The 57,671-nt window shown below is 55.7% G+C and carries 51 protein-coding genes and 1 pseudogene (2 of these 52 cut by a window edge); 25 read left to right on the top strand and 27 right to left on the bottom strand.

All coding sequences use genetic code 11. The features are described from left to right. Nucleotides 1-802, top strand: partial view of a hypothetical protein gene (locus tag LAO76_09025; GenBank protein ID MBZ5491060.1) — the 3' portion only. 182 nt of this gene lie to the left of the window's left edge; the window shows 802 of its 984 coding nt (coding positions 183-984); its start codon lies off the left edge, out of view; it ends in the stop codon at nucleotides 800-802. Nucleotides 803-846: 44 nt separating this feature from the next. On the opposite strand, the gene LAO76_09020 is transcribed toward LAO76_09025, so the two are convergent. Then, entirely contained in the window at nucleotides 847-1,170 is a 324-nt protein-coding gene (locus LAO76_09020; protein ID MBZ5491059.1) for a hypothetical protein, read from the bottom strand. A gap of 164 nt (nucleotides 1,171-1,334) precedes the next feature. On the opposite strand from LAO76_09020, the gene LAO76_09015 reads away from it, so the two are divergent. From LAO76_09015 to LAO76_08990, 6 genes are all read left to right on the top strand, one after another. Next, nucleotides 1,335-1,814 carry a transposase gene (locus LAO76_09015; protein MBZ5491058.1) on the top strand — a complete coding sequence of 160 codons (480 nt, stop codon included), beginning with the start codon at nucleotides 1,335-1,337 and terminating at the stop codon, nucleotides 1,812-1,814. 550 nt (nucleotides 1,815-2,364) lie between these two features. Continuing rightward, nucleotides 2,365-2,844, top strand: coding sequence for a transposase (locus tag LAO76_09010; GenBank protein MBZ5491057.1), 480 nt, complete (start codon nucleotides 2,365-2,367; stop codon nucleotides 2,842-2,844). Nucleotides 2,845-3,302: 458 nt separating this feature from the next. Continuing rightward, nucleotides 3,303-4,796: a hopanoid biosynthesis associated radical SAM protein HpnJ gene (gene hpnJ / locus LAO76_09005; GenBank protein ID MBZ5491056.1), complete on the top strand. Its 1,494-nt coding sequence runs from the start codon at nucleotides 3,303-3,305 to the stop codon at nucleotides 4,794-4,796. Nucleotides 4,797-5,159: 363 nt separating this feature from the next. Then, the gene (locus LAO76_09000; protein ID MBZ5491055.1) at nucleotides 5,160-5,525 is read left to right on the top strand and encodes a DMT family transporter; all 366 of its coding nucleotides are present in this window, start codon (nucleotides 5,160-5,162) and stop codon (nucleotides 5,523-5,525) included. Continuing rightward, on the top strand, nucleotides 5,512-5,892 hold the full coding sequence (locus LAO76_08995; GenBank protein ID MBZ5491054.1) for an EamA family transporter: 381 nt from the start codon (nucleotides 5,512-5,514) through the stop codon (nucleotides 5,890-5,892). The genes LAO76_09000 and LAO76_08995 overlap by 14 nt, the downstream gene beginning before the upstream one ends. 219 nt (nucleotides 5,893-6,111) lie before the next feature. Beyond that, nucleotides 6,112-7,266, top strand: coding sequence for a hypothetical protein (locus LAO76_08990; protein MBZ5491053.1), 1,155 nt, complete (start codon nucleotides 6,112-6,114; stop codon nucleotides 7,264-7,266). A 76-nt stretch (nucleotides 7,267-7,342) separates the two neighbouring features. Here LAO76_08990 and uvrC read toward each other — a convergent pair whose 3' ends face one another. Then, complete coding sequence (gene uvrC, locus LAO76_08985; GenBank protein ID MBZ5491052.1) at nucleotides 7,343-9,322, bottom strand: excinuclease ABC subunit UvrC; 1,980 nt, start codon at nucleotides 9,320-9,322, stop codon at nucleotides 7,343-7,345. A 244-nt stretch (nucleotides 9,323-9,566) separates the two neighbouring features. Here uvrC and LAO76_08980 point away from each other — a divergent pair, with 244 nt between their 5' ends. Together LAO76_08980 and LAO76_08975 are read left to right on the top strand one after the other, a co-directional pair. Further along, the gene (locus LAO76_08980; protein ID MBZ5491051.1) at nucleotides 9,567-10,301 is read left to right on the top strand and encodes an OmpA family protein; all 735 of its coding nucleotides are present in this window, start codon (nucleotides 9,567-9,569) and stop codon (nucleotides 10,299-10,301) included. Between the two features lie 120 nt (nucleotides 10,302-10,421). After that, nucleotides 10,422-11,447 carry a tetratricopeptide repeat protein gene (locus LAO76_08975; protein MBZ5491050.1) on the top strand — a complete coding sequence of 342 codons (1,026 nt, stop codon included), beginning with the start codon at nucleotides 10,422-10,424 and terminating at the stop codon, nucleotides 11,445-11,447. Here LAO76_08975 and LAO76_08970 read toward each other — a convergent pair whose 3' ends face one another. The 7 genes from LAO76_08970 to LAO76_08940 form a co-directional block, all read right to left on the bottom strand. Beyond that, nucleotides 11,448-12,074: a hypothetical protein gene (locus LAO76_08970; protein ID MBZ5491049.1), complete on the bottom strand. Its 627-nt coding sequence runs from the start codon at nucleotides 12,072-12,074 to the stop codon at nucleotides 11,448-11,450. 126 nt (nucleotides 12,075-12,200) lie between these two features. Further along, nucleotides 12,201-12,749, bottom strand: coding sequence for a hypothetical protein (locus LAO76_08965; GenBank protein ID MBZ5491048.1), 549 nt, complete (start codon nucleotides 12,747-12,749; stop codon nucleotides 12,201-12,203). Nucleotides 12,750-12,900: 151 nt separating this feature from the next. Next, complete coding sequence (locus LAO76_08960; protein MBZ5491047.1) at nucleotides 12,901-13,869, bottom strand: prepilin peptidase; 969 nt, start codon at nucleotides 13,867-13,869, stop codon at nucleotides 12,901-12,903. A gap of 174 nt (nucleotides 13,870-14,043) precedes the next feature. Continuing rightward, nucleotides 14,044-14,769 (bottom strand): hypothetical protein, encoded by a 726-nt coding sequence (locus LAO76_08955; GenBank protein MBZ5491046.1) that lies wholly within the window; start codon nucleotides 14,767-14,769, stop codon nucleotides 14,044-14,046. Nucleotides 14,770-14,861: 92 nt separating this feature from the next. Then, nucleotides 14,862-15,347, bottom strand: coding sequence for a hypothetical protein (locus tag LAO76_08950; protein MBZ5491045.1), 486 nt, complete (start codon nucleotides 15,345-15,347; stop codon nucleotides 14,862-14,864). A gap of 325 nt (nucleotides 15,348-15,672) precedes the next feature. Then, nucleotides 15,673-16,761 carry a BON domain-containing protein gene (locus tag LAO76_08945; protein ID MBZ5491044.1) on the bottom strand — a complete coding sequence of 363 codons (1,089 nt, stop codon included), beginning with the start codon at nucleotides 16,759-16,761 and terminating at the stop codon, nucleotides 15,673-15,675. A gap of 220 nt (nucleotides 16,762-16,981) precedes the next feature. Further along, nucleotides 16,982-17,908: a complex I NDUFA9 subunit family protein gene (locus LAO76_08940; GenBank protein MBZ5491043.1), complete on the bottom strand. Its 927-nt coding sequence runs from the start codon at nucleotides 17,906-17,908 to the stop codon at nucleotides 16,982-16,984. A gap of 463 nt (nucleotides 17,909-18,371) precedes the next feature. Between LAO76_08940 and LAO76_08935 the strand changes: the two genes are divergently transcribed. The 4 genes from LAO76_08935 (at nucleotide 18,372) to LAO76_08920 (ending at nucleotide 21,789) form a co-directional block, all read left to right on the top strand. Next, on the top strand, nucleotides 18,372-18,734 hold the full coding sequence (locus LAO76_08935) for a hypothetical protein (protein MBZ5491042.1): 363 nt from the start codon (nucleotides 18,372-18,374) through the stop codon (nucleotides 18,732-18,734). A 315-nt stretch (nucleotides 18,735-19,049) separates the two neighbouring features. Next, nucleotides 19,050-20,249 (top strand): hypothetical protein, encoded by a 1,200-nt coding sequence (locus tag LAO76_08930; protein MBZ5491041.1) that lies wholly within the window; start codon nucleotides 19,050-19,052, stop codon nucleotides 20,247-20,249. 128 nt (nucleotides 20,250-20,377) lie between these two features. Continuing rightward, the gene (locus LAO76_08925) at nucleotides 20,378-20,983 is read left to right on the top strand and encodes a molybdenum cofactor guanylyltransferase (protein MBZ5491040.1); all 606 of its coding nucleotides are present in this window, start codon (nucleotides 20,378-20,380) and stop codon (nucleotides 20,981-20,983) included. Further along, complete coding sequence (locus tag LAO76_08920) at nucleotides 20,980-21,789, top strand: ATP-binding cassette domain-containing protein (GenBank protein ID MBZ5491039.1); 810 nt, start codon at nucleotides 20,980-20,982, stop codon at nucleotides 21,787-21,789. The genes LAO76_08925 and LAO76_08920 overlap by 4 nt, the downstream gene beginning before the upstream one ends. Nucleotides 21,790-21,949: 160 nt before the next feature. Here the strand turns inward: LAO76_08920 and LAO76_08915 are convergent, their stop codons facing one another. Then, the gene (locus tag LAO76_08915) at nucleotides 21,950-22,780 is read right to left on the bottom strand and encodes a hypothetical protein (GenBank protein MBZ5491038.1); all 831 of its coding nucleotides are present in this window, start codon (nucleotides 22,778-22,780) and stop codon (nucleotides 21,950-21,952) included. Further along, entirely contained in the window at nucleotides 22,777-23,685 is a 909-nt protein-coding gene (locus LAO76_08910; protein ID MBZ5491037.1) for a hypothetical protein, read from the bottom strand. Before LAO76_08910 ends, LAO76_08915 begins: the two co-directional genes overlap by 4 nt. A gap of 88 nt (nucleotides 23,686-23,773) precedes the next feature. On the opposite strand from LAO76_08910, the gene LAO76_08905 reads away from it, so the two are divergent. The 4 genes from LAO76_08905 (at nucleotide 23,774) to LAO76_08890 (ending at nucleotide 28,495) form a co-directional block, all read left to right on the top strand. Further along, nucleotides 23,774-25,240: a sodium:solute symporter gene (locus tag LAO76_08905; protein ID MBZ5491036.1), complete on the top strand. Its 1,467-nt coding sequence runs from the start codon at nucleotides 23,774-23,776 to the stop codon at nucleotides 25,238-25,240. A gap of 72 nt (nucleotides 25,241-25,312) precedes the next feature. Then, on the top strand, nucleotides 25,313-26,122 hold the full coding sequence (locus LAO76_08900) for a hypothetical protein (GenBank protein ID MBZ5491035.1): 810 nt from the start codon (nucleotides 25,313-25,315) through the stop codon (nucleotides 26,120-26,122). A gap of 10 nt (nucleotides 26,123-26,132) precedes the next feature. After that, nucleotides 26,133-27,545: an amino acid permease gene (locus LAO76_08895; GenBank protein MBZ5491034.1), complete on the top strand. Its 1,413-nt coding sequence runs from the start codon at nucleotides 26,133-26,135 to the stop codon at nucleotides 27,543-27,545. Further along, complete coding sequence (locus tag LAO76_08890; protein ID MBZ5491033.1) at nucleotides 27,542-28,495, top strand: DUF3667 domain-containing protein; 954 nt, start codon at nucleotides 27,542-27,544, stop codon at nucleotides 28,493-28,495. Before LAO76_08895 ends, LAO76_08890 begins: the two co-directional genes overlap by 4 nt. 16 nt (nucleotides 28,496-28,511) lie before the next feature. Here LAO76_08890 and glgA read toward each other — a convergent pair whose 3' ends face one another. Next, nucleotides 28,512-29,996, bottom strand: coding sequence for a glycogen synthase GlgA (gene glgA, locus LAO76_08885; GenBank protein ID MBZ5491032.1), 1,485 nt, complete (start codon nucleotides 29,994-29,996; stop codon nucleotides 28,512-28,514). Nucleotides 29,997-30,055: 59 nt separating this feature from the next. Here glgA and rsmA point away from each other — a divergent pair, with 59 nt between their 5' ends. Then, on the top strand, nucleotides 30,056-30,907 hold the full coding sequence (gene rsmA, locus LAO76_08880; GenBank protein ID MBZ5491031.1) for a 16S rRNA (adenine(1518)-N(6)/adenine(1519)-N(6))-dimethyltransferase RsmA: 852 nt from the start codon (nucleotides 30,056-30,058) through the stop codon (nucleotides 30,905-30,907). 273 nt (nucleotides 30,908-31,180) lie between these two features. Here the strand turns inward: rsmA and LAO76_08875 are convergent, their stop codons facing one another. From LAO76_08875 to LAO76_08850, 6 genes are all read right to left on the bottom strand, one after another. Further along, entirely contained in the window at nucleotides 31,181-32,905 is a 1,725-nt protein-coding gene (locus tag LAO76_08875; protein MBZ5491030.1) for a FecR domain-containing protein, read from the bottom strand. Nucleotides 32,906-33,019: 114 nt separating this feature from the next. Then, nucleotides 33,020-33,697, bottom strand: coding sequence for a hypothetical protein (locus LAO76_08870; protein ID MBZ5491029.1), 678 nt, complete (start codon nucleotides 33,695-33,697; stop codon nucleotides 33,020-33,022). Further along, complete coding sequence (ruvC, locus tag LAO76_08865; GenBank protein ID MBZ5491028.1) at nucleotides 33,694-34,197, bottom strand: crossover junction endodeoxyribonuclease RuvC; 504 nt, start codon at nucleotides 34,195-34,197, stop codon at nucleotides 33,694-33,696. The genes LAO76_08870 and ruvC overlap by 4 nt, the downstream gene beginning before the upstream one ends. Nucleotides 34,198-34,633: 436 nt before the next feature. After that, complete coding sequence (locus LAO76_08860; GenBank protein ID MBZ5491027.1) at nucleotides 34,634-35,512, bottom strand: DsbA family protein; 879 nt, start codon at nucleotides 35,510-35,512, stop codon at nucleotides 34,634-34,636. A gap of 108 nt (nucleotides 35,513-35,620) precedes the next feature. Continuing rightward, nucleotides 35,621-36,118, bottom strand: coding sequence for a hypothetical protein (locus LAO76_08855; GenBank protein MBZ5491026.1), 498 nt, complete (start codon nucleotides 36,116-36,118; stop codon nucleotides 35,621-35,623). After that, nucleotides 36,115-38,151: a carbon starvation protein A gene (locus tag LAO76_08850; protein MBZ5491025.1), complete on the bottom strand. Its 2,037-nt coding sequence runs from the start codon at nucleotides 38,149-38,151 to the stop codon at nucleotides 36,115-36,117. The genes LAO76_08855 and LAO76_08850 overlap by 4 nt, the downstream gene beginning before the upstream one ends. 121 nt (nucleotides 38,152-38,272) lie before the next feature. Here LAO76_08850 and LAO76_08845 point away from each other — a divergent pair, with 121 nt between their 5' ends. Together LAO76_08845 and LAO76_08840 are read left to right on the top strand one after the other, a co-directional pair. Further along, complete coding sequence (locus LAO76_08845) at nucleotides 38,273-38,443, top strand: hypothetical protein (protein ID MBZ5491024.1); 171 nt, start codon at nucleotides 38,273-38,275, stop codon at nucleotides 38,441-38,443. 101 nt (nucleotides 38,444-38,544) lie between these two features. Then, nucleotides 38,545-39,036, top strand: a complete 492-nt coding sequence (locus LAO76_08840) for a fibronectin type III domain-containing protein (GenBank protein MBZ5491023.1) — start codon at nucleotides 38,545-38,547, stop codon at nucleotides 39,034-39,036. A 537-nt stretch (nucleotides 39,037-39,573) separates the two neighbouring features. Here the strand turns inward: LAO76_08840 and LAO76_08835 are convergent. Both LAO76_08835 and LAO76_08830 read right to left on the bottom strand, forming a co-directional pair. After that, nucleotides 39,574-39,924 (bottom strand): DUF962 domain-containing protein, encoded by a 351-nt coding sequence (locus tag LAO76_08835; GenBank protein ID MBZ5491022.1) that lies wholly within the window; start codon nucleotides 39,922-39,924, stop codon nucleotides 39,574-39,576. 92 nt (nucleotides 39,925-40,016) lie between these two features. Further along, nucleotides 40,017-41,245: pseudogene (locus LAO76_08830) on the bottom strand (ATP-dependent DNA ligase). 794 nt (nucleotides 41,246-42,039) lie between these two features. Between LAO76_08830 and LAO76_08825 the strand changes: the two are divergent. Both LAO76_08825 and LAO76_08820 read left to right on the top strand, forming a co-directional pair. Beyond that, nucleotides 42,040-42,627, top strand: a complete 588-nt coding sequence (locus LAO76_08825) for a lytic transglycosylase domain-containing protein (protein ID MBZ5491021.1) — start codon at nucleotides 42,040-42,042, stop codon at nucleotides 42,625-42,627. Nucleotides 42,628-42,672: 45 nt separating this feature from the next. After that, a complete protein-coding gene (locus tag LAO76_08820) occupies nucleotides 42,673-44,988 on the top strand; it encodes an N-acetylmuramoyl-L-alanine amidase (GenBank protein ID MBZ5491020.1) in 2,316 nt (771 codons plus the stop codon). 335 nt (nucleotides 44,989-45,323) lie between these two features. On the opposite strand, the gene LAO76_08815 is transcribed toward LAO76_08820, so the two are convergent. Further along, nucleotides 45,324-45,722 carry a hypothetical protein gene (locus LAO76_08815; protein MBZ5491019.1) on the bottom strand — a complete coding sequence of 133 codons (399 nt, stop codon included), beginning with the start codon at nucleotides 45,720-45,722 and terminating at the stop codon, nucleotides 45,324-45,326. Between the two features lie 251 nt (nucleotides 45,723-45,973). Here LAO76_08815 and LAO76_08810 point away from each other — a divergent pair, with 251 nt between their 5' ends. Beyond that, nucleotides 45,974-47,557, top strand: a complete 1,584-nt coding sequence (locus tag LAO76_08810; GenBank protein MBZ5491018.1) for an alkaline phosphatase family protein — start codon at nucleotides 45,974-45,976, stop codon at nucleotides 47,555-47,557. Nucleotides 47,558-47,748: 191 nt separating this feature from the next. Continuing rightward, nucleotides 47,749-50,289 (top strand): DPP IV N-terminal domain-containing protein, encoded by a 2,541-nt coding sequence (locus tag LAO76_08805; protein MBZ5491017.1) that lies wholly within the window; start codon nucleotides 47,749-47,751, stop codon nucleotides 50,287-50,289. Nucleotides 50,290-50,374: 85 nt separating this feature from the next. Here the strand turns inward: LAO76_08805 and LAO76_08800 are convergent, their stop codons facing one another. The 6 genes from LAO76_08800 to LAO76_08775 form a co-directional block, all read right to left on the bottom strand. Further along, the gene (locus LAO76_08800) at nucleotides 50,375-50,917 is read right to left on the bottom strand and encodes a hypothetical protein (GenBank protein MBZ5491016.1); all 543 of its coding nucleotides are present in this window, start codon (nucleotides 50,915-50,917) and stop codon (nucleotides 50,375-50,377) included. An 84-nt stretch (nucleotides 50,918-51,001) separates the two neighbouring features. Continuing rightward, nucleotides 51,002-51,304: a hypothetical protein gene (locus LAO76_08795; GenBank protein ID MBZ5491015.1), complete on the bottom strand. Its 303-nt coding sequence runs from the start codon at nucleotides 51,302-51,304 to the stop codon at nucleotides 51,002-51,004. 39 nt (nucleotides 51,305-51,343) lie between these two features. Further along, nucleotides 51,344-54,334, bottom strand: coding sequence for a translation initiation factor IF-2 (gene infB / locus LAO76_08790; GenBank protein MBZ5491014.1), 2,991 nt, complete (start codon nucleotides 54,332-54,334; stop codon nucleotides 51,344-51,346). A gap of 71 nt (nucleotides 54,335-54,405) precedes the next feature. After that, nucleotides 54,406-55,974 carry a transcription termination factor NusA gene (gene nusA / locus LAO76_08785; protein MBZ5491013.1) on the bottom strand — a complete coding sequence of 523 codons (1,569 nt, stop codon included), beginning with the start codon at nucleotides 55,972-55,974 and terminating at the stop codon, nucleotides 54,406-54,408. 43 nt (nucleotides 55,975-56,017) lie between these two features. Next, entirely contained in the window at nucleotides 56,018-56,515 is a 498-nt protein-coding gene (locus tag LAO76_08780) for a ribosome maturation factor RimP (protein MBZ5491012.1), read from the bottom strand. A 338-nt stretch (nucleotides 56,516-56,853) separates the two neighbouring features. Further along, the gene (locus LAO76_08775) at nucleotides 56,854-57,276 is read right to left on the bottom strand and encodes a biopolymer transporter ExbD (GenBank protein MBZ5491011.1); all 423 of its coding nucleotides are present in this window, start codon (nucleotides 57,274-57,276) and stop codon (nucleotides 56,854-56,856) included. 293 nt (nucleotides 57,277-57,569) lie between these two features. Between LAO76_08775 and LAO76_08770 the strand changes: the two genes are divergently transcribed. After that, nucleotides 57,570-57,671, top strand: partial view of a DUF4910 domain-containing protein gene (locus LAO76_08770; protein MBZ5491010.1) — the beginning only. Its footprint extends 1,908 nt past the window's final position; the window shows 102 of its 2,010 coding nt (coding positions 1-102); its start codon is at nucleotides 57,570-57,572; its stop codon lies off the right edge, out of view.

Here is a 57,671-nt window from a genome sequence, read left to right as displayed (position 1 = left end):
TCTTTACCATCCGGATGCTGATTGGTGGTTCGATCATCATGAAACGACTTTCATCCGAAGGGACTCGGAACTGTCTTTCCACTCAGATGCACAACACGTGTGGTGTACAAGCTATAAGTCTTGCCCCCGGCTGATCTTAGATTCAGTTTCCGATGTACATCTGAGGCATCGCCTTGACGAACGCTTCTGCGAATATTTGGATTGGTGCGACTTAATCGACAGTGCATCATATGAGTCACCCGTACAGGCGGTTGAATGGAGGGAGCCTGCATTGCAAATCAATGCCACTCTCTCTCAAAATGCAACTCCGGAATACCTTGAGTATCTGATCGAGTCTTTTGGTCAACTTTCCATTTCGCAGGTCGCAAATCTGTCAGAAGTGCGGATTCGGTACGATAAAGCACAAGCTTGGCAGTCCGTGGCGATCTCATATATCAGTCGTGTTGCGAATCTGAAGAATGATGTTGCATTTATTGATCTAGCAGGCCATCCTGATCTTTTTCATAGATACGCCGCATATTACTTGTGGCCAGAGTTGAAGTTCCAGGTGGCGCTGTATAAGGTTGGTGAAAGGTACAAAATCACCGTAGGATCTAATCCGTGGCGACGTTTTGAAGGCCCGGATTTGAGTGCCATTTGCGAACGATATCTCGGTGGAGGTCATCCTACAGTTGCTGGCATTATGGTGTCCTCACGTAAACAAGCTCTCAGAATAGGGACAGAAATATGCAGGATACTTCGTAAAGAGATTCCTTTTTATCAACAATTGGCTCTGGGTCGTCAAATCCGATCCAATGGTTAGATTCCAGACTGCTCGCCTACGCTGATCCAGCCTTTTTAATTCTTTCAGACGCAAAATAACACCTCTTCCTTGGCCACAGGTTCACGCGCAGCAACGCGGAGCGCGCAAAACCCGCCGCTTACCGTTCTCTGATTCTGTGTGACAATACGTCCGCACCCCACATCCGCCTGCACCGCCACACCGCATCCACCTGCCATACAAGTGTCAGGGCACGGCTTTAGCCGTGCCGTAAAGACACAAAATAGCGACCCTTCCTTGCGCCGCAGGCCCGCGCGCAGCAACGCGGAGCGCGCATAACCGCCGATTTCTGATTTCTTGATTTTCTCTTTGACGATACCGGCGCGCCCCATACCCGCCCGCACCGCCACGCAGCATCCATCGACCATACAAGTGTCAGGGCACGGCTTTAGCCGTGCCGTAAGGACGCAAAAGAAAATCCTTCCTCGCCGCCCGCAAGGGCTCGCGCGCAGCAATGCGAAGCGCGCATAAATGTTTACTCATACCCCCAGGGATGTTATAAAACCCCCTGCGCATGGCAAGGCCTTCTCGCAACACAAACCGTGACGACATCCAGGACGGTCCGCGCACTTTCTTCGTAACCTCAAAAACTTACGGCGGCGCATCACTCCTGCAAACCGAACGCACGGCCAATCTCTTTATCGACGTTCTGCGGACCTATGTCACAACCAAAAAATTCAGGCTGCATGACTTTGTCGTGATGCCCAACCATTTCCATTTGCAGCTCACACTTGATGGCCGCAAGACGATTGAAAAGACAGTCGGGCTCGTGAAAGGAAGGTTCTCTTATCGCGCGAAAAAGGAATTAGGCTGCCGCTTTGAAGTCTGGCAGCCCGGCTTTTCTGACGAGCGCGTCTGGGACCGCGAAAGCTTTCTGCGCCATCGCTCCTACATTGACAATAATCCCGTCAAAGCCGGCCTGGCCGACAAGCCCGAGAACTATCCTTACGGCTCCGCTTATTTCCGCGCAAGGAAAAAGGCGCTCAGGGCCTAAAGGCCACTAAAAAAGCCCCTGTTCGGCATGACTCCGCAGCCCTCGCATGCGCTCGGGCAAAGCGCTCAAGTCATGCCCTGACACTTGTCGCGCCCGTGGACACTTCTTTTGAAGTTCCAAATTTCACTTGAAGTTCATTAAATAACTGCGCGTTTACCTATCGTGCTTTGACATGAAAAAAGCCTTTTATCATCGAACCTATCCATCCAGATCCTTAACAATATCGTCAGCACGATCCCCACATCTGCCTGCACCGCCATATCGCATCCATCCACCACACAAGTGTCAGGGCTCGGCTTTAGCCGTGCCGTAACGACGCAAAATAATGTCCCCTTCCTTGCCGCCCGCAAGGGCCCGCGCGCAGCAACGCGAAGCGCGCATAAATCGCTTACACCGCCACACCGCATCCATCCGCCATACAAGTGTCAGGGCACGGCTTTAGCCGTGCCATAACGACGCAAAACAATGTCCCTTCCTTGCGCCGCAGGCTCGCGCGCAGCGCGCATAAAATGTTTACTCATGCCGCCAGGGATGTTATAAAACCCTGCGCATGGCAAGGCCTTCTCGCAACACAAACCGCGACGACATCCAGGATGGCCCGCGCACCTTCTTCGTGACCTCGAAAACTTACGGCGGCGCATCACTCCTGCAAACCGAACGTATGGCCAATCTCTTTATCGACGTTTTACGAATCTATGTCACAACCAAAAAATTCCGGCTGCATGACTTCGTCGTGATGCCCAACCATTTCCATTTGCAGCTCACTCTTGATGGCCGCAAGACGATTGAAAAGGCGGTCGGACTCGTGAAAGGAAGGTTCTCTTACCGCGCAAAAAAGGAATTGGGATGCCGGTTTGAAGTCTGGCAGCCCGGATTTTCCGACGAGCGCGTCTGGGACCGTGAAAGCTTCCTGCGACATCGCTCCTACATTGACAATAATCCCGTCAAGGCCGGCCTGGCCGACAAGCCCGAGAACTATCCTTACGGCTCTGCTTATTTCCGCGCAAGGAAAAAGTCCCTCAGGGCCTAAAGGCCATTAAAAAAGCCCCTGTTCGGCATGACTCCGCAGCCCTCGCATGCGCTCGGGCAAACCGCTCAAGTCATGCCCTGACACTTGTCGCGCCCGTGGACACTTCTTTCGAAGTTTTAAATTTCACTTGAAGTTCGTTAAATAACTGCGCGTTTACCTATCGTGCTTTGACATGAAAAAAGCCTTTATCATCGAACCTATCCATCCCCAGATCCTTAACAATATCGTCAGCACGATCCCCACATCTGCCTGCACCGCCATATCGCATCCATCCACCACACAAGTGTCAGGGCTCGGCTTTAGCCGTGCCGTAACGACGCAAAATAACGCCCCTTCCTTGCGCCGCAAGGCTCACCGCCCAATGCGCCTATCGACCATTGGCCCTTCGCTTGTAACCGCTTGGATTCTCTGGGCTTTAGGGTGCAGCAAAGGATGTTAATATAACTGCTAGGACACACATGCCTTTAAAAACATTATTCCTGAATCCTCCGTCATTTGAGAACTTTGACGGTGGCGCCAGTTCGCGCTGGCCTGCCACCCGCGAGATTGAATCGTACTGGTATCCGGTATGGCTGGCGTATCCGGCTGGAATGCTGGAAGGCTCGCGGCTGCTGGACGCGCCGCCGCACCATGTGTCGGCGGAAGAGACCATTGAACTGGGCAAGCAGTATGAGTTCCTGGTGCTGTTTACCTCCACGCCCGGGTTCCCAGGTGACATCAAGCTGGTCACCAAGATGAAAGAGGCGAACCCCAAACTGAAGATTGCGTTTGTGGGACCGCACGTGACCACGCTGCCGGAGCGCTCTCTGAATGAGTGCAAGGCCATCGACTTTGTTTGCCGGCGCGAGTTTGATTACTCCGTAGTGGAGTACGCCAATGGCAAGCCGCTGAGTGAGATTATTGGGATTTCGTATCGGGACGCGAACGGGAAAGTGGTTCACAACGCTGATCGCCCCGATGTGATGGACCTCGATGCGCTTCCTGACGTGGTTGATGTGTATTACAGAGATATGGACGTGCGCCGTTATAACGTGCCGTTCCTGCTTTATCCGTTTGTCGCGCTGTATACCACGCGCGGCTGCCCGGCGCAGTGCACATTCTGCCTCTGGCCGCAGACTTTGAGCGGCCATCCCTGGCGCAAGCGCTCGACCGATGCTGTTGCCCGCGAAATGGCCAAAGCCAAAGAGTACTGGCCTTGGGTGAAGGAATATTTCTTTGACGACGACACCTTCAACATCCAGAAGGCGCGGACTGTTGAGTTGTGCGGCAAGCTGAAGCCGCTGAACCTTACGTGGTCCTGCACGTCGCGTGTCACCACCGACTACGAGACCCTGAAAGCCCAGCGCGAAGCCGGCTGCCGTCTGCTGATTGTCGGTTATGAATCGGGCGATCCGCAAATCCTCAAGAACATCAAAAAGGGCGCAACCGTTGATCGCGCGCGCCAGTTCACTAAGGACACTAAAAAGCTCGGCCTCAAGGTCCATGGCGACTTCATCCTCGGACTCCCCGGCGAAAGCCGCGAATCCATCCGCCGCACCATTGATTTCGCCAAAGAGCTCGACGTGGAAACTATTCAGGTCTCTATCGCGCACGCGTATCCCGGAACTGAGATGTACGATTTCGCCAAGAAAAACGGCTTCATCGTGGGCACGGAGCGCATGGTCGACGACGGCGGACACCAGGTCGCGCAGATTGAATATCCCGGCCTGCCGCGTGAGCACGTAATGGAAATGGTCCACAAGTTTTACGACGAATACTATTTCCGTCCCAAGGCTGTCTTCCGAATTGTGCGCAAGGCCGTCTTCAACGGAGAAGAGCGCCAGCGCCTATATAAGGAAGCCAAGTCATTCATGAAGCTGCGTGCCGCGCGTAACAAGGCCACCAAGGACATGTTGGCCGCCAAGCAGGCATCGGCGGAAAAGCCGCGCAGGGCTGAAGTCGCGGGCGACTAGCAGCCTCGCGTCGCAAAACCGTGGGAGAATCGCTCATGATGGAACAGGAAAAAGTTAACAAGGCCCGGATGGTCGGGTATGGCATCGGATTGGCCGTTTTTGTCGTCGTAGCGATTTGGAAATTTCTGATCCACTAAGACTGGTCCACTAAGAACGGTGCGCTAAGAAACGGCACACTAGCGACGGCGCATTAAAATGGTTTGCTAATAATACTGTGCTAATAGTGCTGCGCTAAAATCTAGTGTCACCCGCGCGGTCCACGCGGGTTGATGGCGGAACATCCGAGTGAAGTTCAAGAAAATCTTCATCTATCTGGCCATCGCCTGCTGCAACGGCACGGGCGACGTGCTGCTCAAACGCGGCATGGACAACCTCGGCGAAATCCACCTCAACCACTGGACCCACATCTTCAACGCCTTCATTGATCCCTGGATCATTCTCGGCATTCTTTTTCTCGCCGGATTTTTTTACTCTTACCTCACCGCGCTCTCCTGGGCAGATCTCACCTTCGTTCTTCCCGCGACGGCCTTCGGTTACGTCGTCACCGCGTTCCTGTCGCGTGTTTTCCTGCATGAAACCGTCAGCCCCTGGCGATGGGCCGGCGTCCTCCTGATCACCTGCGGCGTAGGCCTCGTCGCGCGCGGGCCTTCACTCACTGAGCGACGGACCAAAGACACGACACTCGGCAAAGACGCGCTCGGCGCCAAGGAGCAACATGAACTCGCTTAAGCTCTGGACCGCCATCGGGATGCTCGTCCTCGCCTCCAGCGCGGGAGACGTGATGCTCTCCGCCGCCATGAAGCGCATTGGCGATCTCGATCTTATCCGCATGGAAAAAGGACTTCTCGGCGTGATCAGCCACGTCGTCCGGGAAAAGCTCTTCCTTCTCGGACTCTGCTGCCTCATCTTCAGCTTCTTCTGCCTGCTGACCGCGCTCTCCTGGGGCGACGCCAGCCTCGTCGCGCCGGCCTCCGCGTCCCTTACCTATATATGCTCCGCCATCATGGCCAAATTCCTGCTGCATGAAAACGTCGACCGCCGCCGCTGGCTCTCCGCCGCGCTGGTCTGCGTGGGTGTGCTGCTGCTGGTGAAGTAAACTTCCGATTTCCCGAGCGATTTTCCAAAGTCCCGAGCGCAGCGAGGGATCCCTATAGCCACGAAGTTCTGAGGGCAATTCGAATACTTTTAAGATCGAGAGTGGAAGGAACCTTCGCTATGCGAGATCCGCCGGACTCCAAATCCATGCACCCGTGAACTTTCGTCTCCTTCGGACGGTGCAAGATCGCCAACTCATCTCGTTCTACAATCGCCATCAATGAAAAACCTTGTCGGATCCATTCTCACCGTCACATTCGTGTTGCTTCTCGCATTTCAGACTCGCGCTTTCGCTCAGCCAAAATATCGCAATGCCGCTGTCCAGTATCTTCGCGCCGATGTTGCGCTCCACCAAGCCTATCCTCTTCCGCCCCAGGCATGGGTCAAGCTTGAGCAGGCCCTGGAAGGGCCGCTTAGCGCAGAAGATGAAAAGCTTGTGGCCGCTGCCTCTGAAGCCCTTACTGAGTTTCAGCATGGCGCCGAGAGCAAACTTTGCGACTGGCAGATGAGCGCGGAAGACGGGCCGTTCGCCAACACCTCCCATCGCGGCGCAGTCATGGAATTGGTGGCTGTTTCCGCACTGCGCGCGCGTGTACGTCTGCGTGATGGAGACCATAAGGGCGCCATCGCAGATCTTCTCGCCGCCTATGCCGCCGCACGTCATCTCTCGCTTGATGGAAGCATCGCATCCGTCCTGATCGGCTACAAGCTTGAGCGGGAAGTCACCGCCGCTCTTCAGAACGCCATCGCTCTGCTCACTCCGCCTGAACTGGAAGCGCTTGAATCGGGCCTTGCCGGTCTGCCGCAGGGCTCGAGCATGCAAAATGCCATCACAGCAGAAAAACTAAATCGGGATGATCTGACCGGCATCATCGGAGATGCGCACACGCATGATGAACTTGTGTCCCGCATGGCGGCAGGAATACCGTCTCTCGCCAACGATCGCGCCAAGACGCAGGAACTTGTGGATGGATGTGGCGGCTCATTGGCTGGCGTCATGAATTGCATCGACAAGCAGCGCGCCTTCTATGAAAAATGGATGGCAAATTTCGGATTGCCGCCTGAAACCTTCCAGCAGCAGTTTGATCCTGATTACGCCAGAGCATCGACTGGAAACCCTATCTTGGAGCGCTTCACGCCCATGCTTTCCCGCTTTCGCTGGGCGGAAGCTTATAACGATACCCGACGTGCATTGCTCCACGCTGCCGTAGCTGTTCAACGGGACGGGACCAAAGAACTCTCGCGCTATCCCGATCCCTCAAATGGCCGTCCTTTCAGTTACACCCAGTTGGCAAATGGATTTGTACTGGAATCTGCGCTGAAAGAAAATGGAAAGCCGATTTCCTTATCAGTGGTTTCAACTCAAAATAAATAAATCATGATGCGCCGGCCCGGCCCGTCAGTAGGTTTGCTCAATGATCTATCTTATGGAACAAAAGCTCGCGCAAGACCTACGAAGCTTCGGTTGCCTTTCCGAAGTGCCTCAGCACCGCCTCGGTCTGGCTTTTGGTCAGCACTGCTCCCAGCGCGGCGGCGTCGGCCTGCTGCACGGCGCGGACGCTGCCAAAATGCTGGAGCAATCGCTGACGGGTACGCTCGCCCACTCCCGGAATCTCCAGCAGTTCGGATTTTCGGTCGCGCATCTGGCGGCGCTTGCGATGGAATGTGACGGCAAAGCGATGCGATTCGTCGCGCACCATCTGGACAAGGTGCAGCACCGGCGAATGCCGGTCCAGCACCACGGGATCGTCTTCCTGGCCAAAAACGTAGATGATCTCTTCTTTCTTAGCGATCGCCGCCAGCGGTTGGTTGGTAATGCCCAGCTCGTCCAAGGCCTGTGCCGCCGCGTGTAGCTGTCCCAGCCCGCCGTCAATCAACACCAGGCTCGGAAAAGTCTTGTCTTCATCGCGCAGGCGTTTGTAGCGGCGCGTCACGACCTCGCGCATCGACGCAAAATCGTCCACGCCCGTCACCGTCCGCACAATGAACTTGCGGTATTCGCTCTTGTTCATCTTGCCGTCTTCCCAGACGACCATCGACGCCACCGTCTCCGCGCCCTGTATGTGCGAAATATCAAAACACTCAATGCGCTTGGGACTGTCCGGCAGCCCCAGCGCGTCCTGTAATGCTTCCTGGACGGCCCTGGCTTGCGGCTTCATCACTCGGAACCGCTGGTCAAAAGACTGTTTCGCATTCTGCGCCGCCAGATCGATGAGCGACCGCTTCTCTCCTCGTTGCGGGACCAATATCTCGACCTTGCTGCCGCGCTTTTCTGACAACAATTCTTCCAGCTCCGTGCGATCTTCAAAATCCACCGGAGCAAGAATGTCCCGCGGAACGTATTGCTGGTCGATGTAAACCTGCTTCATCAGCGCGGAGAAAAATTCTCCGGGAGAGAATGAAGTTGAACCTGACGAAGCTTGTGTGGCACCGCCGCCCTCGGCGGTGGACAATGACGAATCTGGACCACAGGCGCCCTCGCCTGTGCTGTTCGCAGCCGGGGGCGGCTGCGAACCACTTGTTTCTATGATTTCCTCCCCAGCGACCTCCGGAACCTTCCCAATCTCCGGGAGCTCTTCCCAGAAGAACTCTCGCCGGTCTAAAATCTTTCCTCCGCGCAGGTGAAACACATTCACGGCCAGCATGTCATTTTCGTAGTGATAGCCAAAGACGTCCTGATCATCGCCTTCAGCGGCTGCCATGCGCTGTTTTTCCTGGAGCTGCGCCACCGTTGAAAGCATGTCGCGATACCGCGCCGCCCGCTCGTACTCCTGTTGCACCGCGGCTTCTTCCATCCGCGCACGCAGTGATTTCGCCAAATCAGTCTGCCGGCCTTCCAATAAAAGCTGCACGTCATGCACCGCTTCCAGATACGCCTGTGGCGTTGTCAGGTCCTGCACGCACGGCCCCAAGCAGCGCTTGATGTAGTACTGCAAACACGGCCGCAGATGGAATCGCGAGAGGTCCACCTTGCAGGAAGGCACTAGAAAGCTGCGATGGATCAGGTCAACAATCCGGTAAGCCAGGTTCCCAGGAAAATACGGGCCGTAATAATTGCTGCCGTCCTTGCGCAGCCGACGCGTCACATACACGCGCGGAAATCGCTCGCCCAGCGTCAGCTTGATATATGGATAGGTTTTGTCGTCGCGCAGCAGGATATTGAAGCGCGGCTTCTTCTGCTTAATGAGGTTATTCTCAAGCGCCAGCGCTTCTTTGTTGTTGTCGACAACGATATATTCAACGTCTACCGCTTCGCGCAGCAGGCTTCCCGTTTTGGCATTGGCCTCGCCCACGCCTTCCTGAAAATACGACCGCACGCGGGCACGCAGGTTCTTAGCTTTGCCTACGTAAATGACCTCGCCTTCGGCATTTTTATATAGGTAAACTCCCGGCCGGAGCGGGATTGTCCGGATTTTCTCTGTCAGATCCATCGGGGGAAAGTTGAGGCTTACTACCTAGATTCTTCCTGTAAGGCCCCGGGTGCGTAAAAATTCTACTGTCAGGCACTCAGGCTGGCCACGGTAGCGCCTCTGGGAATCATTCAACCTGTTGATTATAAATCATTTACAATTAGCGCGTCTCCGGCGAGGCATTGGCATGCCAGTTGCTCTTGTCTAGGGTGACTTTATAGGCGGCAACACCCTGCGCCGCGTCGGGTCTTAAGGAGCTTTCCCCATGAATTTGAAATCAAGCCTTTTGGTTCTGCTGGCCGGCACATCGTTGATGATCGGCACTGGTTGCACAACAAAGAACTATGTCCGCAAGCAGACCCAGCCAATCGTCGATAAATCCAACGAACTTGATGCCAGAACCGCCAAGAACAACGCCGCGATCCATGATGTTGATAGCCGCGCAACCGCCGGCATCGCAGGCGCGAACACCAAGGCCGGTGAAGCCGACCAGAAGGCGTTGGACGCCCGCAATCGCGCAGACCAGGCCCAGACTCTGGCAACGCAGGCCAATACCCGCGCAGACGCCCTGGCTAACCAGGTCGCCAATCTGGATAACTATCGCCCCGTGGCTGAGACCTCAGTTCACTTCGCCTTCAACAAGGCTGATCTGACCGCCAAAGCCAAGACCGCTCTTGACCAGCTGCTGGCTGAAGTTCCCAACACCAAGGGTTACCTGGTGGTTGTGGAAGGCGACACTGACTCCGTGGGTTCGGCAAAATATAACTACAAGCTGAGCGAGAAACGCGCTGACTCCGTGGTGCAGTATCTCTCTTCCAAGAGCATTCCGGCGCACAAGATTTACCTCATCGGAATGGGCAAAGATAAATACGCCGCTCCCAACACCACTGCTGACGGCCGCGCCAAGAACCGCCGCGTTGACGTTCGCCTCATGACGAACGTTCTCGCTACTGAAACACCAAGCTCTGCGCAGAGTACCACTCCTAACCCGAGCCGGTAGTCTCTCCTCCCCCGGGACATTGCGCAGAAACAGAGGCCGCCAGATTTTTCTGGCGGCCTTTGGTTTTTTGTGGCCCTGCAAGATTCCTCCCGCCATTCGATCTTCCAATAGAATATGTATATGAACGCCCGCTCTCATATCGTTACCGCACTGCTGTTTTTAAGCACGTTGCTATTGCTGCTGCCTGCGCCGCACGCTCTCGCCCAGGATAGCCAGGACGATCAGCCTCATATCACGCCGCGCAACACGCCCACGCCAACTCCCACACCTACGCCGAAACCGGCAGCCAATCAGCCGCCGACGCAAAAGAAAGACCAATATGAGCGACCGCCCTTTCCCGGCGATGTCCAGCAGAAGCCCGGAGCTAACGAGCCCTCGCCCAAGCCCAGCGACGATAAGTATGAGCGCCCGCCATTCCCCGGCGATGCTCCTGGCACCAGCCCCACCGGTGGCAGCGTAAGCGGTGAAAGCTCCAGCAAGGACACACAAATTGACACCGACATCCACCCGGATAAAGATAAAGAAGAGCCCGCTGCACCCGCCGAGGATGAAACAGTCCTGAGGCCGTGGGACCCGCACAAGGCCGCCAAGGACGTTGAAGTCGGCCAGTATTACCTTAAGCTCAAGAATTACCGCGCCGCTCTGGAGCGCTTTAATCACGCGCTTACATACAAGCCGAATGACGCTGAAGCCATTCTGGGTCTGGCCATCACCCAGGAAAAGCTCGATCTGCTCTCTCTGTCCGCCCAGAACTATCGCAAATACCTTGAGATCCTGCCGAACGGGCCCAAGTCAAAAGACGCAGAAGAAGGCTTGAAGCGCGTTGCGCCACAGGCTGCCGAGCGGGCTCCGTCAAACGTCAGCGCCAATCCGGCGCAGCTCGCGGCGCACGATATCGATGTCGGCGAAACCTATCTTTCCGGCAATAACTTTGACAGCGCTCGTGAGCGCTTTGAAGAAGCTCTTCGCCTCACCCCGGACAATCCTCTGATCTGGTTCCGGCTTGCTCAATCGCTGCAGGGCATGCAGCGGCTAGACCCGGCGCGGCTCTATTACAAGAAATATCTTGAGGCCCAGCCCAAAGGAAAGTTTGCAAAGAACGCCAAAAAAGCAATTTCGCAGATCGACTGGGTATTAGGTAAGTAGCTATTCTTTCCGCAGAAACACTCCGGAACTGGCGTCCACCAGCACGGTAAGTTTGCCGGTCGATTCGCTGCCACCGTAGATTACGTGCCAGCGCAGCTGGCTTGACTGCCCATCAAAGTCCAGCAGGTATCCCACATTCGTCTTGGGATCTTTCTCCAGCACCTTCTTGCCGCCGTGTTCCTGCGCCACTTCAAAGGCCTTGTCCGTATCCACTTTCAGGAAATTCAGGTCAAATGGGCGCGCCAACCTGTTCGCCGGATTATAAGTATCTTCCACGCCATGATTCACGCCTTTGGGCGTGTCTTCCGTCGCCACGCCGGACCATGTAAAGGGCTCTGACTTCTGCCGCCCCGGTGACGCAAACTGCGCGCGCCAGAAATTCGCCTTGCCGTCTTGCCCGTTGCTGCCTTTCAGGTTGGTCGATTCCATCCGCACCGGCAGCGCGTCGCCCGACCATCCTCGCGCCGGCGCCAGCATTTTCTGCAGCGCAAAGCGTCCTGTTTCTGTCTGCACGGTCGCCTGCCCCGTGTTGCCGGCCGGGGCCTTGGTTGGCTCGGAATCGCAGCCCAGGCACAGTGCCGCCAGGGCCAGAAAGGTGGTTAAACCAATTTTTTTGATCAATGTCATTGTTTGTCTGAGCTAATCAGTCACTACATTCTAGACGGAGCAGCCGCGGGAATGGATGTACGAAGGTGCATGTATCCGGAGAGTATCTGGATTGTTAATCAGCCGCTCGATTCGGGCCTTGCGCTGTTATTCGCTGGACATTCCTGCCTTGCGGGCCTGTTCCTGCAGGGCTTCCAGCTTTTGCTGCGCGGCATCCAGAGCCTGCTTTTTGCCGTTGATCTCGTCCTGCTCTTTGCGCGTATCCTCGGCGAACTTCGTCTGGTCGCGCAACATGGTTCCTGCGTCGCCATAAAACGCCGCTGCCCTCAGGCGCGCTTCACGCTGCGCGATGTCCAGCTCCCGCTGTAGCGTGGCGATCTCTTTTTTCTCGTCATCAATCTGCTTCTTCAGGTCGTCGCTCTTCTGCTTCTGCGCATCCGCGGTATCTTTCTTCGCGTCCTTCTGGTCTGCGTCTTTCGCTTCAGCGCTCTTGTCTTCGGATTTGCGGGCCGCATCGGCCTCGCTTCCGGCAGAAGGCGCTGAACTGTGCGGCATGCTGTCGTCATCCAGTTTTACCGTGCTCGAACTGGTGTGCTTCTTCGCGCGATTCGCGCGGGCTACATCCCCAAGCGATTGTTGTCCATACGCTGCGGCGCCGAACAGACACACTACAAATATCAATAAAAGCTTTTTCATAAAAAGACCTTTGAATCGTTCTTCCCTATTATTCTACAGCTCCAGCTCAAACGATTCTCCTGCTTTCCCTGGCCGGAAACGATAGGGTAAACGCCGTACACGACTTTAGTTTGTGTCGCTTCGCCTCCCCAAGCTTTGAACTGCAAGAATCTTAGTGGAGCTTTCCCAGCCCTGAGACATTCACATACCATTGCACCAGCACCGTCCCCCAGAAGCCCGCAAGCAGCGCCGCCGTCCCCAGAAAGACGCCAAAAGGAATTTCAAAGTTCCTGTAGATCAGGATTGCTGAGCTCCACGCCCGGCTGCGTGACACGCTGCCCGCTTCATCGCGATGCGTCCTGCGCCGCCGCAATAGTCGCTTCAGCCATACCCACAGGATCAGGAACACGCCAAAAAAACTGCCGATCAGCGATCCCAGCAGCAGCACCAGCAGCGTCAGTTTCACGCCCACAAACGCGCCGATCAGCGCCATCAGCTTCACGTCGCCGCGGCCCATGCCTTCCACGCCGCGCACCGCTTCATACAGCAGCGCCACGCCCCATATAAATGCCGATCCCAGCACCGCGCCGGCAATCGAGTTGATCAACGAAAGCACTCGCCAGCTATCGACTGCCGGAAGAAAGTAGTGCGCCGGCCCTTCCAGCGGCACCAGCAGGCTGAACGCCACGCCCGCCACCATTCCCGGCTTCGTCAATAGGTCCGGAAGAAGCTTGGTTTCAGCGTCAGTAAAAATCAGCCCAATCAGCAGGAAACAGAGTACGCACATTTTTGCCGCAACCAGCAGTTCGTTTGGCCTCACGTCGAGCGCCCACTGTTGGTAAATCAAGCGAACCATTGACGGCGCACTTAGGTAAGAAAGCACAAAGAGCGCTCCGGTAAGCAGCTCCACACCCACATAACGCGCTGAAATGGGAGCTTTGCATTTGCGGCATTTGCCGCCCAGAATCAGCCAGCTCAGAACCGGAATGTTGTCATATCCGGCAATCGGCGCTTCACATGCCGGACACGCCGACCGAGGGCTCACCACAGAAATCTCACGCGGCATGCGATAGATGCAGACATTCAAAAAGCTGCCAAAGACCAGCCCAAACAGAAAAAACGCTGCGGCAAGAAAATACACGCTTCCGGCTGGATCAAGAATATTCAGGGGCTCGCTCCGCTCCGTTGGGACTTGAGGGAGATTATATGGAAGATTTTGTAATTGGGTAGGTGACAGAAGTTGGACAGTCGGTAATTGGCAATTTGAGGGATGAGACCGGCTTGTGTTCCTAAAAACACCATTACCAAAATTTATTTACTTGAAAAATTGCTCGAATTTTGGGACAGCATCGTATCTGACAAATTCGTATATATGGCGCAGCCCTTCCCAATCGACGGTGAAATCGGACAGCGCATCGCTGGTATTGATTGGGTCGCCAAACTCGATTCCAGTACATTCAACATCAAACTTAACTTTGTCCTTCTCGGCGAGCGGTATAGCTATTTCTGTCGTGTGGTTAATTTCATCGTCCCGCCTTCCGTACGTCATGCTCACATCATGAACAGCAAGAGCAAAGTTGATCGAGCTGATGGGAACGACTTGATGTTTATCAAGATTCGCAAGTTTATTGATTCGCCACAGAGGATGGAGTTTGATCATTGGCTGACTCGTATAAGGCTGAAGAGATTCGATGATCTTGAGCGCATCCGGAGGGATGTTAGAAATCTTTTCCTTAAAACTCTTATTACTGGGGAGAGGGCACTCGGATTCGATTGGGAAAGCAGTCAGTCTATTCGGTTTATCAGTAGTGAGCAGAGCTAGTTGCCATGCGAGATTATCTAATCCAGAGCGGATCGCGTGTGCAAACTCTCCAATGAGGACCCCGAGAATATCAGGCGTGATGTGTTGTTTCACACAAAGGATATGCCAGTTCTGTGGAAGATAGTCATATCGCGTAATGGTATAGGGTTTGCCTTGGATGAAACGGTCAATTTCCACCTTCAAATTATTGAGGTGTTCATAGGCTCGACCAAGTTTCATTTGTGTATAAACCAACCCTACTCGCAAAGGCATAGCAAGATGGTTAGCAGGCCGTTTACTCGAGCTAGCGATAATTAATTACCAGATTTTCCTCAGTGTTCATCCGGAATCCGCAGTATATGTCCCGCCAGTGCCGGCAATTTCGGATTCACGGGCGGCAGGTCTCCGGTCCAGTTGATCTGCTTGCGATTGGCCAGGCGCATCTCCGGATCCAGCGGTTTCCATCCCGCGCCATTCTGCTCGCGGATGGCCATGTTAAAGCCCATCTGGTTCGGATCGTGCTCGGCCTCGCTCCACTCATGCAATGAGGCTTCAAGGTCCTCCGCAATCGCCTCATGCGGTAGCAGGCATAGCACCCAGGGATTGCGCGTGTTTTGCGCATACGCGCCATTGCTCACGCCCGGCACGGCGTTGATTACTTTTGCTCCGTGTTCTTTAGCGACCTTTACCGTTTCGTCCCGTGAGCCGTGGTCCACTACAATCACCTCATCGCAGGGACGCAATGAATCCAGCGCGCGCCCCAGAGAACGGGCGTTGTCACACGTGTGGATCAAGGCGCTAATTTTGGTCTTTGCCATTTGAGTGTTTTACCTTCAGGATCGTGCCGTTCACAGATTAGATGCCGAATTCGCATCCAGCGGGTCTGGAAATCTCAGCCCGGGATAGCTTGGGCGATTGTTTAAAGCGGTTTCAGTATTAGCGTAGTCTTTCTCAATTCGTCATCCCGACGGGCTGTGAAGCGAAGCGAGCGCGCGTTTTCTTCAGCGTGCGAGCAGGACGGAGGGACCTTGTGCTTCTTCTCGATGGACCACGGTATTCATAACCGCTACGGCATTGGGTGCGGGCGACAATAAAAATAAAACGCCGCCACGAATGGCGGCGTTCATCCCGAGATAAACTAAGTTACTGATTCATCGCTGACCGGCTTGCTCCCGGCGTTACGGTGATCGGTCCCTGCAACTGGAAGGCAATCACCGCTTCCGGCTTCAGGATAATCTGCTGTCCCTTGGTGGCTGCAGAAACGCCTGTTCCCGCGCCTGCGCCTGCGGCTGCGCCAATGGCTGCGCCTTTACCGCCGCCAAAGATTCCGCCCAGCACCGCGCCCACGGCTGCGCCGCCGCCAACCTTTGCAGCCGTTGACTTGCCGCGGCCATTGCCGGACTTCGTCCACTGGCTGGTCTGCAGGCTGTAGGTCCTGCCGTTCATCGTCAGCTTGGTGAGTTCCAGCGTCAGCACAGATTGTCCCGCGAACCTTCCTGCCGACTTCACTTCCACCACGCGGCCTTCAACATCTGCCGTGGTGGGAATGGCCGTCTCTTCGCCCACCGTTACCGGCGCTGAGATCGATCCATGAAACACATCGCCAACCTGCGCTTTTTCTGAATCCACTTCATCATTCAGGCGAATGCTGAGCTGAGTTCCAGATGGCACAGTAACTTTCTGCGGCGCAGGCACCGGCGTTGGGGCCGGCGGAGCAGTCGATTGTGAAGAGTCATAGCTGCTGCCGCTGGCGTTTCCATTGCTGCTGCTTGAGGGAACCGTGGTACGCAACCCGGTATCGCCGCCACTGTTGCTGGCTGACCTGCTCGGAGTCGAACGTGAACTGCGATAGCGCGTGCTGGGTGAAGGACGCCGCTCTTCCCTCATCGGAGGCGGAGGATTATTGCTCGCCTGCTCTTGCGGCTGCTCGTTTTGGTTCGCCGCAGAAGCCGGCGCCACTTCCAGATTATTTACCACTGTCTTCACGCCTTCAATCTGCGCCGCATCATTGGCGGCCGCATTGCGCGCGGCATCCGTGGCCACGGTGCCGGTAAGCGTTACCGTGCCGTTATTCGCGTTGATGTTGAGTTGCTTGTCCGGGATACTGCTGTCCCCGTTAATCTTGTTCTGCACATCGGAGGCGACCTGCGCGTCCGTGCGGCTGCCTATGCGCGAACAGCTTGCTGCCAGCAGCGCCATGGCAATCAGGACCACCGAAAGATTTCTCTTCATGACCTTTAACTCCTCTAAATGTGGTGGCGTATATCTGGTTAGATGCAGAGCAGCTCAATTCGACTGTACTGCACTGTAAAATTTTGTAAATCAATCACTTACAGCCATACGCCAGAGCAGACTTCACTCGCCCAGAGGTCCAGATCTGCTATCCCTATTCTAACCCCGCTCCCAGCCCAGAGTCGCTGAATTCAGCCCTAGGGGTACCCGGTAAATCAGCTTAATTCCTGGTTACAGCCGGGCTGCGTCCGCACCCTTTGAACCCGCGTGGATTCACCCCAAAAATGCGCTTCATCGGCTCGATGTCACACGTTGAGCCCTCTTGCAGCATGCGTAATTGGTCTACCGTCACAGGAGGATTTTTCAGCAGTTTCTGCGCGACTCCAGCCCCCGCCATCATCAGCGGCATGGGGATATGCACCGCCGGCTTCCGCACGCCCGCACACCTCGCGATCTCCGCCAGCACCTCGTTGAGCGTCAACTCGTCAGCCCCGCCCAGATCGATTGTCTGGTTTGTCGCGGCTTCGTAGGTCAGCGCACGCGCAAAGCAGGTCGTTACGTCTTCAACTGCAATCGGCCTGAATTTTGGTGTGCCGTCGCCCGGCACCGGACGAAACAGCGGGGCCGAGCGCATCGTCTCCATCATCTGCGTCACAAAACCGTCGCCCTGGCCAAAGATCAGAGAAGGCCGCAGGATGCAAAACGGAATTCCGCTCTGCCGGACTTCTTCTTCGCCCTTCCACTTTGTCGTCTGGTAGGGGGCTACGCCGTCGGCACGCACTCCCAATGCCGACATCTGCACAAAGCGCTTGATGCCCGTCCGCTTGGCCGCCTCCACCACATTGCGCGTCCCCAGATAGTGCACGCGCTCAAAAGTATTCGTTCCCTTCTCCACGATGATCCCCACCAGATGGATCACCGCAGCGCAGCCTTGCATCCCTTCGTCCAGCTTTGTGCCTTCGACGATGTCGCCGTGGACCCACTCGAAATCATCTTTGCGTCCGAGATGTTGCGTGTGGGATACCAGCCGTGCCTTTTGTCCCGGCAATCCCCGCAGCGCCGCTCGCACGGCATGGCCTTCCATCAGCAATCGCTCCAGCATGTGCTTGCCGACAAAGCCAGTCGCGCCGGTGAGGAAAACTTTCATAGAAGAATTCTAAACGTCCGGCGATGCAAGTTGCTTTTGTGAGAAATAGCCATTGAATCGGCGACGGCGTGAAACCTCTGTCATGCTGAGCGCCGCTCGAGCTGAGCCGCGCGATGCGAGAGCAAGTCGAAGCACCCCGAGAATGTTCATTCACATCATGCAGCGTCAGGGAGTTCTCTCGACAAATGCTTCTCTGCCTTAGAATTCGCTGCGAAACACCTACCGTCCCACACGCGCTCAATTTGGACGGATCATCAGGATGAGCGATCGACAAAGTCTCGGCCCTGGCCATCTTGTGGCCGGAGCATGCGATCAACCCGGCAAACACCATAACATCCAGCGCATGATCTTCTTCATAAGCCTTGATCCTTACCCAGAGCCAATATGGAACTCGAGTTTACGCCTATGGCTCTTCACCAGTGGCCCAATCGCCTCTCAATATGATAAAAATTCGGTTCCCTTTATGTCCCTGCGAATAGCGCGTGGCGTTTATAACCCGGAGAAAGAGCGCTTCCACTTTTACATCTCTTTCAAGCCAACGCTCGATCCTACTGACGACGAGCGCGAAGTTGAGGGCAGCCACTCCGTGGATGTTGCCATTTCCGTCACGGAAACCGGCGAACTAGCCGACGTGGCCTTCAGCCTGCCTGAGCCCTGTCGCAGCCGCCGGTCTCTGGAATACCTCAACCGCACTGACTCCGCCACGCTGATTGAAGAAAGGGTCTTTATCACCGTCCCCGGCCTGAACGGCGATTCTGTCCTGCAGGGCAAAGGAACTCTGGAACTGGATGGCGCAGGCAGGATCATGGGCTTGGATATCCACTAACCGATGTTCCGTCGCGCCAGATCACAGTAAGGCCTTCTCTTAGATTTTTTCGTCAAACCAGAGTCTCTGCTTTGGCAAATCCAGAGTCTCTGCCTTACATCTCCACTCTCACTCGCCCCAGAAATAATGTGCCCCTTAGTTCCCTCTAATACCGCGCTGTTCGTCCCGGTATATCTCTCTCTTTACAATGTCTTAACCTTCAAAACCCATCTAAATCCAGCTACTCTGCTTGGTTTTGTGTCGGGTAAGGCTCTCACAGGCCCTAAGCGTCCTCACCGATTTCTTGCCACGCCCGTTTGCCGCATAGTGCTCGCCATGATGAATCGATCAAAGAGAACCTCCATCGCAGGTAAGTTGTCCATGGCGCTGGCGCTGTTTATCGGCGTGACCGCATTCGCTCAAGTTCCCCGCTCGAAACACGTGTACATTGTGGCGGAAGAAAACCGCAGTTATGAACACATCGTTGGCAGCGCTTCCATGCCCTATCTGAACAGCCTGATCAATAAGGGCGGATTGGCGACCCAGTTTTATGCCAACCAGCACGGTTCACTGGAGAACTATTTCTGGGTAACTGCCGGCCAGAAAATTACCGACAATAACAGCACCACTGCCGTCTTCAACGTCGACAACATTGAGCGCCACCTGCTGACCAACGGCATGACGTTTAAATCTTACGCGCAGTCTCTGCCTTATGCCGGGTACACCGGTCTCTTTTACAACGCTTATATGAAGCGTCACGCGCCACTGCCGTATTTCACTGACATGGCCAATAGCAGCCTGATCAAGAACCACGATTCCGCAGCCCAGATGGCGACCGACATTGCCAATGGCACGCTGCCGAATTTTGCCTTCATCACGCCGGACGGCGACCATGACATGCACAACTGCGGCACGAATCTGGGCGCCTGCCTTTGGACAGCCGACCAGTGGCTCAAGTCCAACATCGGGCCGCTGCTTGCCACCGCGCCTTTCCAGCCGGGCGGCGACGGAGTGCTTATCATCTGGGCGGATGAAGCAGACCTGAGCACCGATAATCGCTGCAGCGCAACGGTGTTGACCGGCTGCGGCGGACACATCGTTGTCGCCATGATCGGCCCGCAAATAAAAGCCGGGTATAAGTCCGTAACCACCTACCATCATCCAAGCGTTCTGCGCACCATGCTGGAAGCCCTCGGAACCACTGCAAATTTCCCGGCTGCGGCCAATACCGCGCCGGACATGCGTGAATTCTTCAAGAGCAACACTGGGACGGCATCTGCAGGTTTAGTCCAGATTTCTTCCCCCACAAGCAGCACTGTCACCGGACCCAGCGTAAGCCTGGCGGCAAGCGCTACGGCAAGCAATCCCATCACCTTCATGCGGATTTATGTTGATAACGTTAGCGTCGCTTCCGCCTCTACCAGCAAGATTGGCGCCACTGTGAGCATGTCCAAGGCGACTCACTCCGTTGTCTTCCAGGCATGGGACAGCAAAGGCAACGTTTACAAAGCAGCAAGAACAATTACCGTGCAATAGCTTCCCGTCGAGGCAAGTGCACGCCGCCAGGGACCACCAGGCAGCAAAGGATGCAACCGGATTTCCTTTGTGCGCCACGTGTCCCTGGTTTTTTTATTTTCAGCACCGGCAAGCTAAAATCATCCACGATGGTCCATTCCCAGCTCTCCGGTTTTGTTCTTGCGGGTGGCAAAAGCACGCGCATGGGCCAGGACAAAGCTTCAGTCACCCTGAACGGTCTCACTCTGCTGGAACATGCGCTGGCGGTCTTGCGCGAAGTCTGCCGTGACGTTGCCATCCTCGGCAAACGCGAGTTATACGGCTCTCTAGGGCCGGTCTATGAAGACATATTTCCCGGATGCGGGCCGCTCGGCGGGATCCATGCGGCGCTTTCGAACTCGCAAACACCGCTCAATCTCATCATCGCCGTGGACACGCCTTTTCTCGCGCCGGAATTTCTCTTGTACCTGGCAGACAGGGCCATCAATTCCAACGCTATCGTCACCACGCCCGAAATTAACGACTACACACAGCCGCTGTGCACCGTTTACTCGCTCGACTTTCGTCCCATCGCGGAGCAGGCGCTACGGCAAGGCAATTACAAGATCGTGCCCCTGTTTCCTAAAGACCGAACACTCGTCATCAAAGAAGCTGAGCTGCGCCAGTTTGCCTTCGCCGCCGATATGTTTGAAAATCTAAACACGCCTGAGGACCTGGCCCGCGCGCGGCGCCGCTTCTCCGGTCAGGACACATGAGCCATCCTCCCCAAAACCCGAATGCGGAGCAGAAGCCGTACGTCGAGTTCCAGCACGTGTACAAGGCATTCGGCGATAACCACGTCCTGCAGGACGTCAGCTTTCAGGTCTTTCCCGGCGAAACGCTGTGCATTCTGGGCCGCAGCGGTGTGGGCAAATCCGTTTCACTCCATCACATCATGGGTTTTCTCAAGCCTGACGCCGGCCGCGTGATCGTCGCCTTTGAGGACATCACTGAAGCCACGGAAGCGCAGCTTGAGCGTATCCGCAAGAAAGTGACGATGGTTTTCCAGAACGGCGCGCTGTTCGATTCGCTTACCGTCGGCGAGAACGTCGCATTCCCGTTGCGCGAACGCCATGATCTGGACGAACAGCAGATTTACCAGATTGTTGACGGCCTGCTGGACATGGTGGGCGTAAAAGCCATGCGCGATCTTCTGCCCTCCGACCTTTCCACCGGGATGAAGCGTAGCGTCGCCATTGCCCGCGCGCTTTCCGCGCAGCCGGAATGCATTCTTTATGACGAGCCCACCACCATGGTCGATCCACTGATGGCGCAGCTCCTGGGCGACCTCATCCAGAAACTGAAGCACCAGCTCAAGCTCACCAGCATCGTCGTAACGCATGACATGCGTCTGGCCAAGAAGCTGGCGGACCGCATTGTGTTTCTGCATGAAGCTCGCGCTATCTTTGTTGGATCGGTGCATGAGATGGAGCGCGCCCCGGAAGAAGTGGTGCAGGAATTTCTGAAGCTGGATGAACTGATCGTGCCCGGACGGGACGATGGGTACCAGGCGTATACCTGATTTTCAATCCCGACCCTGAGCTTGCCGAAGGGGAGGGAGCCCTGCCGCAACTAGAAACTGAAAGGTCTGGAAACTGAAGAGTATCCTTCGCTCCTCTCGGGATAAATGAAACTCCCTCCGCTTCCTCCTTTCCTCCGTGTTCCAAGGTTTACCGATCCCGTTAAGCTCTCACTCCACGCTTCTCCAGTACCGCCAGCAAGCTATTCTTCGCGTGGCTGCTCAACCTGCCGCTCCGCAACACATCCTTGATCAGATTAATCGGCAGTTCGGCGGCCAGATGGATCAACCTTCCTGAAGGCGTGTTCCTGTTTCCCAGCAGCGCGGCCTTCACGTCATTGCGATAGGACCATTTCTGGTGGCGTGAAACAGCAGGCGCCAGCAGTTCTGTCCCGTGCTCGGCTTTCAATACCTTCACAATTGAAACTTCCGTCATCTGTGGATTGGCCAGCGCCGCCTGCATGATGCGCTCTTCCTTATCCAGCAGCAGCGCGGCTGCCACGCGGCCTGAGCTGCGCCGCGCCAGCGTTGCCCGCTCGCCAGATGAGATGCTGGCAAGCTTGCTGATGAGCACTTCTTCAGCCACGCGCTTCACATCCGGCTGGACTGAGGGCAGCAGCGCGACTTGCATGAGCTCAAACGTATAAAGATGGCGGATAGTCGGCACGGAAACATGCCGCGCTGTTCGCGGATGGATCACCACCGCCATGCGCACTTTCCGTTGTCGCATGAGCGAGCCGTTCTTGCTGAGCGCTTCCAGAGCTTCTCGCGGCAAGTCGCGATGGTTCAGTAGCGCCAGCGCCAGGTCTTCTGTCAGGCGCGCGTCGGCGGCCACGGCAATCAGAATCTCCGGAGCAGAATCATGCACCAACCGGTCCAGATCAGCATCCGCGGGCAGGATTATTTTCTTGTGTTCAGTGCGGACGCGTGGCGGTTCAGGCTGCTCCGGCGCCTCCTGCAAGCCTTCATTCTCATGAGAAGTCCACTCGCTCATCGTCTCACTCCGCGTTGAGCGGCAATCTCCAGCGCACCCAGCACCGGACGCACAAACGCAAAACTCACTGCAGCTTGCGGCTGCTCCGCTTTCATGGCTTCCTTAAATGCCTGCCGCACCAGTGGCGATCCCTGAAGCACGCCGCCTGCCAGCGCCACCGGTACCACGCCTCCATCAGGCCACAGCCGGTTAATGACCGCACTCGCCAATCCCGCAAGGGCCTTCCCCGCTCGATCAGTAATTGTGCGCGCGCTGGCGTCGCCTTGCTCGGCTGCGTTCACTACGGGTCCAGCCAACTCGGGAAATCTTGGTTCGGAAGAGTTTGCCAACCGGATTACCTCTTCCGGCGCAACCTTCCAGCAATCGGCAATTGTGGCCAGCAGGCCGTTGCTCTTGCCGAAATCAAAGGCATGCAGCGCGGCGGTCACGGCTTCCCTGCCTACCCAGAACGCTGATCCCTCGTCTGAGACGTTTGGTCCCCAGCCCCCGGCACGCGCGGTTTCTCCGTTCTGATTGCGCCCAAAAGCAATGGACCCCGTACCGGAAATCACCAGTACGCCCGGTGACGTGCCAAACGCTGCGCGGTGAGCAATCACGTGGTCGCCCGCAACGTAGATTGTGGAGTCTGGCATCAGTTCACGGATGGTCTGCTGCGCCCAGTGGACGGCTTCTGCCAGAGATGCCCCGGCCATCCCGATGCATACATGCTGAATCTTGGCCGCGTCCACATGCGCGGTCTCCGTTGCCTGACGAATCACTGTTTGCAGGTTTTCCCGGCCGCGTTCCTTGCCCACGCGAGCCAGTTTGCAGCTTGCACCCGTAGCCTGGCCCAGCAGCTCCGCGCCGTTGCTCACGGCGCAGTCTGTCTTGGTGCCTCCGGCGTCAATACCCAGGTACAGTGGCATGATTGAACTTTAATTCATCTTCCCACAACTTTTACTTTTGCTTTGAGGCATTTTTCCCGAATAATGGCTTGGCAGACAAAACCTATTCATGCGACTGCAAATTATTGATCTGGCTATTATCGCCGTTTATCTCATCAGTATTACTTTTTTTGGACTAAGGTTTCGCAAGTCCCAGCGGTCACTGCGTGATTATTTTCTGGCCGACCGCAACATTCCCTGGTGGGCCATTGCTCTCTCCATCGTCGGCGCTGAAACAAGCACGCTCACAGTTATCGGCACACCGGGAATTGCCTATGGCGGCAACTTCGGCTTTCTCCAGCTTGTCTTTGGCTACCTTCTTGGCCGCATCGTCGTCAGCGCAATTTTTATCCCGCAATATTTTCGCGGTGAAATGTTTACCGCCTACCAACTTATTGATCGCCGCTTTGGAAAAGAGCTGCATCGCATCACCGCCGCAGTTTTTCTCGTCACGCGCGCCGCTGCGGAAGGCGTGCGCGTGTGGGCCGTCGCTATCGTAATCAGCATTGCGCTTGGAACGGGAGGCGTTACTTCAGTCGCCATCGTCATGGGGCTCACACTTATTTATACCTTTGAAGGCGGCATGGCTGCCGTTATCTGGACGGACGTGGTCCAACTCGCCATCTATATTGGCGGTACGATTATTGGTTTTATCACGCTGCTGCATCTGGTGCCCGGCGGTTGGCCATCGATCCATGCCATTGCCGCTGGCGCAGGCAAGCTGCAGGTGTTCGATTTCTCTCTGAACTTCTTCAAGACTTACACATTCTGGGCCGGCCTGATCGGCGGCATGTTCCTGAATACAGCTACGCATGGAACAGATCAACTCATGGTCCAGCGCCTGCTCGTCGCGCGCAACCAGCGCGATTCCCGCACAGCCCTGCTCTTCAGTGGCGGCGTGATCCTGATTCAGTTCACACTCTTTCTGCTGGTCGGAGCAGGGCTGTGGGTTTTCTACCGCCAATTTCCGCCCACCGGCCATTTCGCCACCAATGACTACGTTTTTCCCACGTTCATTGTGGAGCACATGCCTCGCGGCATTGCCGGATTGCTGATTGCCGCCATCCTCGCCGCGGCCATGTCGAACTTGAGCGCCGCCTTGAACTCGCTCTCTTCCACCACCATGATCGACTTTTACCTGCGCCGCCGGCCTGAAACGTCAGACAGCAAGCGTCTCGGACTTTCACGCATAGCAACTGTAGTCTGGGGCGTTGCGCTCTTCGGACTCGCTTTGGCCTCGCGCTATGGCGGCAACGTGCTGGAAAAAGGCCTCACGATCGCTTCACTGGCTTATGGTGGTTTGCTCGGCGTCTTTCTGCTTGGACTGCTCACCCGTCGCGCCAAACAGAACGGCGCGATTGTTGGTATGCTCTGCGGATTGGTCCTGAACATTTATATCTGGGGATGGACCCACATCGCCTGGACCTGGTACGTAACGTTTGGTTCGATCACGACGTTTGTTGTGGGATACCTCGCCAGTCTCACGACTTCGTCTTCAGAACAGGCGCAAAGCGCGGCCCCGGACTCGAACCGATAAGCGACAAATTCTATTGTTGACCAATCGCGACCGATGCGAGACTATCGCGCAGCCACAATTTGTTACCTGCTCATGAAGATTATTCTTAATTCCTTTATCTCAGCTATCTTGTTTTTGATCATGGCTGAAGCCAAAGAACCGCGCGCCCTCTTCTCTTCCACCCAAATGATCGTAGTCACCACAGAAAGCTGGGATTCACCGCAAGGAACGCTTCGACGCTATGAACGCGAGCGTTCTGGAAACCCATGGCATGCCGTGGGCGGGCCCATCGCTGTAATGATCGGCAAGAGCGGGCTTGGCTGGGGAACAGGACTACTGGCTCCGCCGCGAGAAGCAAGCGATCCCGTAAAGAAAGAAGGCGACGGCAAAGCGCCCGCGGGCGTATTTCGCCTGAGCAAGACATTTGGTTACGCCGCGCAGGCGCAGCCCGGATGGAAGATGCCGTATATCAGCCTCACGCCCACCATTGAATGCGTAGATGACGAAAAATCAAAGTTCTATAACACGCTTGTGGACACCAGCACGATCGCGCCCGACTGGGGCAGCCACGAGAAGGAAAAGATGCGCCGCTCAGACGATCTTTATCGCTGGGGCATACTGGTGGGCCACAACGCTGATCCTCCAGTGCCGGGAGGCGGATCGTGTATCTTCATGCATATATGGCGTGGCCCCGCGCAGCCCACGGTAGGCTGCACAGCCATGCCGCAGGCTGATCTGGAAATGCTGCTGGGCTGGCTTGACCCTGAGCGGAAGCCGCTGCTGGTGCAACTGCCGGTGGCCCAATACCAGAAGTTGCGTCATCACTGGAATCTTCCGGCAGTAGAGAACGCGGCAGGCGACACTACAATGCAAAGTGGACCAAAATCGGTTGGCAAAGACTAACGAGGCATTCATGGCGACTTCAACCTCGGCTGCGGACGCGCAAAGGCCGGAGCTTGTACGTGAATTAAACGCCTGGCACTCTACAGCTATTGTCGTCGGCACCATCATCGGCAGCGGAATCTTTCTTGTTCCGGCGGAGATGATGCAGGCCGTCGGCTCGGCGCGTCTGGTTTATCTCGCATGGATCGTCGGCGGCCTGCTTTCTTTTTTTGGTGCGCTCACGTATGCGGAACTTGGCGCCGTTCGTCCCTGGGCCGGCGGCGAATACGTTTATATCCGCGACGCTTACGGGCCCCTGCCATCATTTCTGTATGCATGGACGTGGTTCCTCATCGCCAAGCCCGCGTCGATCGCCAGCGTAACCAGCGGACTGGTGCGCGTGCTCGGAAATTTTTCCGCATTCAGCTTCCTCCCGCATCCAATATTCGCTCTGCAAGGTGGTTACCAGCTTACCTATGGACACTTGCTCGCCATCGCCGCCACCATCTTGATCTCTGCCTTGAATTATCTTGGCGTACGCAAAGCCGGCAACTTTCAACTGGTAATGACCACGCTGAAAATTGTAATGATCGTTGTGATCATTGCCGCAGGCTTCAGCGCCACCAGCGGAAGCTGGAGCAACTTCGGCACTACGTTTTTGGGCGCTAAAGGCGGCATGGCGGGATTTATGGCAGCTTTGGTCGCGGCGCTCTGGGCCTATGACGGCTGGAATGATCTCAACATGGTCAGCGGTGAGATCCGCAATCCTGAGCGCAGCATTCCCGTGGCGTTGATCGCCGGCGTGGCGATAGTGGCCGTGCTTTATATCGGAGTAAACGCGGCGGTGCAGTTTGTAATGCCGGCATCGGCTGTAGCTGCATCTCCTGTACCTGCTTCATCCGCAACCCAGATCGCAATCGGTCATCTGGGCGCGCTGCTGGTCTCGGCCGGGATGGCGCTCTCCATGTTCGTGACGCTCAATGGAACCATCATGAGCGGTGGACGCATTCCCTTTGCCGTGGCCCGCGACGGCTATTTCTTCAAGGCACTGGCTGAAGTCCATCCCCGCTTTCATACTCCCTCACTGGCTCTCATCGTCCAGTGCGTGATGGCTATTGCACTGCAGCTCGGCGGCGGATCGTTCCGTGATTTCCTTGAACTGGCGATTTTCTCCGAGTGGCTCTTTTACATGATCGCCGCCAGCACCATTTTTGTGTTCCGCCAGCGCGAGCCCAATACACCACGTCCCTACAGTACCTGGGGATATCCCGTAGTCCCGGCGTTGTTCGTCGTGGCTGCAGCCGTGCTGCTCTACTTCACGTTCATTGACAAGCTGCATCATTCGCTGTTCGGAACAATCGTGATGACCCTGGTGATGCTGGCGGGCGTGCCGGTGTTCTGGTATTTTGCGAAGCAGAAAAGGCAGAAGGAATCAGCACTGTGAGCAGTGTAGGCACGGACACTCGGCACACGCCCCCAGCTTCTCAAGCTGTCTGTGGCGACTGCGGCGCGCCTCTTTACGGGCGATTTTGTTCCCAATGCGGTGAACAGGCCGTTGACCGGCATTCCCTTACCTTGTCGCACTTCCTGAAGCACAACGTCCTGCACGAGTTGAGCCACGTGGACGGCAAGATTTTTCGTACCTTTCGATATCTGGTCTTTCGTCCCGGCTTTCTCTCCGCTGAGTATTTTGCCGGACGACGGCGCAGATACGTCAATCCCGTTCGTCTGCTGCTCACCTGCCTGCTGGTTCTTGCCCTGCTGCCCCGGACCGGCTCCATGACCATGTCACTAGGCAAGCTGAAGCTTAACCTGCTTCCCCCCGGTCCCCCTTCATCGGAGACAATCGACGAGACCATCGCAAAGCTGGATGTTTTTGGGATTCTGAATCGTTTGATGGAAAAGAAGTCGCGCTCCAAAGACCTGAAGACGCCGGCCGCGGTAGAGAAGTTCAATCACGAACTGAAAACGTACGCCACCGCACTCTCTTTCTGTAATGTACTGCTGCTCTCAGGATTTCTGGCCATTCTTTACCGCAGGCGCAGGTCGCTCTACGTGGAACATCTGGTGTTCAGCCTTCATCTGGCATCTTTTGTGCTTTTGTTCAGCATACTTCCCACGCCATTGTTTTGGACTCTTGTTGTGCTGATCAAGGGGTCTGCTCTAAAAATCGCGGCGGGGATACTCGCGTTCCTGCTCTTGTCGGTCGAGGTGATCTATCTGTACAAAGCCCTTCTTCGCTTCTACCGGCCTGAGATTGGCGCGAGCATTCGTGGGTGGAATCGTACTGCGTGGATGACAAGACTGGCTGTCATTGCAATCTTCTTCACTAATTCAGTCTTTATCACCCTGACGTACGGAGCGGGCGCGGCAATTGCCCTGTGGCGGCTTTGAACCAAGCCGGCGGAAACTAGACTCTACTGAACTCAAGGACTTTCTCCGATTGTCCAGGCTTCGGCGGCGAGAGGCGCTCGTAGATCTTCACGTATTCGCGGGCTGAAGCAATCCAGGAAAAATCTTTCTTCATTCCATTCTGCATCAGCTTGAGCCACGCGGCCTGGTCTTTAAACGCCCGCAGCGCTTCATGGATGCAGTTCAGCAGCGCCACGCCGGAATAAGCGCTGAACTTAAAGCCGGTGCCTTTGGCCGATGTCGGGTCCCAGGGCTCAATCGTATCGTCCAGACCGCCGGTGGCGCGGACGATCGGCACTGTTCCATAGCGCAGGCTATACATCTGGTTTAGCCCGCTGGGCTCATAGCGCGACGGCATCAGGAACATGTCTGCTCCGGCTTCAATCTTGTGCGCCAGCCCATTGTCATAGGCCACCTTTACCGCAATTTTTTCCGGATGCTGCTTTTGCAGCTTCAGCAGCATGTCCTGATATTCCTTGTCGCCGCTGCCAAGCACGGTAAGGATCAGCGGCAGGCGTGCCAAATCGCTGCCGATTTCTTCAATCAGGTCAAAACCTTTTTGCGCGGCAAACCGTGACACAATGCCGATGACCGGTGTATCGATCGGCGCGCTTTCCATGCCAAACTGCCGCAGCAGGTCGTACTTGCACTCCTTCTTGCCCTGAAGCCTGTCTGCTGAATACTGCTGGACGATGTATTTGTCTTTCTCCGGACTCCACTCGTTGTAATCCACGCCGTTCACGATCCCGGTCAACGATCCCGCGCGCGATTTCAGCACCCCTTCCAGACCAAATCCGTATTCGCTGGTCTGTATTTCATGCGCGTACTTGCGGCTTACCGTGGTGAGATGGTCGGAGAAGGCGAGCGCTCCCTTCAGGAAATTGGCCTTGCCCCAGAACTCCATCTGGTCAATGGTGAATAGGTCCCAGGGCAGCATGAGCAGCGGCAGCGTGTCCGGCGGAAAGACGCCCTGGTAGCCGATATTGTGGATGGTAAATACCGTGCGCGTGCTGCGGAAGACCGGATCGGCTTCATAACTTGTGCGCAACAGGATAGGCACCAGCGCGGACTGCCAGTCGTGACAATGGAAAATATCTGGCACACCCAGCACCTTGGAAGCTTCCAGCACGGCGCGACAATACAAAGCGAAACGCTCAGCGTTGTCAGGATAGTCGCCGGCGGAAGTTCCGTAGAGCGCTTCACGGTCAAAAAACGCCGGATAGTCAATGAAGTAGAATTGCACCCCGGAACGTTTTCCGCCATCCAGCACTGAGCAGAACCGGTATTGATCGTCGAACGGGATGGTCACGCTGCGGAGCAGCACCTTGGCGTCCGGCAGCCTGGTCTGTTTATATTTAGGCAGGTAGACGGAAACGGAATGGCCCAGTTCGGCGAGCGCTTGCGGCAGGGCGCCCACAACATCAGCCAGTCCACCGGTTTTAGCGAACGGCACGCACTCAGAAGCAGCAAAAGCAATTTTCACGGGGCCTCCGTGGTAAGCAAGCGACAGAACGAACACAAACCTGCTATAGAAAATTCTAAATGGCGGCAACAAAAAGGGCCAATTCGGGAGCGGCAAAAAAGCCCAAACTGGGCCAGAATTTTCTGGCCGATGTTGGGGCCGCGGAACAGATTGTTGATGCTCTGGGCGACGTGTCCAATTCCGTAGTCGTGGAAATCGGCCCCGGCAAGGGCGCGCTCACTCAGGTGCTGGCGCGCAGAGCACACCGGCTGATCGCCGTGGAACTGGATCGCATGATGTCCACCGAGCTTCGCTTTAAATATCGCCTGCAACCCCAGGTTGAAATCATTGAAGCAGACGTGCTCAAGTTGGATTTCCGAACAGTGCTGAACCGTACCATAGGCCCGCTGAATGACTTGCGTCCGCTCAAGCCTTCGCGCGCGCGTGTGGTGGGAAACCTGCCGTATTACATCACGTCAGACATTCTGCTGCGGCTCTTTGAATTCCACGAGCAGTTTGACGTGATCGTGATCATGGTCCAGCGAGAGGTAGCTGATCGCATCGCCGCCCATCCGGGCACACGCGACTACGGCATGTTATCTACCACGGCGCAGCTCTATACGAAGGTTGAAAATCTCTTTACCCTGCCGCCGCAAGCATTCTCGCCTCCGCCTAAAGTCCATTCTTCAGTGCTGCGATTGACCGTCGCGCCGCGATTTGCGGAATTGCAGGTCAATCCAGCGGAGCTCATCCCATTCCTGAAAACGGCCTTTGCCATGAAGCGCAAAACGCTGCTGAATAATCTGAAGAAAGATTATCCAGAAGAAATCATCCGCAATAGCCTCAAAGAAGCGGGCGCGCGGGCCGATGTCCGGGCGGAAGCACTGCCTCTGGAGACCATGGCGCAGATTTTCCGCAAACTGCGAAATTAACCACAAAGGACACGAAGGCCCTTCTTCTGAAATCTCGAGCGGAGCGAGAGATCCCTCTCGTCGCGAGATACTGAGAGGCTGCGATTGCTGAAACGAATCGTGACTATAGGGTTCCCTCAGCCGCAAGACCCAGCGGCTTCGGGATTGCGGGAAAAAATCTAAACTCGGCTGAACCCCAGCAACTTCTCTTGTGGTCTGGGCGTGAACGTGAAATCCAAAAGAGACACGAAGATCAAACTTCGTGCCCCTTTGTGTCTTTGTGGTTCAACGCTCTTATTTTGGTCTCCCACCTCGTGAGTTGTCATCGGTCGATCTCCCGTGGCTTTCCGCCGGCGGCGCCGACTGACGTACCACAGGCGCGGGAGGCGGAGCCGACTGATGCACCACCGGTGCCGGCGGTGGAGCTTGCTGACGCACCACAGACGCGGGCGGCGGAGTGTACATATTATGTTCCGTAGGCCGTTGCGGAGCCGGCGTAAAGGTTTGCGGCGGATTGTGCTGCCGCTCTGTCGGCGGTGGCGTACCCTCATTGTTCGAACGCCTTACTGGTTCGGGCGTAGGCTGATGGTTGTCGCGTGAGCGATTGAAATCTCCTCCACGATCGCCATTGTCCCGAGTGGGTTGCCGATCAACCACCTTCGGATTGCGGTCGCCATCAACTCGTCCATGATCATTGTTGGCGTCAGGCTTTGGCTGCGGCGGTGGCGGGTTGTCCGTCCGCGGCACTCTCGCTATGTCATCGTTGGTGTAGGTGCGCTTCTTGTCTCTGTCTCCACCGGAACGACCAAGGGCATGCTCATCGCCATCGCGGTCTCCAACCCTGCCTCCAACGGGACCAGTGCTTCTTCTCACAGGTCCGCCGGTTACAGGAGGCGGTTCGTGACGATTTCTGTCCGGGTTGCGATCGACGATTCGCCGGTCCGCCGGCGGAACTGGAGGACGGAAGCCCGGAGGCGCATGCGCCAGCCGGGGCCTGCTATACCATCTGTTCCAGCCGCCAGGCGCCCAGCACCAGCCGCGTCCGTTCACAAACACCCAACGGCCATAGCGATAAGGCATCCAGCCCCAGGGATACGAGGAAACCCACGTATAGCCAAAGCCGGGAGAATAGCTCCAGTAGCCATTGCTGAAAGGGTCCCAGTTGTAGCCGACATTGTTCGGCTGCCAGACTTCGCCGTATCCCGGGACGTCATAATACTGTCCGTAATAATTCAGGTCGCTCGCGCCGTATTGATAAGGTGACTGCGCGTAGCCCGGACCGGCGGAAGCGTATGTGCTCAGAAAGTCGTCGCGCTGCTTGCTCCACTGGTCCAGATCGTCAGTGTCCACGCCTTTATCCAGCGCATAACGCGCCGGGTCATTGGGATCCAGGACAAAAGTTTCGTTTTTCTTTACGGCAACTTCGCCGCCGTTGTCCGTGTCGCTCACGCTTACTTCGCCCTTCCACACCGCGACATCCAGCGGATCGGCATTGGTGCTGGTCACGCGGAATGAACTGGAATGCGTGAGCGCAATGGTATTTTTCTTTACCGTCACGTTGAAGTCGCCGTCATCGTGCTTGATGACCTTGAATTCGGCTTCGCCCTGATCAAGGTCGACCGTGGTGAGCGTCGCGCCGGAGGAAGCGCGCGCCAACTGCGTGAATACGATCGCGCTATCTGGGGCCAGCCGGATCAGGCTGCCATCTTCGAGTTGGACTTCAGCCCAGCCGTCAGAGCCGGTCTGCAGCCAGTTGTGTTCCGTGAGAGGAACGTTCATGGTCGCGCTCTCATAGCCATGGCCATTGTCCAGTCTCACATCGCCTTCAACATAGCTGAGGCGCACAATGCGCGCCTGCGAATCGTGGCCGTCTTCGTCATCAAAATCTTGTGCGTGGGAAAGCGGCGCCAGAGAAAATACCAGCGCAAAAATCATGGGGAGGAACAGCCCGGTCTTACGGAAAATTCCGCCCAGGTGCCAGCGACTCTTTCGGTTTTGCAACTTAGAGTGGCGCAGCATAAACCCTCCTAAAAAGCATTGCTACTGTATTAGATCGGCGCTCGGCCACTTAGTTTCTTATTGTTAAGTGTTATTGATAATACTTAACTTTTAAAGTCAGAACTGGGGCTGCCTTTACTGAGAATTGGCCTTTAGCAGAAGCTTTTTCGCCCTTTGGCGGGCGATATTGAGGACGGTGCTGTCCTGGGCGATGCTGTCCAGCGTCGGCTGTATGATTTGCAGTTCCGCCAAGTTGTGGCTTTCGGCGGCATCTTCCATCGCCTTCAGCTCTTCTTCAAGACCCAGTTTGTCAAAGCGATGCAAGTACACCAGTTTGCGACCATGCTCAATGGTGTTGGAAATTCCTGAAAAAAGATTCGTGATCTCCTCAATCGCCTTGTTCTCTGAGTAGTCGTACGTTGTCGTAAAGTGGCGCACCGGATCGGAATAGGTCAGGGTCTTTTTTCCCGTGCTGGCGACAACGTGTTTTTTATAGCTGAAATCGCCATTGAAATACTTGGCTTCTCTGGCATCGTCAAAAAGCTTTTTCTGGTTTCGCGACGATAGAGTGAAGTCGAGCAGGTAATCCGGATCTGCTCCCGTTTGGTCTGGCGGCGTAAACGGATTGCGTGAGATGTACCTGGCTGGACCGGTGGACTGCACTGTAATAGTCACGTCCTGCGGCTTGTAAGCTTCCCACACGCGATCAAATGTGATCGTGGGCAGAACAGGATTCTGTTGCGCATCTTGCCCACACAATGCCAGCGCTGCCGGCAAGGCCAGTAAGAAGAGAATAAGCGCTGTTCGTTTCATCGCGACACCGCGGCATAGCGATTATTAGTAGCCGCCGTATGAATGTGGCAAATCGCGATGGCCAACGCGTCTGATGCATCCGTGGGCTCGGGTGGCGCGGCTAAATTTAAAAGCCGCGTGACCATTTGCTGCACCTGGAACTTGTCCGCCCTCCCGTAACCGACGACAGCGGACTTGATCGAAAGCGGCGAATACTCCGCCACCTGCAAACCCGAAGTCGATGCGGCCAGCATGGCCACGCCTCGCACCTGTCCCAGCTTGAGTGCGCTTTTTACGTTCACAGCGTAAAACACATCTTCAATCGCCATAATTTCCGGCTGGTGCTTTGCGATGATGGCCGTAAGATCAGTGAAAATTTTCTCCAGCTTGGCCGCCATCGGCGTGCCCGATTTCAGTTTGATGGCGCCATTCACATGGCAAACCAGCTTTCGCTCAGACGTTTCTTCCACCACACCAAAACCGGTGTATTCACTGCCGCAATCGATTCCCAGGACACGCATTGAAGAAAGTGTACTACTAATTTTCGTGTCGTTTCGCTCCAAACCGCTAAACATTCTGGGAAGTATGGAACTCTTTTGCGCACCTGCTGGCAGCGACTCGGCGCGCAAGCCGGCCTCGCCGCTTTTCGTTCTTGCCTTATTGCTCTGGCCTTGGAGATAATGCCCCGACGAAATCTATGAAAGGAAGGAAGCACCATGATCACACTTCTGATTCTTGCAGCGGCAGCGTGGATCGGCGGAGCCGGTCTGGGCGTATAGGCTTGGCCTTGGGGGACACAGCTTGATTTGCAGCCTTGTTCCTAAACTGGGTTCCCTTAACTCTTTGCCAAAAACTGTCAACGTCCTCTGTTTAAAGCGTCGCCGCGGCGCGTTCTCGCTCTAATGATTGTGTTCGAATCCGCGCAAATCCGCGTTCATCCGCGGTAAGGTTTAGGCTTCACTTTCCTGCATTTTCAATTTCATACTGAACAATTGCCTTCACTTGTTCATAGGGGATTCCTGTCACAGCATCCAGCGGCCGTCCGTTCACAAAGATCGCCGGCGTCCCCATCACTCCTACTGAGTCGCCCAACTCAATGGATTGCTTCACGCGCATTTCGGTCGCTGGAGCTGTGGCGCATGCAGAGAGCTTTTCCGCATCCAGACCGGACGCCGTGGCAAGTTCTTTCAGCTTATCGTCGGCAATGGCCAGCGCAATCGAGTTCTGGATCTCATAGACTGCTGCAATAAACTTCCATCCGGCATCATTGCCCTGTTGTCCGGCGCAGTCAGCGTATTTTGCCGCCTTCATCGCCCAGGGATGCGAGTTCGCCAGCGGATATTGCTGAAAAATGATCCTCATGCCGGGAAAATCAGCCGCAAGCTTTTCCAGCACGGGCTGCGCATCTTTACAGTGCGGGCACTGCAGGTCACTGAATTCCACCATGGTAACCACCGGCTTGGCGGGACCTCGCACCACACCTTTGGCTGTGCTCAGACGCTCCCGCATGCCTGCGTACGGATCAGGACCAAACGGCTGCATGTCTCCATCAATCGCGAAGCGACCGTCTGCCGTGAGGAACAAATGATGAAACTCGCCTTTCAATTGCAGCAGCACTTCGCTCATCCCCGGAACCACGGATCGACGCACCAAAAAGATCTTCCACTGTATGGACGGATCATAGCCGTAAATGCGCTTTAATGCTGCATCTACGTCAGCCGCTGTTGGAGTCTGTACCGCTGTTGCCGGAGCATGTTTCTTTTCTGCCTTGGACTTTTGTCCCGCCGCGCCGACAACCGGCAATACCAGAGACATCAACAACACCAGAATTTTCATATTCCATCCTCCGATCCTGCAATAGGACAGCCAATTATGCGTGACAAGGTAAAAACATCTCGCGAGGACTAATGCTGGCTTGAGCGATATTTCTTAACGATTTCTTTTTCAACAGCATCGCGGCTTTTTCACCATGGCTGCATCGCGTTCGCGTGTGAACTCTTGGTAGCTCGCTCTCGACCTTGACGCGTGTGTCCGCAGCAGGAAGCGATCATAGGCAGACTCGTCAAAGATTTCGCGGAACGTGGCGCGGATTGTCTGCAACGCAGTTACCAAAACATTCTTCAGTGTTTCGTATGAACTCCCTGACGCTGTATGTTCAGGAACAATCTTTGTCGGGGTCCTTCGACTCGGCGTCGCATTCGCTCCGACTCGCTCAGGATGACAGATATAAGCTGCATGGCCTATCTTCGAGCCATAAAAGCTGTTGGCTGCTTCGCCAACCAACCCATCATATGCGTTCCCCGAATCACCCGATCTTTCTCCGTGTCTCTGTGTCTCCGTGGTAAGTTTTTTGAAATTTTCTCCGCGCCTCCGCGTCTCCGCGGTGAACTCGCCTTTTCGATCACCCGATCTCCCGATCACCAGATCACCCGATCTATTCATAGCGCTTCCTCCGCATATTGCGTCGCCACAAATGGCGCTTCCTGCGTTGCCGGCTTACGACGCCCGGAGATCACGCTGATCCACTGCATTCCGGACTCAATCACGATCACGCTGACCAGAACCACCAGAAGCCCGCAGACTGCGGCATCAAGCTGGTCATTAAAGATTCTGCGTTGCAGCCCTTCCATGGCCGGCCCGGCGGCCAGTTGGCGCGCGTGCGCCAGCAATCCGATCAGAGGGTTGGGATCGAACACTTTATGCCATGACGCCGCAAACGTCACGGCCACCAGCCAGGCAAGGGGCGCAAGCGTCACCCATATATAGCGGGAGCGTCCCAACTTCACAATGATTGTCGTCGCCACGCAAAGCGCCACCGCCGCCAGCAACTGGTTGCAGATGCCAAAGAGCGGCCAGAGCGAGTTGATTCCGCCCAGCGGATCGCGAATGCCCTGCCACAGAAAATATCCCCACGCCGCCACTGTGATTGCGCTGGTGGCAACAATGCTGGGATACCAGCTCGTTCGCCCCAGCGGTTTCCAAATATGGCCAAGAGCATCTTGCAGCATAAAACGCGCCACGCGCGTGCCGGCGTCGAGCACGGTGAGAATAAACAGCGCTTCAAACATGATGGCAAAGTGGTACCAGATGGCCATTACCGCCGTGCCGCCCAGGCTGTCAGAAAAAATCTTGGCCATGCCCAGCGCAAACGCCGGAGCGCCGCCGGTGCGGAAGAAAAGCGTCTTCTCGCCCACGTTGTGCGCCAGCAGGGCCATCTGATCGGCCGTGATGGGAAATCCCCAGTTGCTGATTGTCGCCACGGCAGCCGCTGGATTTCCGCCGACCATACCCGCGCCGCTATTCACCGCCAGATATGTTCCCGGCTGCAGAGTGCATGCGGCGATCATCGCCATGATTCCGACAAATGATTCACACATCATTGCGCCGTAGCCGACCATGCGCGTCTGCGTTTCGCGGGCAATCATCTTGGGTGTGGTGCCGCTTGATATAAGCGAATGAAATCCGCTAATGGCCCCGCATGCGATGGTGATAAACGCAAATGGAAAAAGATTGCCGGCAAAAACCGGGCCGCTGCCATCAATAAAGCGCGTCAACGCGGGCATCTGCAACGTGGGGCGAACCAGCACAATCCCCAGCGCAAGAATGGCCACGGTGCCAAGTTTCACAAACGTGCTGAGATAGTCGCGTGGCGCCAGCAGCAACCAAACCGGCAGAGCCGACGCGGCAAAACCATAAACGATGATAAGAATCGCCAGCGTGGTCCCGGCAAATGTGAATGCCCCGGCATGCGTGGATTGTGAAATCCACTGTCCGCCAAAGATCGCCGCAACCACCAGCAGAAAGCCGAGCACAGAAGCTTCCAGCACGCGTCCCGGGCGCAGATAGCGCAGATAAACGCCCATCAGCAGCGCAATGGGGATCGTCATGCCAATGGTGAAAGCGCCCCACGGGCTGTCTTTGAGCGCGTTCACGATAATCAGCGCCACCACGGCCAGCAGAATAACCAGAATGCTAAGCACGGAGATGAATGCCACGGTGCCGGCGGTCTTGCCGATTTCTTCGCGCGCCATCTGGCCCAGTGATTTGCCGTCGCGCCGTACGGAGAAGAGCAGAATCACAAAATCCTGCACGCATCCGGCAAAGACCGCGCCAACCAGGATCCAGAGCGTTCCCGGCAGGTAGCCGAATTGCGCGGCCAGCACCGGCCCCACCAGCGGTCCCGGCCCGGCGATTGCGGCAAAGTGATGCCCGAAGACCACCCATTTATTGGTGCGGACAAAATCGCGGCCGTTTTCCAGGCGCTCCGCCGGAGTCGCACGCATGGCGTCAAGCGCCAGCACCTTGGCGGCGACGAACTTTGAATAGAACCTATAGCCCAGCGCATAGCTGCACAGGGCGGCCAGCACGAGCCACATCGCATTGATAGGTTCGCGCCGATGGAATGCGATTGTCGCCAGAGCAAGCGCGCCCGCCGCACCTACCGCCAGCCAGATCAGAATCTTGCCGATCTTCATGACATTTCTCCGCGGTTATTCTGCCTAAGGTGAGGGCAATGCGCAATGTCGATCCTTTATGGCAGGTGCTATCCTGACTCAGACGCAAAAAAAGGACTGACATGCAAGGCGGCGCCATCCAATGGAATTTCTTTTAAAGTTGATGCGAATGGGACATACGATCCTGGGCATCACTGCGCCTCCTCCAGAGCACGAGCGCGCCTACCTGCTGGGATGGATCGTGTCCCTTTTGCTGATCATCGCATTCACTGTTGGGGTGGTGCTTTTTCTTGTTCCTCGAATCATGGGCTAAGGCCCGGCAGCATCCATTAGAGCACTGCACAAGCCTGAAATTGCGGAACACCCCTTTTCCTGAAACCCTCATCTAACCCAAGCAACAAGGGAGAAACTCCTATGAATACCATGGTTGCCGCGCTTGGTCTTGGACTCATTCTGGGAAACGGTTTCATTCTGGGGAACGGAGTTGAGCAGATACAGCAGGGCGCAAGCCAGACCGTCCAGGCGACTTCCCCGCAGGCTTCTCCTCAGTCGCCCACGGTACAGCAGATTCCGGTAAGCCCCATCGGCGTGCCGACTAACGGCGTGCAGATTACCCATGGGCCAGTGGTTGAAAACGTGACGGACACGACTGCTGAGATCGCATGGTCCACCAACGTAAATTCTGGAACAGCCCTGCACTATGGCACCGATCCAACGCATCTGGACCAAACCGCCGGTATGCCGTGGGGCGGGTTCACTCACAGGGTCTTGATCAAGAACTTGAAGCCGAATACCACATACTATTTCAAGGCTGAGTCAGGGCAGGCTCAGGGCACTGGGACGCTGGCCGAGGCGGCACAGGCGTCCTTCCAGACGAAACCAGCGGGTGCGACTGCTGAGAAGTAAAATCCCGTCTACTAGACAGGATGTAGTAGACTGGCGCGGTGAACATGGATCTCACATTCGGCTTACTTTGGATGGTATAGGCGGCGTCCATTTCTATCGCTTTTTCCGCCGCGATCTCGATTGGTCGATCTACCTGGGAATGTTATTCATTGGCGTTGGCATAGCGCACCTGGTTTCATACGCCAGGTTGGTTCATCACTAAGCAGAACGACGCCCTGCCTGAATCGCTCCCGCCTGCCGAGGCAACCGCTGAGAAGTAAAATCGCGGGCGAGTAGGCGTGTTGTTATAAAATAACGCCGTGAACCTGCATCTACTATTTGGCTTAATGTGGATCGTCATGGCTGGAATCCATTTTTATCGCTCTTATTCCGGTGTAATGTCGATGGGAATAGTTACGCTCGCGACCTCAGCCCCCGTTAACATCAGTAAGAGGAACCGGGTAATGCGGATCGTTCTCGGAACCGCTTTCCTCGGCATTGGTATTTCACACTTAGTTTTGTACGCAAGACTTGCCCATCATTAAGATGAACCGGCAACTAAGCAGAACGACGCCCCGCCTGAATCGTTCCCGCCTCCATGCGAGCTTTCAGCCGTCCCGTAAACATCAAGCCAAGCATTCTGAAATCGCTGATCAATGACCAGAACGGATGTCCGAACGTTGCCGGCTTGTTGCCTTCAATCAGGAAGTGTCCAATCCACGCAAAAGCGTACGATATTACCGGCCACAGCAGCGCATACCATGGATGTCCAACGGCAAAAGCCACTATCAGCGTAGCCAGTCCAAACAAAGTGCCTACTGCGTGCATGGCGCGGTTCCGCGCATCGCTATGCTCGTGCAGGTAGAAGGTGAAGAAATCTTCGTAGCTGGCGAATTCCTGTGGCGGCATCAATTTGTCCTTGGGCTTGCGGAAAATGGGTGAGAACTGGTCGCTGGAATTCTACTATGCGCTGTAAAAAAACTGCCGCTGCCTGCTGCCGCCTAGGCCGCCTTCTTGCTGGGACGGATTTGCTCCATGGTGCACTGCTCCGGCTTCTTTTCTGGACGCCAGCGTAGAAATTTTGTTCCATGGCGAAAACGTCCGCCGGAAAAATGGTCGTACTGAAACTCGCCAACCAATTTCGGCTTGAGCGGGAACCATTCCGTATCGCGAGCATCGCGCGTCCAGCGGCTGGGACCGCCGGGAGCTTTGCCGGAAATCCTTCGCCGCCCATGAATGGCTTGAGAATCGACTTCAGTTTGCTGCGCTCTTCGCGGGTAAAGCTGGCGCTGAAGCCAATGTGATCCAGTTCGCCATTTTTGTTGTAAAGACCCAGCAGCAGTGAGCCTACTTCTTCAGTTGGTCTTTTCTTGGCGCTCGCCGACTTCGCACCTTTCTTAGGCTGTTTAGCTTCGTCATTGGAGTCTTTTGCTCGCGCCCAGCGGAAGCCGCCGACCACGCAATCCGCCGTGCGAATGCGCTTGATTTTGACCATGCCGGTCCGCTCGCCGGACATGTATTCGCAATTCAGGCGCTTGGCGACTACGCCATCCCATCCGCTGGCAGCGCCTTCTCGCATCCACTTTTCCGCTGTGGCAAAATCAGCGCTGGCGGGCGAGAGCATGATGCGCGCGCCAGCATTTTTCAAAGTTTTTGTCGCTGCCTTTTTGCTGGACCTGCTATGAGGCTCTGCGCCGATGTTAGCCGCCGCAAATTCCTGCAACGCCATCCGTCGAGCGGAGAGCGGCTTGCCAGCCAACGAACGGCCTTTCTCGTCGACAAGAAGATCAAAGACCATGTAAGTTGAAGGCGTTTCCTGTGAGAGCCGCTGGATGCGGCTGGCGGCGGGATGTATGCGCTGCAACAGCGCGTCAAAGTCCAGACCTGCGCCGCTACGAATCACGATTTCGCCATCCAGCACGAATTTACGCGCGGGCAAGGCGAGCAGGGCAGCAACAATCTCAGGAAAATACCTTCCCAAAGGCTGACCAGCCTTGGACTGCAAAATCACTTCATCGCCCAGGCGAAACGCCAGACAGCGGAAGCCATCCCACTTTGGCTCGTAGAGCCAGCCGGATTCGTGCGGCAAAGAATCTACCGACTTAGCTTCCGCCGGCGGATATGGCGGCTGGATTGGCAGATTGAGTTTGGGAAAAGCCTGGGTAAGCTGTTCAGCGGGAACAGCAGCCGATCCGACATCGGCGGGGTTGCGTTTGCGTGGCGAGGCCATGCCAGTTTGATGCGAAACGCCACCAGTGGCGCAGTCCGTTTGAGGCACCTGATGGCTAGTGAATCACCCGCCCCCAGGAGTAAAACGCGGAAAGCAGGATCATCTCCAGAATGGCCAAGGCGTAAAAAACCACTCTTACTCGTTTGTTATTTGTCATATGTCTGAAGAATGGCAGTTTCGCATATCCTTGCAAGCCAATTACTTAAGTTTTGTAAAATGCAGTTCGTCCCACATGCGGAAAAAGTGCGATCTTGCCAGAGATTTAGGGTTTTTACCGGTATTTCCTGCCTGTTCACCCCTTAGATTCGTCTGGTTTTAGCTGATTGTTTCAGGCTGGCAGCCGTCCTATAATCGGCATCCTCTGGTCGTTTTCTTGAAGCATCAGGTTGGATAAAAGGTGTTTGGCCTTCAGTGAGGTGGCGGAAGCCGCCGGGAACTGATATCTAGAGTGTAACCCGATGAAAAAGCACCTATTTACCATCCTGATCGGCGCCGCGTCGATGGTAACTGGCAGCCCAGCCCGAGCCCAGAACATCGTTGCCACACACGATGCCTATGGCCACACCATCTGGGTCGCCAGCGACGAGGCCAAGCCTCAATCCGCTCCGCAGACCACAGAGCCTCAAACCGCTGTTCCTGAATCCCAGAAAGTCCAGCAGACAGCGCCTGTAACTGCCAGGCAGCCCGCTTCCGCTGCTCACGTGGAAGCCTCGCCTTCACGTTACAGCGGGCTGGTTTACTGGAGTCACAAGGAACATCGCTGGGTAGCCGTTCCTCTGGCGACTTCCGCCACCATGAAGGCCGCCCGCAGCGCTGCCCGCGAAGTAAATGACATGGTTGCCGTACCCTTCAGCAGCAGTGACAGCCGCGCACTGAAACATGCGCGTCCAGTCGATCTGAAGTCAGCCAACCTGACAGAGACGCGGCCTGTGGACTCAGTCACGGTAGATAAGGCGATTGATGCAGCGGCGGAGCGGCATGGCGTGGATCCGAACCTGGTACGCGCCGTGGTGAAAGTGGAATCAAACTTTAATCCGCATGCGGTTTCCAGCAAGGGCGCCATGGGGCTGATGCAGCTCATGCCGTACACGGCGAAGTCGCTCAACGTGGATAACGCGTTTGATCCGCGCCAGAACATTGACGCCGGAGTTCGCCACCTGAAGAGCCTGCTGGAAAACTATAATGGGAACGTGGAACTCTCACTGGCGGCCTATAACGCCGGCAGCGGAGCGGTAAGAAGGAGCGGCGGCGTTCCTCCTTTCCGCGAAACGCGTGACTATGTAAAAAAAATCACGGAGCTTTACCACGGAGCGGCCCTGCGGCCCCGCCTGGTGGAGACCCGTGACGCAGATGGTCACCGCGTATTTTCCAACAACGAATAACGCGGCTTCGGGTTTATTCTGTAAGGTGCTTTTGAAATAGCGGTAATGAACATCGGACCTCTCACGCGGAAAACGTTCGCTTGCGCACTGGCCTGCCTTTTGCTGTCGCCAGTAAGCACGTTTGCGCGCACCGTCGCTCAGAAAAAACAAGCTGCCCGCACCCAGTTGGAAACCGCCGAACGCATGCGCGACTCGTTGGAGAGCAAGCCGGAAGCGCAACGTACCAAAAAAGATTTCCAAAAAGTAATCGAAGCTTACCGCAAGGTCTATTACACTGCGCCCAGCCTGGCCAAAGCCGATGTCGCCGTACAAGCCGTGGCGGAGTTGCTTGAAGACCAGGGCCGGCTCCTCAACGATCCTAAGAGTTTTAAGGATGCGATTGGCCAGCTTGTCTTTCTGCGTCGTGAATATCCCGGCAGCAAGTTCCGCGCAGAAGCGCTATTCACCATCGGCGAAATTTATCGCGACGATCTTGATGACGCAAAACAAGCCAAGGCGACGTTTGAAGATTTCGTAAAGCATTATCCCGGCAATTCACGCGCGCAGGAAGCGCGCAAAGCCATTGCGGAAATCGATAATCCGTCCGTGGCAAAAAGCCCTTTCCAGGCTAAAGCGCCCCGGCAACGCCCGGGACGTCAGAAGACTCTGCGCGCATCCGAAGACGCCCCTAAGCCTCCTGTTGCCGATGACACGCCTGACGCTCCTGCGCAGCCGCAACAGCAGGACGCCGCTGTTGTAACCAATGACGCACAGCCGCATCGGCTTCCCCGGCTCACGGGCATACGCCACTGGTCCACTGGAGACTACACGCGCATAGCCATTGATCTGGAGCAGGAAGTGAAGTACCAGTCCGGACGCGTGCCGCATCCTGACCGGATCTTCTTTGATCTTTATGGCACCAAGCTTGCACCGGAACTGGTGGGAAAAAGCTTTGAAGTGGATACTGGCTTCCTGCACAAAATCCGCGTGGCGCAATACAAGCTCGGCATGGCGCGCGTGGTGCTGGATGTTGATGATGTGGCTGAATACTCGGCGTTCCTGCTGCCCAACCCTTACCGGCTGATCATCGATATCCACGGCAAGCTGCCGCCGAATAAGCTGGCAAAAAATAAAGAGCCAAAGACCAAGCCGCAGGAAACCAAACCACCCGCGCCTGAAACGCAGCCATCCGCAGTTGACGACAACTCCGGACAAGACGTTACCGTGACCAACATTAAGCCATCGGATGATAAGTCAATTCCCTCGAAGGCAACTGGAACTCAGTCCGCCGAAGCGCAGACTGCGGATGCCGGAAAGTCCGTCCCAATCAAAGGCCACGGCAAGGATAAAGATAAAGACAAAGAACGGGTGGTGCCGCAGACGCCTGCTGAGACGGCCAAGGTTATTACGCCGAAAATTGCGGTCGACGAAAGTGTAATAGAAGATTCCAGCCGAGCTGCCGGCGAGCCCACGAGCGGCCCGACGTTTGAATCGATTGCGCCGAAAGAATCCAGCAGAAATAAAAAGACCAATGTTGATGCGAGGTCGCGCAACTCCGCCACAATTACAGCGACTACTCGCACAGCAGCTCCCAACGCCGCCGGCGAACGTTCTCTCATCCGGGCGCTGGGACTGAAGATCGGCAAGATCGTGGTAGACGCCGGCCACGGCGGACATGATACCGGCACCATCGGCCCTAACGGCCTGGAAGAAAAAGACCTGGTCCTCGATGTGGCGCTGAAGCTGGGTAAGCTGCTGGAAAACAAACTAGGCGCTGAAGTGGTTTACACCCGCGACGATGATACGTTCATTCCGCTGGAGACGCGGACCGCGATCGCCAATAAAGAACAGGCGGACCTGTTTATCTCCATTCACGCCAACTCTTCTGACGATCCCACAGCGCGCGGAGTGGAAACGTATTACCTGAACTTCACCAGCCGGGCCGACGCGCTGGAAGTGGCGGCGCGTGAAAACGCGGTGTCGGAAAAATCGATCCATGAATTGCAGGACCTGGTAAAGAAGATCGCGCTCAAAGAAAAGATTGGCGAATCTCGCGAATTTGCTTCTGACGTGCAGCGGTCGCTCTATGCGGGGCTGAGCGCCAAGAGCCCCAATCTGCGCAATCGCGGCGTGAAGAAAGCGCCGTTTGTGGTGCTGATCGGCGCCAACATGCCGTCGATTCTGGCGGAGATTTCTTTTGTCAGCAATCCTGATGACGCCAAGAAGCTGAAGACCAATGATTACCGCCAGCGAATTGCCGACTCGCTCTACAAAGGCGTTTTCAAATATGTGAATAGCTTGAGCGGTATCAAAGTGGCGTCAAAGAATAACGGCTCCAGCTTTAGCGGGGATGATTCAACATCTGTAGCGGCGGCGAAATAAATCTTTCCAATCTGGAGCGTTTCCTGAGTTGCTGTATCCGCTGCACACGTCGCGGTTAGTGGTCCATCTCACCCCCGCGACGCGCTATCCTGAGGTAAGCCACGCGAAATGCAAAGTGCTTTGACACCGTTCCCGCGAAGCCGAAGGATCGGCTCCGCTGCACAATAGGGTTATTCAGGACTGCTCGGAGGATCGACGGCCCTGAAAAAGAGCGGATCCTTCACCTCGCATCCGGAGCATGGTAAAGCAACACAAGAAATCGTGCTCGGTTCAGGATGGCGCATTCAAGAGAATAGAGATAGGTGATTCTTGATACAGGATTTCTTGGGTCTGCTTTAAACAGCCAGCGGTTTCAGATCAGGTTCGATCCACTTCTCTTTCGCTTCCTGTGAGTCAATTCGCTCACGGCTGTAATATTCGAATGCAAGATTTTTATCGCTGAGTTTCTCCTGGATCTTCCTCACTGACTGCTCCAGACATTCGCTGCGATCCATATGCCGTTCGACCTGTAGCAGCCAGAAGCGCGTCAGAGTTTCATGGTAGAGACCGCTCATTCCATGGTGCGCCGCGAAACGTTTCAGGTTGCTGCGCATGCGATCCATAGCCGTCTCTAGATCGGACGCATACAGGTAAACCACGGCTACAGCCAGATGATCACGATGATGAAATTCCTCTTTCCCCAGTAGGCAGCGCTCAAGGCGGTCGACCAGCGTAAGGATCTCGGCGTCAGTCATTTATCGGCTCCAAAGAAAAACGCCCGCCGGCAAAGAACCGACGGGCGTGATTTGTGTTCATTTCCAGAATAGCTAAGGATTCAGCAGAGATCAAGTATTGTTCCGAGTATCCGCCGCCCAATCTCAGCAAGCACGTTTTTCCACAAGCTTTCAGGCCGGCTTTTCACAATTCTTTAACCTGACATTCACACGGCGGCATTGTTCTGCTCGTAGATTTCTCCGTTACCTTAATCGCCCTCCGAGGAGAATTTATGCATACGAGCAAATCCCGCTTTTTTCTACTGATGGTACTCGCACTTGCCGTCAGCTCACTCTCGTTCGCCCGCGATGAAGACAGCCGTGACATCAAGCACGTGCTTCTCATCAGTGTGGACGGCATGCACGCGCTCGATCTGACGAACTACATCGCCGCACATCCGGGCTCAACCCTGGCGCAACTCAGCGGCCATGGCATCACCTACACGAACGCATCTACGCCATATATCTCTGATTCATTCCCTGGCCTGGCTGCGCTGGTTACCGGAGGGTCGCCGACAACGGCCGGGCTTTGGTACGACGTTAGTTTCAACCGCAAGCTTTCTCCTCCCGCGCAGACCACGGGAACCGGAATCCCGGGAGGCGCCAACCTTTGTCCCGGCACAGTGGGCGCGGCGTTGGGATACGATGAAGGCGTTGATTTCGATCTTTCGCGCCTCGATGCTGGCGGAGGCATCAACCCGGCGAATCTCCCTCGCGATCCGAGCAATGGCTGCCAGCCCGTTTTTCCGCACCAGTATCTGCGCGTCAATACAATCTTCAATGTTGCGCGCGAAGCCGGCCTCTATACCGCCTGGATCGACAAACACCCGTCGTATGAATGGGTCAACGGCCCGAGCAATCATGGGACGAATGACTTCTTTGGACCGGAGATCAACTCTGCGGTAGTTCCCCTGAACGTTGCTCCTTTTGACGTACCACGCTGCCACACCATTCCTGATCCCGCCCATACCGATGACTGGACCAAAAGCACACTGAACATCACCTGCTATGACGAGATCAAGGTAGACGCCGTCCTTAATCAGATTGACGGCTTCACTCACGACCGCACCAAGCATGCACCAGTCCCCGCGATCTTCGGCATGAATTTTCAGGCCGTGAGCGTGGGACAGAAACTCAAAGGCGCGGGCTACACGGATGTTCTGGGAACGCCCTCTGCATTGCTGGCAGGTGACCTGGATTTCGTTGACCAGTCGCTTGGCCGGATGGTAAGTGAACTAAAGCAGAATGGCTTGCTTGACCAAACATTGATCATCGTAACGGCCAAACACGGCCAATCGCCCATCGATATTCAAAAACGCACGCCAATCGATGACGGCCTGCCCGCTTCCACTGTGGGCTCATCCTATGCTTTTGATATTTCCGACGATGCCTCTCTTATCTGGCTGAAAGACCCATCTTTCACAACCGGCGTGGTCGCCAATCTGAGTACGCCCGCGAACCAGGCAGCGCTTGGGATTCAGGAGATATTTGCGTTGCAATCGATGGCCAACAAATTCAACAGCCCCCTGCATGACGAACGTACTCCTGACATTCTTCTCAAGGTCAACACCGGCGTGATCTTCACTACCGGATCCAAAATCGCCGAACATGGAGGCATGAATGAGGACGATGTTCACGTGGCGCTCCTGCTTTCAAATCCCTTGCTGAAATCGAAACAGGTAAAGACGCCGGTGCTTACGCAGCAGGTAGCACCTACCATTCTCCGCAGTCTGGGTCTGGATCCTGATCGGCTGGATTCTGTCCGTGCTGAACAGATTCCAGTGCTTCCGTTCTTCTTCTCAGCGGACGAAAACTAACCAGAACTTTTACAAATGATTGCGGCTCCCATGCTCCAGGGAGCCGCTTTTCATTTCATCACGCGCGCAATGGTCCTCGAGATTCCCTAAGCTCTACACAGGTGGAGACTGCGTTGGCCTTCCCACTCACTCACTTGGGACTATTCTTTCCTGCTACCCTCTTCAGTAGATCTACTTTAGGGAGTAACACCATGGTCTTCAGTCCGCGCCGCGCATCCTCAGTAGTGTGGTCTTTATTGCTTATTGCGCTATCAGTCCCGAGTCAGAACGTCGCCCAGACACCTTCAGCAATTGCAACAGCGGCAGATGTGCCATTGCAGCTCACGGCTGAAGATTACGCCCGTTCCAACGAGATGCGGCCACCAGTCCTCAGGGAGAAACTAAAAGTAGCATTTTTAGTCCCACACTGGCTCGGTCAGCAAGATGAATTCTGGTATCAGCGCGGTACAGCAAAAACTCACGAGTTTATGCTTGTGAACGCGGCGACTGGGGCCGCGCATCCTGCGTTTGATCATCAGGCATTGGCACAGGCGTTTACAAAAGCTGCCGGAGTTGAGACGTCCGCGGACACTTTGCCATTCGAGGATGTTACATTCAACGCTGATCGCAGCTCGATTCGCGTCCGCGTTCAGGACAAAGACTACGATTGCCAAATCAAGCCTCCTGTTGAATGCTCCGCCGGGAAGCCGGTTTTCCCCAAGCCGTCCGTCGAGATCAGGTTCTTTTCCCCGACAGCTAAAAGCCACGTAGCAGACCCAAACGAAGGTGTGCTGATTTCCCCAGACACTAAATGGGGAGTCTTCACCCGCGGCAACAATCTGTGGCTGCGGAATGTCAAGAGTCGACAAGACCGGCAGCTCACGCATGACGGCGTGGAACATTTTGGCTATGGCACCTACCTGGGTATGTATGAAGATGCGTCCATTCCGCGTGAGCGAGCAGTGGCCGCCGGGCATCGCCTTGTTCCCATGGCGTCTTACTGGTCACCAGATTCACGCACGGTCATTGTTCCCCACGCAGATGAGCGCCACGTCGCGGATTATCCATATGTTGAAACCGTGCCCGCCGATGGAAGCTTTCGTCCAAAGTTGCACATGGTTCGAATGGCCCTGGCTGGCGAAAAGCCGCCGACTCTCGAATGGTTTGCTTTCGATGTTCCCAGCGGAAAAGGCACGCGCCTGAATTTTCCTTATGACAAGCTGCTGGCCGTGGACCCAGACGGCTTCCCTATCCGCAAAAAGTGGTGGAGCCCTGATGGACGTCATCTGTACGCCGTAGCGGTTGGCGACAATATGGAATCGGGGTTCTTGTTTGACGTTGAGCTGGCGACGGGCAAAGTGCGGACGATCGTAGAAGAACACATGAGCCCGCGAATGGAGATGAGCTCAGGCTCCTGGGATTCTCCTGACGTCTGGATCAGCGCTGACGGCAAAGATGTGATCTGGTTTTCTGAGCGCGATGACTGGGGACACTTCTATCTTTATGACGGACAGACAGGCAAGCTGAAAAACCAGATCACCCATGGCGAGTGGCTGGTGCGTGACATTATCAAGGTTGATCAGGAAAAGCGGCGCTTGTACTTTACGGCGTCAGGCCGAGAAGGAGGCAATCCTTACTATCGCTATCTATACCGCATCAATTTTGATGGTTCAGATCTGGTGTTGCTCTCGCCTGAACATGCTGACCATATGCTTACCAGCCAGGATGACAGACCGATTACGCTTGATAACGTTTTCGGCTACGATGTCATCTCGCCCAGCGGCAAATTTGCCGTCTTTAGTTTTTCTACTCCCGATCAACCGCCGCAAACGGTGATTCGCTCCACCGACGATGGAAAGCTCATCTCAACTCTTGAGAAAGGCGATGCCAGTGCTGTGCTTGCCGCGCATTATCGTCCGCCGGAAGAATTTGTGGCCAAGGCCGCGGACGGCAAGACCGATCTCTGGTCATTGATCTATAAGCCCAGCAATTTTGATCCGACAAAACGCTATCCGGTCATCGATCTTGAATATGCCACGCCGGTTACTGCTGTGGTGGCTCGAAACTTTCTCCATGCCACCAGCGGTGTGCCCTCTCTCCCCACCAGTGCAATGCTGGCTGAGCTGGGATTCATTGTGGTTGCAATTGACGCTCGTGGAACTCCTTACCGCTCCCGCCAGTTCTCTCAGGCTGGGTATGGCCAGCTCAATATTATGGGCCTTGATGATCACGTTGCCGTGATTAAAGAAATGGCCGCGCGCCTGCCTTACATGGATATCAACCGCGTGGGAATCGTTGGCGGTTCTTATGGCGGCTGGAGCGCTTTCTGGGGCATGCTGGATTTTCCTGACTTCTTCAAGGTCGGTGTGGCACATATCCCTCCCGGAGGCATGCAGAATGTGTATCCATGCGAAGAGTGGTATGCGTACCAAGGTGTGCCTGTTTACAGCGACGGCAGTCATCTTCGTCCCAGGCCTGACGAAGTGCCGGAGAATTGGAAGGTAATAGACATGCGGCAAAAAGCCGCAAAGCTCAAGGGCCATCTGCTGGTTCTGATGGGCGAACTTGATGAAAACGTGCCGCCCGGCTCAACCAATCAATTTCTGGAGGCATTGATAAAAGCTGATAAGGATTTTGATCTGGTGTACCTGCCGGGGGCCGCTCATCGCACGCAATTTCCCCAATACACTACGCGGCGCACCGAGGATTACCTGGTGCGTTACTTGATGGGCGCAACCCCGCCGGCACGCTGAAGATGCTAAATTAATGAGGCGGAGATAACGTCGCATTGATGTAAGAAACGTGGGGCCGTACAAGCCAAACCAGGAGTTAAAGTACTTAAACCTTTTCCGCTTCGCGCCACTGCCGCACTTCATCGTCGACGGAGAACGGATTGCCTCCGCCTTGGCTGAAGCGGTTTTCCAGCGCATGCGCCATCTTCTCCAGGGGAATTTCTTGATAACTGCCACCCTGAATAAATCCATTGACGAAGCGTGCAGCAAACTCTTTGAGGTCCATCTGTGCATATTGCGCCACACGCACAAGCTCATGGAAGAGCAACGCATCCGTGAATTCCTGATGAGAAACGATCACGTCCACAAAGGTGATTGCCGTCATATCGGCGAAATCCGGCAGGTTGCGAATACCCATCATCTTGGCCATGGCATACATGGAAGGATTCGACACGCGAGTACCGCGCAAAACGCAAAGCCGCGCTGAATCGAGCACTGCGGATGAAAAGAAGGGCTGCACGGCGGCGCGCTGCGAGTCCGTCAGCGGGAAGGCTTGAGACGCATATTTTTTGCGGCTGCTCGTGACGTAATCCTCAACCATGTTGGCCAGTTGAGCGGTCATTGCGGGAGGCAGGTTTTTGAGATCCATGCGGAAGCAGGTTCTATCGGGACATTCCAGGGTATTCAATCATCAACTCAAGCCATGTAGACGATAGCTGCAGCAGTTTGCCGATCAAGAGCTCAAACGCACAGGGGCCCGCCTGGGTGCTATGGCCTTTCCCACTGAAATAATTAGAAGGCTTATCAGCAACGTACTCAGCACGAACACGGGGAATCGCCACGCGAACCAGATCATCACCAGTCCCACGAAGAAGTTTTCGTAGCGCTTGCCTCCCATGCCGGCCACAACAATACAGAGCAGGAGCGCGCCGAACACGAAAACGGGAAACAGGAAAGCGCCAATCAACACGGCCAATCCCACAAAGAAGTCCACTATCGTCGGGCGGGATTTCTCAATGGTCCGATTCTCTGCCATGGGTTCTCCTTTCTTGCTCTTACAGGGACCCGTCTATATCTATGCTACTCCCATTTCCGCTGCAATTCTCTCGGTTACAAAAGCTTCAATCACGTCGCCCTTCTTTACGTCATTGAAGTTCTGGAGGTTGATACCACACTCCATGCCGTTGCGCACTTCGCTGGCATCGTCTTTGAAGCGCTTGAGCGAGCCGACTCTGCCTTTGTAAACCTGCACGCCGTCGCGCACCAGGCGAACATCAGAATCGCGCTTGATGATGCCGTCGAGCACATAGCAGCCGGCAATGGTGCCTGCCTTGGGCACACGGAACGTGTCGCGAACTTCGGCGCGGCCCTGGTAGGTTTCCTTGATGACCGGATCGAGCAGGCCAAGCATGGCTTTCTTGATCTGGTCCTGAAGCTCGTAAATGATCGAGTGCAGGCGGATATCGATCTTTTCCATGTCCGCCAGTTCCTGGGCTTTGCGCTCCGGGCGCACATTGAAGCCGATAATCACGGCATTTGAGGCTGACGCCAGCAGCACGTCATTTTCATTGATGGCGCCCACACCGGTATGAAGAATTTTGATCTTCACCTTTTCATTGGAAAGCTTGGTCAGCGTATCGGCCAGAACTTCCGACGATCCCTGCACATCGGCTTTCAGGATAATCGGCAGTTCTTTCATGCCGGCAGTCTTGATTTGCTCGGCCAGGCCTTCCAGGGAAAGCTTGGAACTCTTGGCCAGCGTGGCTTCGCGGGCGCGCTGTTCACGGTACTCGGCAATCTGGCGCGCCTTTTCGCGGTCGGCAACCATCAGAACGTCGCCCGACTGCGGCAAGCCTTCGAGTCCCAACACTTCAACCGGAGTTGAAGGCGGCGCTTCTTCCACGGCCTTGCTGCGATCGTCAAACATGGCGCGCACTTTGCCAAACGTGTTGCCGATGATGAAGTTATCACCCACGCGCAGCGTGCCGTTCTGTACCAGTACGGTTGCCACCACGCCGCGGCCGCGATCGACCTTGGCTTCAACCACGGTGCCCGTTGCCGGACGCTCTGGATTGGCCTTGAGGTCCTGCAGATCGGCCACGAGGCAGATCATTTCCATCAGCAGATTCAGGTTCGTGCGCTTCTTGGCGGAGACATCCACAAACACCGTGGTGCCGCCCCAGTCTTCCGGCATCAGTCCGCGATCAGCGAGTTGCTTCTTCACGCGATCAGGCAAGGCATCTGGTTTATCGATCTTGTTCACCGCAACGATGATCGGAACCTTCGCGGCTTTGGCGTGGTCCATGGCTTCCAGCGTCTGCGGCATCACGCCGTCATCGGCTGCGACAACCAGAACAACAATGTCCGTGACTTTGGCGCCACGGGCGCGCATACGCGTAAACGCTTCATGACCCGGCGTATCCAGGAACACGATTTGCCGACCGAAGGCCGGTGAATCTTCCTTGGTGATCTTTACTTTGTAAGCGCCGATATGCTGCGTGATTCCACCAGCTTCACCGCCCGCGACGTCGGTTTCACGGATGGCATCGAGCAGCGACGTTTTGCCGTGATCGACGTGGCCCATAATCGTAACCACAGGCGGGCGCGTAACCGCGGCAAGAGCGGCTTTTTCTTCGGTCACGCCTGTCAGCGCTGCCATTTCCTGCGCTGCCTGATCTTCAAAGCTGATGGACTCAGACTCAGCGCCAAAATGCCGCGCCAACTCTTTGGCCAGTTCGAAATCGAGGCTCTGGTTCACTGTGGCCATTACACCCTTCATCAGCAGGCGCGCGATCAAATCCTTGGCGCGCACGCCCAGCTTTTCCGCCAGGTCTTTTACGCTGATGCCTTCGCCAATAGTGATGGATCGGGTGATAGGAAGCGGCTCGTTCGACAACGCCAGGCGCGGCGGTGGAACAAAGCCCTTCATCGTGCCTTCTTTTTCTCGCGGGATATAAGGCTGGCCTGGACGGCGCGTTGGCCCACCCGGACGTGCCGGTCTTCCCGCAGGCGGCGGTGGGCCACCTGGGCCTACTCCGCCCATTCCAGGACGCGGCGGATAGCCACCCGGACGCGGAGAGCTTGTTGGGTGCGGACCCCGACGCTGTTCGCCTGGCCTGCCTTGATACGGTGGACGCGATCCCGGAGGACCACCGGGACCTCCCGGTCCACCTGGACGAGGCCGCTGAAAAATTGGCTGTCCGCGAACCACGCCCTGCGGACGCTGTCCTGGCCCGCCCTGACCCTGCATAGACCGTGTGCCCGGGGCTCCCTGCATTGGGCGGCCTTGTGGGACGCTTGGCGCAACGGCGCGCGGCGGCGGCGCTGTGTATACCGGACGAGGCCCTGTCTGCGGCGTAATCATTCTTCTCTGCTGCACGATTGGCTGGCCTGGCACGGGTTTGGTGGAAGGAGGCGCGGGCGGAGCCGCTTGTTGACTCGCTTCTGCCGCTGGAGGCATTGCAGGCGGTTTTTGTGCTGCTGCCGGCGGTGGCGTAACCACAACTGTTGGAGGCTGTGCAGGCGGCGTGACCACTACTGCGGGCGGAGCGGCTGGCTTTTCAACTGGAGGAGGCGCAACCACTGCCGGCGTCGTCGGCTTAACCACAGGAGGTGTAACCACAGCACTTCTTTCCGCTGCCGGAGCAGCCGGTTTTGTAACCACAACAGCCGGCTTTTCTGCCGATGGCGGAGCTGCCGCAGGCGGCGCAGCTTTCACTGGCGCCGGAGGAGCAGCGGGCGGAGCGGTAACGGCAGGCGCTTTGACCGGAGGTGCGGGCGGATGATTTTGCTGCTGCTCTCTTTCTCTGAGCAGCCTTGCTACGTCGCCAGGTTTCGAAATCTTGGAGAGGTCGATCTTTGGTTTGACCTCTGTCGCGAGAGTTCTTTCCCGCGAAGACGAGCCGGATCTGGCCGAAAAATGCTTTCGTACCCGTACCGCTTCATCTTCCTCAATCGAGCTTGAGTGGGTTTTTTTCTCGGTCACGCCCACCTCCGGCAAAATATCCAAAATTACCTTGGCTTTTACCTCAAGCTCTCTGGCCAGATCATTGATTCGAATTTTCATCCGCTCTCTATTTCCTCCGAGTACCTGTTACGCGATCATAATGACCTCACGGTTTTTTGCCTTGAATCTCACTACGAAAGTTCTTCTTCCGATTCTTCATCGGGCTTTGCCAGTTCCGGCTCTACCAACCCTGCATCCACTGGCTGATCTTCCCCGTGCGTGTGCACTTCTGCCACGTCTGCGTCGGGTGCATTCTCTACTCCGGCGATCGCAGCGGCTTCACTGCTCTGGCCTGTCTCTACCGCTTCGGCATACTCCGTCGCTGCGTCTTCAGCGGCTGCAATTTCAGCCACTGGCTCGGCAGCCGCTCCGCCTTCCACAGCGGCTGTTTCACCGGCTTCCGGTACGGCGGCCGCGGGACTTGTTTCAAGGGTAGAGAAGTAATTATTCACCGCAATGCTGATTTTTTCCACTGTTTTAGGGCCTACGCCGGGCACTTCTTCAAGCTGCTCAGGCGTCATGTCGGCCAGGGCCTCCACCGTGGAAATGCCCGCTTCATTCAGCTTGCCGATCAGCGCCTCACCCAGATCAGTCACCTTTTCCAGTGGCGTGGACTGTTGCGTGGTCAGCGATTCCATCTGCTGTTCCACTTCCTGGCGCTTCTCTTCTTCGCTCTTGATGTCGATTTTCCAGCCCAGCAGCTTGGCCGCCAGCCGCACGTTCTGCCCTTTCTTGCCGATGGCAAGCGAGAGCTGGCTGTCGTCCACCACAACTTCAAGGTGCTTATCTGCCTGGTCCACCACGGTCACGCGGCTTACCTTGGCCGGTTGCAGGGCTTTCTCCGCAAACGTCACCGGATCTTCGTGGTATTCAATAATGTCAATCTTTTCGCCGCGCAGCTCGCGGATGATCGATTGCACGCGCATGCCTTTCATGCCGACGCATGCGCCCACGGCGTCCACGTCCTTGTCGCGTGACATCACGGCAATCTTGGTCCGCTCACCGGCTTCACGGGCAATGGCCCTGATCTGCACCGTGCCGTCGTAAATTTCCGGTACTTCTGTCTGGAACAGGTTCTGCACCAGTTCCGGCGCGGCACGAGAAACAACCACGGCAGGACCTTTAGAATTTTTATCGACGCGCACCAGCACCGCCCGCACGCGCTCGCCCACTGAGAACGATTCCAGTCGCGACTGCTCTTTCTTTGACATGCGAGCTTCAGCCTTGCCGATGTCAAAGATCACATCCGGCCCTTCAATGCGTTTTACCGTTGCGTTTAAAACTTCACCCACGCGCCCAATGTATTCGTTGTAAACAGTATCGCGCTCGGCTTCACGGACTTTCTGGAAAATGATCTGCTTGGCAATCTGCGCTGAGATGCGGCCCAGCCCTTCCGTCGATTTCAGGAAGCGAACTTCGCCGCCAACTTCGGCATTCGGATCAATCGCTTTGGCTTCATCCAGGGAAATTTCCAGTTGCGGATCTTCAATGTCATCTTCTGAGGGCAGAATGCTCTTCACCGCATACACGCGGATCATGCCGGATTCTTTGTCCAGTTCGCCCTTCAGATTTTCCTGGCTCTTTTCCTTCTTGCGAGTGGCCGCAACTATGGCGTCTTCCACCGCGCTCACCACAATTTGCGGATCAATCCCCTTTTCCCGGCTCAGGGCGTCAATCACGTTATAAATTTCACTTGCCATAAGAAAACGGTCCTTAATTATTGCTTGCTGAAATTTCTGTTCCCTAAATCTCGGGTACCAGGTTCGCCTTTTCCACGTTCGCCAGCTCTATTTCAAACTGTTGCACCGGCTGGGCGTGTCCCGGCTTCGGCTTTTTCTTGCCCGGAATCGTTTCCAGAATCAGCTTTCCTTCTTCAAATCTTTGCAAACGCGCTTCAAAATGCCTGTTCCCATTTACCGGCTCGCGCGTCGTCAGCTTTACTCTGCTGCCGGTAAAGCGCCTGTAATCTTCCGGCCTCTTTAGCGGCCTATCCAGCCCCGGTGACGAAACTTCCAGCGTGTAAGACGGGCCGCTTACTGCATCTTCCACGTCCAGGATGGTCGATACATCCCGGCTGACCATGGCGCAATCTTCGTGCGTTACGCCTTCCGGCTTGTCGATGGTGATTCTTAAGGTGCGCGCTTTGCCGCCGCCCCGTAATTCCACATCCACAACTTCTATGCCTTGTGCCGTGGCCACGCGGCCAGCAATTTCGCGAATTGTGTTGAGGTCTGCCGCCATCCACTTCCGAACACGTTACTTGGTGAAGCTTGGTTTCTCCCCAAAATAAAAGTGGGCAATCCGCCCACTGGTACGTTCGCCGAATTGGGGACATCTAACCCACTCAGATCCGGGGTCCCCGACTGGCACGCCTTGCGCCTGTTGGGGTGGAGACCACCCTTCGGCCTGAGCCGAAACCAGCTACCACTTCCTAATAATACGCCCAATACTCGCAAAAAACAATGTATATACGCCTGTAAAACTGCACTTATTGCGGATTATTAAGCCCGCCAACCCCTTTGTTTACTGGCAGTTCCCGCCACGTCTCGTAAGGCGACTTTTTCACCCATCAGCGCTAGCTAATCTTTCTTTCCCATCAAGCCGATACGGTCAGCGCCTGCATGGTGCGTAATATCCACTGCCTGCGCCACATATTCAAAGTCAACTTCGGGATCGCCTTTCACAAAAGCCACCCGGTCGACCCTGAGCTTGAATACCGCCGTAAGTCGGGATTCAAGGGCATCCCAGGAAACTTCTTCCTGGTTGATCTTTAGAAGAGGCCGTTGGCCTTCTCCAACGTCTTTCAATTGGATGACAATCGGCGTCTCAAGATTCGTGGTTTTGCTTTCGATACTCGGCTGCGGGACCAGCGTCTTCTCGCCCCACTTGTGCTCGGGCAGAATCACCATAAAAATAATCAGCAGGACCAATAGAACATCAATCAGCGGCGTGACGTTGATCTCACACGACTGCGTGCTGCGCGCTCCAACCATCATTGACATGGCTCGGCTCCTTAGCGCGGGATTGCGTTGACGATCCCACTTGAGTTTTGCGCGCTGCACTAATTGACACTTCACCCGTGCTAGATGTTCCCGGACAAATGACAGGAACCCGAGCCGCGAATTTCGCGAATAAACACGAATCTAAAGAACATTGCTCTGCCTAAACTGTCTCAGGTTGAATAAACCTGACCCTTTTGTATTTCCTGAATTCGCGTTTTTCGCGTTTATTCGCGGCTAAAAAGTTGGAAATTTTACGTGTCCGCAATCGACCGCTTTCCTGTACTCTCATCGGCATGAAAATTTTTCTGCGCCTGTGCCTCTGCTTCACTGCGCTGCTCGCCTCCGCCCAGCACCTGGTCAAACAGGAAGTTTTTGACGCCATCGCCAATGAATAT

This window comes from Terriglobia bacterium, assembly GCA_020072645.1.
Classification (GTDB): domain Bacteria; phylum Acidobacteriota; class Terriglobia; order Terriglobales; family Acidobacteriaceae; genus Angelobacter.
The sequence above is the reverse complement of the archived record's forward strand: the minus strand, read 5'-3'. Positions and strand labels throughout refer to the sequence as shown.

Bases quoted from the DNA above. Each gene is read 5' to 3' on its own strand.
- LAO76_08970 (MBZ5491049.1), bottom strand. From the start codon at position 12,074: ATGACATTGATCAAAAAAATTGGTTTAACCACCTTTCTGGCCCTGGCG.
- LAO76_08955 (MBZ5491046.1), bottom strand. From the start codon at position 14,769: ATGAAACTTGGTCGAGCCTATGAACACCTCAATAATTTGAAGGTGGAA.
- rsmA (MBZ5491031.1), top strand. From the start codon at position 30,056: ATGGCGGCAACAAAAAGGGCCAATTCGGGAGCGGCAAAAAAGCCCAAA.
- LAO76_08930 (MBZ5491041.1), top strand. From the start codon at position 19,050: ATGATGAATCGATCAAAGAGAACCTCCATCGCAGGTAAGTTGTCCATG.
- LAO76_08815 (MBZ5491019.1), bottom strand. From the start codon at position 45,722: ATGACTGACGCCGAGATCCTTACGCTGGTCGACCGCCTTGAGCGCTGC.
- LAO76_08850 (MBZ5491025.1), bottom strand. From the start codon at position 38,151: ATGAAGATCGGCAAGATTCTGATCTGGCTGGCGGTAGGTGCGGCGGGC.
- LAO76_09000 (MBZ5491055.1), top strand. From the start codon at position 5,160: ATGGACAACCTCGGCGAAATCCACCTCAACCACTGGACCCACATCTTC.
- LAO76_08780 (MBZ5491012.1), bottom strand. From the start codon at position 56,515: ATGGCGGCAGACCTCAACACAATTCGCGAAATTGCTGGCCGCGTGGCC.
- LAO76_08980 (MBZ5491051.1), top strand. From the start codon at position 9,567: ATGAATTTGAAATCAAGCCTTTTGGTTCTGCTGGCCGGCACATCGTTG.
- LAO76_08805 (MBZ5491017.1), top strand. From the start codon at position 47,749: ATGGTCTTCAGTCCGCGCCGCGCATCCTCAGTAGTGTGGTCTTTATTG.
- LAO76_08945 (MBZ5491044.1), bottom strand. From the start codon at position 16,761: ATGAAGAGAAATCTTTCGGTGGTCCTGATTGCCATGGCGCTGCTGGCA.
- LAO76_08915 (MBZ5491038.1), bottom strand. From the start codon at position 22,780: ATGAGCGAGTGGACTTCTCATGAGAATGAAGGCTTGCAGGAGGCGCCG.
- LAO76_08840 (MBZ5491023.1), top strand. From the start codon at position 38,545: ATGAATACCATGGTTGCCGCGCTTGGTCTTGGACTCATTCTGGGAAAC.
- LAO76_08990 (MBZ5491053.1), top strand. From the start codon at position 6,112: ATGAAAAACCTTGTCGGATCCATTCTCACCGTCACATTCGTGTTGCTT.
- LAO76_09015 (MBZ5491058.1), top strand. From the start codon at position 1,335: ATGGCAAGGCCTTCTCGCAACACAAACCGTGACGACATCCAGGACGGT.
- LAO76_08905 (MBZ5491036.1), top strand. From the start codon at position 23,774: ATGCGACTGCAAATTATTGATCTGGCTATTATCGCCGTTTATCTCATC.
- LAO76_08935 (MBZ5491042.1), top strand. From the start codon at position 18,372: ATGTCCCTGCGAATAGCGCGTGGCGTTTATAACCCGGAGAAAGAGCGC.
- LAO76_08835 (MBZ5491022.1), bottom strand. From the start codon at position 39,924: ATGCCGCCACAGGAATTCGCCAGCTACGAAGATTTCTTCACCTTCTAC.
- ruvC (MBZ5491028.1), bottom strand. From the start codon at position 34,197: ATGCGTGTCCTGGGAATCGATTGCGGCAGTGAATACACCGGTTTTGGT.
- LAO76_08775 (MBZ5491011.1), bottom strand. From the start codon at position 57,276: ATGTCAATGATGGTTGGAGCGCGCAGCACGCAGTCGTGTGAGATCAAC.
- LAO76_08965 (MBZ5491048.1), bottom strand. From the start codon at position 12,749: ATGAAAAAGCTTTTATTGATATTTGTAGTGTGTCTGTTCGGCGCCGCA.
- LAO76_08795 (MBZ5491015.1), bottom strand. From the start codon at position 51,304: ATGGCAGAGAATCGGACCATTGAGAAATCCCGCCCGACGATAGTGGAC.
- hpnJ (MBZ5491056.1), top strand. From the start codon at position 3,303: ATGCCTTTAAAAACATTATTCCTGAATCCTCCGTCATTTGAGAACTTT.
- LAO76_08900 (MBZ5491035.1), top strand. From the start codon at position 25,313: ATGAAGATTATTCTTAATTCCTTTATCTCAGCTATCTTGTTTTTGATC.
- LAO76_08820 (MBZ5491020.1), top strand. From the start codon at position 42,673: ATGAACATCGGACCTCTCACGCGGAAAACGTTCGCTTGCGCACTGGCC.
- LAO76_09010 (MBZ5491057.1), top strand. From the start codon at position 2,365: ATGGCAAGGCCTTCTCGCAACACAAACCGCGACGACATCCAGGATGGC.
- LAO76_08800 (MBZ5491016.1), bottom strand. From the start codon at position 50,917: ATGGATCTCAAAAACCTGCCTCCCGCAATGACCGCTCAACTGGCCAAC.
- LAO76_08870 (MBZ5491029.1), bottom strand. From the start codon at position 33,697: ATGAAACGAACAGCGCTTATTCTCTTCTTACTGGCCTTGCCGGCAGCG.
- LAO76_08950 (MBZ5491045.1), bottom strand. From the start codon at position 15,347: ATGGCAAAGACCAAAATTAGCGCCTTGATCCACACGTGTGACAACGCC.
- LAO76_08875 (MBZ5491030.1), bottom strand. From the start codon at position 32,905: ATGCTGCGCCACTCTAAGTTGCAAAACCGAAAGAGTCGCTGGCACCTG.
- LAO76_08975 (MBZ5491050.1), top strand. From the start codon at position 10,422: ATGAACGCCCGCTCTCATATCGTTACCGCACTGCTGTTTTTAAGCACG.
- LAO76_08845 (MBZ5491024.1), top strand. From the start codon at position 38,273: ATGGAATTTCTTTTAAAGTTGATGCGAATGGGACATACGATCCTGGGC.
- LAO76_08825 (MBZ5491021.1), top strand. From the start codon at position 42,040: ATGAAGGCCGCCCGCAGCGCTGCCCGCGAAGTAAATGACATGGTTGCC.
- LAO76_08895 (MBZ5491034.1), top strand. From the start codon at position 26,133: ATGGCGACTTCAACCTCGGCTGCGGACGCGCAAAGGCCGGAGCTTGTA.
- LAO76_08810 (MBZ5491018.1), top strand. From the start codon at position 45,974: ATGCATACGAGCAAATCCCGCTTTTTTCTACTGATGGTACTCGCACTT.
- LAO76_08910 (MBZ5491037.1), bottom strand. From the start codon at position 23,685: ATGCCACTGTACCTGGGTATTGACGCCGGAGGCACCAAGACAGACTGC.
- LAO76_08920 (MBZ5491039.1), top strand. From the start codon at position 20,980: ATGAGCCATCCTCCCCAAAACCCGAATGCGGAGCAGAAGCCGTACGTC.
- LAO76_08995 (MBZ5491054.1), top strand. From the start codon at position 5,512: ATGAACTCGCTTAAGCTCTGGACCGCCATCGGGATGCTCGTCCTCGCC.
- infB (MBZ5491014.1), bottom strand. From the start codon at position 54,334: ATGAAAATTCGAATCAATGATCTGGCCAGAGAGCTTGAGGTAAAAGCC.
- uvrC (MBZ5491052.1), bottom strand. From the start codon at position 9,322: ATGGATCTGACAGAGAAAATCCGGACAATCCCGCTCCGGCCGGGAGTT.
- LAO76_08940 (MBZ5491043.1), bottom strand. From the start codon at position 17,908: ATGAAAGTTTTCCTCACCGGCGCGACTGGCTTTGTCGGCAAGCACATG.
- LAO76_08925 (MBZ5491040.1), top strand. From the start codon at position 20,378: ATGGTCCATTCCCAGCTCTCCGGTTTTGTTCTTGCGGGTGGCAAAAGC.
- LAO76_08855 (MBZ5491026.1), bottom strand. From the start codon at position 36,118: ATGAATAGATCGGGTGATCTGGTGATCGGGAGATCGGGTGATCGAAAA.
- nusA (MBZ5491013.1), bottom strand. From the start codon at position 55,974: ATGGCAAGTGAAATTTATAACGTGATTGACGCCCTGAGCCGGGAAAAG.
- LAO76_08860 (MBZ5491027.1), bottom strand. From the start codon at position 35,512: ATGAAAATTCTGGTGTTGTTGATGTCTCTGGTATTGCCGGTTGTCGGC.